This window comes from Limibacillus halophilus, from assembly GCF_014191775.1.
GTDB lineage: Bacteria > Pseudomonadota > Alphaproteobacteria > Kiloniellales > CECT-8803 > Limibacillus > Limibacillus halophilus.
Genome location: NZ_JACHXA010000009.1, coordinates 56,389 through 113,272 on the forward strand (window position 1 = coordinate 56,389; position 56,884 = coordinate 113,272).

Sequence of the window (56,884 nt, forward strand, 5' to 3'; positions counted from 1 at the left end):
ACCTGTAGCAGGGCTACCCGGCCACCCGTGCGCCGTGCCCGAAGGCAAGCGTAATATAGGGCTAAATTCATCTCGGCGGATTCGTCGACCACCGCGAGGAAGATGCGCGGTTGATCCGTTGCTGGCGGAAGCGGCGGCAGCGCTGGATCGCGTTCCGTTTCGCTCATGACTTGGTCCTCTTGTTAGGGCCTCCCCAAAGGCCGGGCAATTTGTAGCTCTTGTTTGTTGCGCCCAACTAGTTGCGTCGGAAGATAACCTGGGCAAGCCATCCGGCAAAGAGTGCAATCAAAATAGCGCCCAGGCCGTAAAATAACGAATGCTGCTTGGCCAGAAAATAGATGTCGGCCTCCATACCGACCCGGCTGACGATCAAGGGAGTCGAAAGGGCGCTGATCATCTCGCCATCGCGTAGCAGGTAAATCTGAATCAGGTAGCTTCCGGTCGGGACGGTCGATGGAAAACTGACGTTGGTTCTGAATAGCTTGCCGCCGACGAAGCGCACCTTGCCCACTGTCTTGGGGTAAAGTTTCTCGTTCTGCATGGCCTCGATCAAGGCGGTTTTCCATTGGGCGGCGATGTTGGGCGACGCCTTGGCGGTTGGGAGATCGCGTATCAGTGCGTTCAGGTTTAGTTGGTGGCGCACCTGCAACCTAGGCGGCGCGATTTCCTCAATCGGTGCCGAGGAAGCAATGTGAAGAAAGCTGGGCACGCCCTCAAAGGTCTGCCGCGCAGTGTTTGCCCATACACCCAACACTCTGGATTTCCGATAGACCGCCACGTTGTTTGGGGGGCCCTTGATCACAACGATTATATCTCCCTCTTCCTCGACCGCGCCGAATAGCAGGGTATCGCTACCGCTGAAATCCGTGGTGATGGCGACCAGGTGGCTGGAGAGGTCGACAATCAACGGTGCCGTCGAGCGCGAAGCGGAGGGGCCGATCATCAACAAGGCCAGCATCGCTGTGATTGTCAGGAAATGTTGTCTCCTCACGACAGCACCTCGAGCACATAGATCGAAGAAGGCCTTGCAAAGAGATCAACGAAGAGCTTGCTGCACACCAAAAGCACCATTCCGGCAAGCAGAATGCGCAGCGTATCAGCGGGTATGCGCGATACCAGACGACTGCCGAACTGGGCGCCGATCACGCTTCCGGTCAATAGCAGTAATGCCATTACAATGTCGACGGTCTGGTTCTGTGTGGCCTGAAGCAAGGTCACGTTGGCGGCGACGAAGATAATCTGAAACAGGGAGGTTCCGATAACGACCGACGTCGGCATGCCAAGGAGGTAGATCATTGCCGGGACCAGAACGAAACCGCCGCCCACGCCCATGATGGCAGCGAGCACGCCGACAACGAAACCAGCCGCCAGAGGCAGGAGCGCGCTGATGTAAAGACGCGATTTGCGGAATCGCATCTTCAGGGGCAGCCCATGAATCCAGGTGTGTTGATGCAGCTTTCGGCGTTGGCCGGGACTGCGTCGCCGGCGCAGCAGAGCACGCACGCTTTCCCAAAACATCAACCCGCCGATCGTGCCCAGGAAGATGACATAGACGAGGTTGATGACGAGATCGATCTGACCAACCTGGCGGAGCAGGCTAAACAGCGCGACACCCAAAGTAGAGCCCGCAAAACCGCCGACCAGCAAGACCATGCCCATCTTGAAATCGACGTTGCCGCGTTTCCAATGCGCCAGAACCCCGGAGACGGATGATGCGACGACCTGATTGGCCTGCGTCGCCACAGCGACTGCCGGCGGCACGCCGATGAAAAGCAGCAGGGGAGTCATGAGGAACCCGCCGCCGACGCCAAACAGCCCGGATAAAAAACCAACAATCCCGCCCAGGCCAAGAAGCAGGAAGATATCCAGCGAGATCTCGGCAATGGGTAGGTATATCTGCATTGTCTTCTGGCAGGGCCCGCGCTGGCGGTTAGCGAGACCCGCGAGTCGCCCCCCGCGGCCCGCAATGATCTCTGAGAAACCTTAACGCCGTTTCGCCGCGCCTAGCAACGGGCCATGACCAAATTCACCAGGTTTTTACGAGGTTTTCCAAAGAGAATGCCTTAGGGGCGCAAAAACCCAACTAAATCATAAACCTCTTTCAAGATTGGCATAGCCAGCGCTCGTGCGCGCTCGCCACCGTCCCGCAGAACCGCATCCACATGATCGGGGTTGGCCATCAGGCGCTTCATTTCTGCTCCGATCGGACCGAGCTTTTCGACGGCGAGATCGGTGAGCGCTTTTTTGAAGCCGGAAAACGGTTGTCCGGCGAATTCGCTCAGGACGTCCGGCAACGATTGATCCGCCAGGGCCGCATAGATGCCGATCAGGTTGAAAGCCTCGGGCCGGGCCTTGCGGGCCGCCTCGGAAACGCGGCCGCTATCGTCCAGGGCTTCCAGGCCAGGCATCGCTTCGGTATCGGTCTTCGCCTTGCGCACCTTCTGTGCAATGGCGTCGGCATCGTCGGTCATATTGATGCGGCTCATGTCCGAAGCCTCGGACTTGCTCATCTTGCGAGTGCCGTCGCGCAGGGACATGACACGTGTCGCACTGCCCAGAATCAAAGGCTCGGTTAACGGAAAGAAATCGCGGCCGAAGTCGTTGTTGAACTTCTGCGCAATATCGCGCGCAAGTTCCAGGTGTTGCTTCTGGTCTTCCCCGACCGGAACGTGGGTGGCTTTGTAAACCAGGATGTCCGCCGCCATCAGGTTTGGATAAACATAAAGGCCCGCACTGGCGTTTTCCTTGTGTTTCCCGGCTTTTTCCTTGAACTGGGTCATACGGTTCAACCAACCGATGCGCGCGACGCAGTTGAAAATCCAAGCCAGTTCCGCGTGTGCTGCAACTTGGCTCTGGTTGAAGATGATGCTCTGCGTCGGGTCGATCCCGGCGGCCAGATAAGCCGCGGTCACTTCGCGCGTGTGGCGGCGCAGTTCTTCGGGGTTTTGCCAGACCGTAATCGCGTGCATATCGACGACACAAAAAATGCTTTCGTAGTCGTCCTGAAGAGTCACGAAATTACGAATCGCGCCCAGGTAGTTGCCGAGATGAAGATTGCCAGTCGGCTGCACGCCGGAAAAAATACGGTTCATTATCGTTTCCTGGTCCCTGGTGCCTGTCGGTTCGAGGTTGTCTGAAGAGGGCTAAGTTTGCTGCATTCAGGGCGCTGGGGTTATCGCCCCAAGGGCAACCTCCGGTCAAGGGTTACGCCGGAACAAAACCTTAAAATCCCTCGCCGAAAACGCACCGGCCGCCAGCGCCAGCCCAAAATAGGAAATCATGCCGCAGGCAACGAGAATCGCCAGGGATGCGGCCTGCAGGGCGATACCGTCGTCCAACCAGGGGAGGAGCGGTATCGACAGCCCGTAGAGCAACGCGCCCATGACAAGGCTGGCGACGGTCATTCGTGGCAGCCGCTGCTTCAGGCGCAGATCAAGGTGGAAGAAGTCACGGCCTTTGAGGGATAGGATCAACAGGGCAACATGCAGCCAGGCGGCCAGGGAAGTCGCCAGTGCGATGCCAACATGCCCCAACCAGAAAAACAAACCGACGCACAGCACAATGTTGGCGATCACCGAGACGCTCGCCATCTTCAACGGCGTTACGGTGTCTTCCTGGGCAAAGAAGGCGGCCTGGAAGGGCTTGACGAGGATGAATGCCGGAAGACCGCTCGCATAGGCGGCAAGCGCGGCGGCGGCGGCATCGCTTGCCTGACGGTCGAAGGCGCCGCGCTCGAACAAGGCCACGACGATCGGCAAAGGTACGATCAGCAAGGCAATGGTGGCGGGCAGGGTGAGCAGCAGCGCCATCTCCAGGCCCCGATTAAAAGAATGCAGCGCGGCGTCTCTATTACCCGCGCGCAGTTTTCGCGACAGCTCGGGCAGCAAGACAACGCCCAGCGCCACGCCGATCAACCCCAGCGGCAACTGGTACACCCGGTCAGCGTAGTAGAGCCAGGACACGGCGCCGGCTTGCAGTGAGGCAACAATCGTGCCGACCATGATGTTGATCTGTACCGCACCACCGGAGAGGATTCCCGGTCCCATCAAGCTAAAGAGCCGTTTGACGCCGGGCGTAAAACGTGGCCGCGGCAGGCGCAGCGCCATGCCGTGCTTGGCGGCCACCACATAGACCATCAGAAACTGCGCAAGCCCTGCCAGGGTCACGGTATAGGCAAGGGCGGGTCCCGTCTGTTCAGGGCTCAGGAAAGGAAGAACGCCGGTCAGCGTAACCAGGAAACAGAGGTTTAACAGGACCGGCGCGGCGGCCGCGGCCGTAAATCGATACAGCGAGTTTAGTATCCCGCCGATCAGCGCGGCGAGACTCATGAACAGGAGATAGAAAAAAGTGATCCGCGACAGTGTCACGGTCTGTTCGAATTTGTCGGCGTCGTCCAGGAATCCCGGAGCGATCACAGTCACCAATCCGGGCATGAAGATCAGTGCGGGAACCGTCACCGCCAGCAGCAAAACCAGCAACGCGGCCAGGCTGTCCTCGGCAAAGGCCTTGGCGCTGGATTCGCCCTCTTGTTCCAGGCGGCGGGAGAAAAGCGGTACGAACGCGGCGTTGAAGGCGCCTTCGGCAAAGAGCCTGCGAAAGAAGTTCGGTAGCTTGAAGGCGACAAAAAAGGCGTCGGCGACCGGGCCGTCGCCCAGGACACCCGCCAGCAAAACGTCGCGTAGAAAGCCCAGGAAGCGACTCGCCGCTGTCCAGCCCCCCACCGTCGCCAAGGAACGCACCAACGCCATGACCCGCAGTATCTAGAGCATTGCGGCAGAATTAGGAAGCTGTGGCTTTAGGGCGGCCGCAGACATTCATGAAACCGAGGCAATTTCATGCCAATGAACAGCTTGCCCGGCAGGTCTCTTGACCTTTGCGGTCGGCTGACGCAAACCAGTGGACGAAAGTCACACGTTCGAACCCCCTGGCGATAGGCTGTCCTGCCGCCGAACGTTATAGTCTGGACCCATGCGAACGCTCTATCACCTCTGGCTTGATTCCGGCAGCCGCAAAATCCGTATCCTGCTGAAGGAAAAGGGCCTCGACTTTCAGATGAAGGTCGAGAAGCTTTGGGAGCGACGGGAAGAATTCCTGCGCCTCTCGCCGTCCGGCGAATTACCGGTTCTGATTGAAGAGAACGGCATTTCCCTTCCCGGGCAAAACGTCATCACGGAGTATTTGGAGGAGGCCTTCCCGGAGCCGTCTCTTCTGGGTGGCAGCGACCCTCTGGACCGGGCCGAAGTGCGCCGCGTGGCGCAGTGGTTTGACGTCAAGTTTCGCCAGGAAGTGACGGACAACCTGGTCGAGGAAAAGGTGATGAAGCGCTTCCTGAGGCTGGGCGCGCCGGAAGCGGCGGCCATCCGCGCGGGTCACGCGAACATACACTATCATTTGGACTATATTGCCTGGTTGTCGGAGCGGCGGAAATGGCTGGCAGGGGACCACTTCAGCCTCGCCGATGTCGCCGCGGCCTCGCAGCTTTCCTGTCTGGATTATCTGGGTGATGTGCCTTGGGAGAAACATGAGGCGGCCAAGGACTGGTATGCACGCGTCAAATCGCGGCCAAGCGTGCAGCCGCTGCTGGCCGACCGCATTCCCGGGCTGTTACCGCCCGCCCATTACGCCGATCTGGATTTTTAGCTTCTCCATTTGAAGAAGTACTCAGCGCCAGGGGTTGCGGGTCTGCTTCTGGCCCATCCCCGCGGCCATCTCCCGTAGCTTGGTGATGCGGTTTGCCGTGTTTGGATGGGTGGAAAACAGACTATCGACCTTCTGGGCGTGTAGCGGATTGATGATGAACAGCGAGGCGCTTGCCGGATTGCGCTCTGCGGTCACGTTGTCGATTCGGCTGGCGCTCACCTGCATCTTCTCCAATGCGCTGGCCAGCCATAGAGGCCGGCCGCAAATCTCCGCGCCGATGCGGTCGGCTTCGTACTCGCGGGTGCGCGAAATGGCCATCTGCACGAGCATGGCGGCCATGGGCGCCAGGAACGCCATCAGCAAGACGCCGACGATACCCAGCGGGTTGTTACGGTTTCCGCCTCCGAATGCGCCAAACCACAAACCCATGTTGGCCAGCATGGAGATGGCGCCCGCCACCGTGGCCGTCAGGGTCATGGTGAGGGTGTCGCGGTTTTTGACATGCGCCAGTTCGTGCGCCATGACGCCGGCCACTTCCTCCTGATTGAGCGTATTGAGCAAGCCCGTGGTGGCCGCCACGGCCGCATTCTGCGGATTGCGCCCGGTGGCGAAGGCATTGGGCTGCGGGTTGTCGATGATATAAACCTTGGGCATCGGCAAGCCCGCGTTGGCGGCTAACTGGGAGACAATGGCATGGAGCGCCGGTGATTCAGCGGCTGTCACCTCGCGCGCCTTGTACATCCGGAGCACAACCTTGTCGGCGTTCCAGTAGGCGAAGAAATTGGTTGCAGCGGCGATCAACAGAGCGATGATCATGCCGCCCTGGCCGCCGATCAGAAAACCGGCCAGCATGAAAATTGCGGTCAGTGCCGCAAGCAGCATACCCGTGCGAAACAACCTCATCGAATTCAGACCACCTAGCGGTTGACACAGTAAAAACAGAGCCTAGAGATTGGGTAGAACGCGGGTTGCTTCAAGACTTGGCGAAAGCCTCCGTAATCGCCATATTTGCGTCATGACCGAGTCGTACAAAGTTCATCAACCGCAAGGCCGCAAGGCAGCGACCGTCGGGTCGAGTCCTCTGCCACGCGACCAGCGTCAACGCCGCGTTGCCGAGGCGGCGGAGCGTGCAAAACAAGAGGCCGAAGCGCGCCGCCGGAAGCAAGACGCCGCCGCACAAGTACGCCCTGTCGAGCGTCAGGGCCCCGAAGGTCCGGAGCCAACTCGTTACGGCGATTGGGAAAAGAAGGGTATTTGCTACGACTTCTGACCTGTTGCTTTAGCGCTTGCCCAAGCCCGAGCCCGAGCCGGAACCCAAATCCTGCGCCATTTTGACCATTGACCAAAGTGCGAAGTCGATACAATCCTCTGCACATGAGAAATCTTTTCTTGGCGGCTATCCCCGTTCTTTTGACCAGCACAAGTGCCTTTGCCGCGAGCGATGGCGCCACGCTTTACCAACAGAATTGTGCATCATGTCACGGAAGCAATCTGGAAGGTCAGCCGAACTGGAAACAACGGAAGCCGGACGGCAAGCTCCCGGCACCGCCGCATGACGTCTCCGGGCATACTTGGCACCATAGCGATCAGCAGAATTTTGAGATCACCAAGCTGGGGATCGAGGCACTGGTGTCCGGCTACAAGTCCGACATGATCGGATTTGGCGATAAGCTGAGCGACGACGAGATATGGGCAATCTTGGACTACATCAAATCCACTTGGCCCGAGGAAATCCGTGCCCGGCGAAAGGCAAACGGGTTGGAGCGGCCCGAAGGCTGACGCAAATTCAAACCAGAGCGGGTAAGCGAATGGATTGGTCCATCGGCGTAAATATGGTCCTATAGCAGGTCCATTTTGCGAGGGTTGGATCGATGGCCAAGCGCGTCAATGCGGCGCCAATACTACAGTTCGACCTTGGTCGATACGACGGCCCCGTTTATCAGCGTCTTTATCTTGCGCTGCGGGAAGCTGTGTTGGAAGGGCGCTTGCCGCCCGGCAGCCGCCTGCCGTCCAGCCGCGCGCTGGCCGAAGAATTGGCCTGTTCGCGCAACACGGTGGTCACGGCATTCGATCAACTCCATGCGGAGGGATACCTCGACCGTCAAGTCGGCGCGGGCAGTTTCGTCTCGAAGATCTTGCCGGAAGAGTTGCTGGTCGCGCGGCCGCAGCCATCGAACAATGCCCGGAAGGCGGTGGCGCCGCGGTCCCTTTCACCGCGCGGAGCGGTCCTGGCGGCCAGCCGCCCGCTCGCGGCGGTTGCTCAGGCGCGCCACCGCGCCTTTTTGCCCGGCTTGGCCGATCCTGAGCATTTCCCTTTTGATCTTTGGAGTAAGCTTCTTACGCGTACTTGGCGCCGCCCGCCGCAGTCGCTTTTCATGCATGGTCATCCCGCAGGGCTTCCCGCGCTGCGCGAAGCGCTGGCAGCGCATCTAATTCGGGCACGCAACCTCGACTGCACGGCGGAGCAAATCATCATCACGACGGGTGCACAACAGGCCTTGGCGCTGGCGGCTCAGCTCTTGCTTTCGCCAGGCGACGAAGTTTGGATCGAGGATCCTGGTTATCCGGGTTTGCGCGGGCCTTTGACTGCCGCCGCCGCAGTCGGCCGTCCGGTTGCCGTCGATGCCGAGGGTCTGTCGGTCGCGGCGGGCCGCCTGCGTGCGCCCAAGGCGCGGATGGCGGTGGTTTCGCCGTCCCACCACTACCCTTTATCGGTTGTTATGTCGTTGTCGCGCAGGCTGGAGCTTCTGGACTGGGCGCGACAGCACACGGCGTGGATCATCGAGGACGACTACGACAGTGAGTACCGTTATGCAGGACGACCGCTGGCGGCACTGCAATCTTTGGATAGCCCGCAGCGCGGGGGCGCTGGGCGGGTGCTCTACATCGGTAGCTTTTCCAAAACTCTCTTCCCTTCGCTGCGGCTGGGCTATCTCGTCGTGCCCGCCGATCTCGCAGAGCGCTTCGTGGCCGCGCGCCATGCGCTCGACGATCACTCTTCCGCCATAACGCAGCCGGCGCTGGCGGCGTTCATAGGCGAGGGGCACTTCGCGACCCACCTGCGGCGCATGCGTAAGCTCTACGGTGAGCGGCAGGCGGCCTTGCTGCGGATCGCCGGGGAGCGATTGGCGGACCTTCTGGAGATCAAACCGGATGAGGCAGGTTTGCATTTAGTGGCAGGGCTTGGTGCAGCCTTGACCGGGCGCATGAATGATCAACAAGCAGTTGCCGCCGCTGCGCGAGCGGGTATCTCCGTCGACGCGCTTAGCCGGTATTATCTTGAGGCGCCTGCCCGGCAAGGTTTGCTGATGGGTTATGCGGCCGTTCCGGAAGAAACTATGGCAGGAGCCTGCGATCGCTTGGCTAAATCCTTGAGGGAGTCGCTGCGATCATAACTTATATTGGCTGAACGATTGATCAATTAAAGCTGGACCGGACAAGGCTTCTGTGACAGGATACCAGGAGGTTGAGGACCCGCTTTTGCGGGAAAAGAGGAGCAGATCATGACGAAGGGCGTTTGGACGCGGGAACCCGGATCGGGAGACAATGGACCCGCGCCAGGCGATGAGATCGAGGCGCTTGCGAAGCGGCACCTTTTGCAACCGTGGGAGTCCCTGGAGCATCTGGGACAATCCGCGCGCACGGTGCTCGACCGGGCCGAGAACATCTACCTGTATGATTCGGAAGGGAACAAGCTGATCGACGCGCCGGCGGGCATGTGGTGCGTTCAGGTCGGCTACGGTTGCCGCGAGATTGCCGAAGCCATGGCCAATCAGGCCATGCAGCTCGCCTACAATTCACCCTGGTACACGACCTCCGGTCCAGCAGCCGAACTGGCGGCGCGAATTGCCGACAAGACGCCGGGAGACCTGAATCATATCTTCTTTACGACCGGCGGTTCTACGGCGGTCGATTCTGCTCTGCGTTTCGTGCAGTTCTACAACAATTACCTGGGCCGTCCGGAAAAGAAGCTAATCCTATCGCGGCAATCGGCCTATCACGGAAGCACCTATCTATCGGCTTCGTGCTCTGGCAAGGAGCGTGACAAGGTTTTTCTCGATTTTGCAGGGAACCTCGTGCATCACCTTTCATCTCCGCTGGTTTACCGGCGGCCGGATGGGATGACCGAAGCGCAGTTTTGCGACTTCCTGATTGCGGAGATGGAATCCACGATTCTGGAGAAGGGCGCAGATAAGATTGCGGCCTTTATCGCCGAACCGATTCTGGCTTCCGGCGGCGTAGTGGTGCCGCCGGAGGGCTATCACAAGCGCACGCTCGAACTCTGCCGCAAGCACGAAATTCTCTACATCGCCGACGAGGTGGTCACGGCGTTTGGGCGCCTTGGGCACTGGTTTGCGTCCGAGGAGGTGTTCGGCATCACTCCGGACATCATTACCTTCGCCAAGGGTATTACTTCGGGTTACGTGCCGTTGGGCGGCATGGCGGTTTCCCAGAAGGTGATGGCCGAGGTCAGTGGCAGCGACGCCAAGGGCGCGGTCTATTCCAACGGCTATACCTATTCCGGGCACCCGGTTTCCTGCGCGGCGGCCATGGCCAACATGGACGTCATCGAGAAGGAGGGAATTCTGGAGCATGTGCGCGATATCACGCCCTACTTCCAGGATAAACTCGCCGAACTTGATGCATTGGCGCTGGTGGGTGACGTGCGTGGTGCGGGGTTGGTCGGCTGCGTGGATTGTGTCGCCGACCGGAAGGCCAAGAACCCCCTGAAGCTCGATTCCGAGGTGGGGGGAAGGATTGATGCGCACTGCCAGGAGAAGGGTCTGATCGTTCGACCGGTCTACAATATGTGCGTGATGTCGCCGCCGCTGGTCATTCGCGAACGGCAGATCGACACGATGGTGGGAATCTTGCGTGCGGGGATCGAGGACACGATGGTCGACCTGGAACGCGAAGGGCTGTGGCACGCGCCTCGGGACTAATGTCGATTAGAAGATTCCGGCTTCCAGCCCCGCCGCCACCAGCATTCCCAACTCTTCGCAGTCGGTCTGGAAACTCTCCTGGTAAGCGCCGCGGCAAAGCAGGGGTTCTCTTATCTGCCGCCAGCGCAGGCCTGTTGTGATACTTTCGATCGCACGCCTTGTGCCGGTGCCGTCGTGTCCGGCGCGGATGAAAAGGGCATAGGGTAACCCTTGGGTCTTTTCGAGGCAGGGATAATAGCTGCGATCAAAGAAATCCTTCATCGCGCCGCTCATGTAACCAAGGTTCTCCGTGGTTCCCAGTATGATGGCATTTGCCTTGAGCACATCCTCGGGCCCCGCATCCAAGGGCGCCAGGCAGGCAACGTCGACCCCCTCGATATCAGGATGACGCGCTCCGGCCAGCACTGCGTCGCGCAGGCGCCGGGTATTCGGTGATGGTGCATGAGCAACTACCAGTAGCTTCTTCGTCGCCATATCCAGCCTTGTCTGCTCGAGTCGAAGGGGCAGCCTAACTAAGAATTGACGGGTCGCCTATGGCGAGAAGACTTTTCGGGTAGGGGACGGCTGCGCTAGGGTCGCTCGTGAGAGCCACCTCTTCAACAGATCACCTAGGACCCCTGTCATGATTCCAGAATACCATCACGCTTTGATCATTGGTGCAGGAGAGGGCCTGTCGGCCTCACTTGCGCGTCTGTTCCGTGACAAGGGACTGCGGCTTTCTCTTGCTGCCCGGAATGCCAGTAAGCTGACCGCGCTTTGCGATGAGATCGGCGCCACGGCCTACGCTTGCGATGCCTCTGACGCGTCGTCGGTGAACGCTCTCTTCGAGGCGCTGGACAACACGCCGGGCGGCGCTCCCGACGTTGTGGTTTACAATCCCAGTGCCCGGCAGCGAGGTCCGATTGCCGAGTTGGACGCCGATGCGGTTTTAGCCGCATTGAAGATCACAGCCTATGGCGGCTTTCTGGTATCGCAGCAAGCCGTGCGGCGCATGCTGCCGCAAGGCCAGGGAGCGATTCTGTTCACCGGGGCGTCGGCCAGTGTGAAGGGTTATCCGCAGTCCGCGCCCTTCGCCATGGGAAAGTTCGCCCTTCGCGGCCTGGCCGAAAGCCTGGCGCGGGAAGTGCAACCGCAAGGTATTCACGTCGCCCATTTCGTCATCGACGGCGCGATTCGAAATCCGGGACGGGAGAACCCGGCGGATAAGCCCGATAGTTTGCTTGATCCACATGCAATAGCGCTCACCTACTGGCAGACCTTGAAGCAGGATCGAAGTGCGTGGGCCAACGAAATCGCCCTGCGGCCCTGGCTTGAGCGTTTCTAACCATCGTTGTCGGCAGGTGCTTCCCTGGGGCGTTCCTTGGGGCGTTCCTTGGGGCGTTCCCTTGGGGCGCTGCACGGACTGGCAGGCGATGCATTCATTCAAATGAAAGCCGAGACAACTCGAGACATGCTTTGGCGGATTGATACAGTCTGTAACAAAAACTGAACGTAGCCTTGTTGATATGAGGCATGCCGCATGCGACTCTTTAAGTGCCTGTTGATCCGGTGACTTGGGGGTGCGTTCGTTGTTTGCGGATCAAACCCCGGTAATTGCGGTTAACCACGGAAATGGCAGCGCCGGCTAGCGGGATGACTTGAACCCGGCGGCCGTAAGACTTGGTGGGAATTAGCCAGAATAAGTAATGCCGCTCGTCGCAAACAATATAGGTGACGGCTTTCAAAGATGGACTCGAGCAACTCAATGACTCCTTTGATGCGCGATTCGGATGGTTTGCCGCTTCGGCTTGCAGATTTCGAAACCTTGTGGGAAGGCCTCGACTACGCGGCTCAGGGCGCGAAGGGCATCAGCTTCTTCGACTCGCTGGGTCGTCTGACGGGCATCCTCAGCTACCGTGAACTGCGTGACCGTGCCGTGGACTTGGCACTGCGCCTCAATGCCAACGGCTTCAGACACGGTGACCGGTTGGCGATCGTCGCCGAGACCACACCGGATTTTCCGGTGTTTTTCTTTGGCTGTCAGTACGCCGGCGTCATTCCCGTTCCCCTGCCGATGAATGTCCATCTTGGCGCCCATGACGCTTACATCGTCAGCCTGCGTAACATGATGAAGGCCGCCGGCGTACGCGGTGTCGTGGCATCGGACGACTGGATTGCCCAGGTTCGCGAGGCCGCGAGCATGCTGGAGATTCCCTTCGCCGGCCCGCCCGAGGATTTCTATGCGCTCAGCCGCAAGAAAGGTAGCCTGGCACCGTTCGGCAAGGATGACCCCTGTTACATTCAATATTCTTCCGGCAGCACGGCCTTTCCCAAGGGCGTATTGGGGACACAGCTCAGTGTCACCAGCAATGCGCGTGGAATTGGCGGTCATGCGCTTCAGGTGCGTGACGGAGACCATGCCGTTTCCTGGTTGCCGCTTTACCACGATATGGGGTTGGTCGGTTTCTGCATCACGCCGATGCTGACGCAGCTTTCGCTCGATTACCTCTCGGCCTCCAGCTTCGCGCGGCGGCCACTGGTGTGGCTTACGCTCATGTCGGAACGCCGTGGCACTATCTCCTTCAGCCCGACATTCGGGTATGATCTTTGCGTGCGCAAAATGGAGCGACGCGGTATCGAGGAAGCGGACCTGTCGCATTGGCGGATCGCCGGTATCGGCGGTGAGATGATCCGGCCGGCGGTACTGGCCAAGTTCGCCGAGGTCTTTGCGCCTTTCGGGTTTGACGAGAAGGCTTTCTTGCCATCCTATGGGTTGGCGGAATCGACCCTGGCTGTCACTTTTTCTGGCCTTGGCCGCGGCGTACGAACCCATCGCCGCTCGGAGCTGGCTCCAGACCAGCGAGACGCCAATTATTCCGGCTTGCACCGGGAGTTCGCGATTTGCGGAAAGCCCATGCCTGGCCACGAGCTCGAGGTTCGTGCCGACGATGGAACGCGTTGTGTGGAAGGCGAGATAGGGCGTGTTTTCGCCAAGGGTCCCAGCGTCATGGCCGGTTACTTCGGCGAAGCGGAAGCGTCTGCCGAAGTCCTGGGCGATGATGGTTGGTTGGATACCGGCGATCTCGGTTATCTACTCGACGGAGAGCTTGTGATCTCGGGCCGCGGCAAGGATTTGATTATCCAGAATGGCCGCAACATCTGGCCGCAGGATATCGAGTGGGCTGTCGAGCAGTTGGAAGGCGTCAAGGGTAGCGGCGTGGCAGCTGTCTCGATGCCGTCACGCGACGGGTCCGAGAACGTTGTGGTGGTGGTTGAGGCGCGGGTTAAGGCCGCCGAAGAGATTGCGCTCTTGGAGAAGCAGATCCATAGCACGGTCTATCAGGCCGCCGGGCTGAAAAGCGAGGTCGTTATTACGACGCCCCGCAGTCTGGTCCGAACGTCATCGGGCAAGCTCAGCCGCGCGGGCACGCTGACCAAACTACTTAGCGGGCAGATCGCCGTTCTCAACCGAGATGACGAGGACGCCGGCGGTTCTGCGAAGCGGACCGCGCTGGCTAGCTGACCGGACCGGAGGGAAGACGGACATGGGAGATAGCCCATGACCGTGATCGCTGTTACCGGAGCAACGGGATTTGTTGGCCGGGCGGTTGTGGTGGAGCTGCTAAGTCAGGGTGTTGCGGTCAGGGCACTGGCCCGAAAGCCGGAAATGCTGGCGGAGTTTGAGAATCTTAGCGTCGTGGCCGGTGATATCTCCAGCAGTGATGCATTGATTCCTTTCCTATCTGGGGTGGATGGTGTGGTTCACTGTGCCGGACTGGTTAAAGCCCTAAGCAATGCGGAGTTTCAAAGGGTCAATGCGGAGGGGACGCAGGCCGTTGTGACGGCAGCGACCAGCGCGGCCGTGAAGCGATTGGTCCTTGTGTCGTCGCTGGCGGCGCGCCGCCCCGAGGTGTCACCTTATGCCGCCAGCAAGCGGGCGGGTGAACAGAGGGCCAGTGAAAGCGCGCTGAATGTCAGTATCGTCCGTCCCCCGGCTGTTTACGGTCCCGGTGACACGGCGACGCTGCCGTTCTTCAGGCAGGCGGAAAGAGGCTTTCTGGCCTTACCCGTGCCGCGTGATCAGCGCTTTTCAGTGATCTATGTTACTGATCTGGCGAAGCTGCTGGCAGCGTTGGTGTTGGAACCGAACCGTCGGGATGCGGCGCCGATTGAATGCGATGACGGGCGTAAGGGCGGATATAGCTGGGAGGAGTTTGCCCAGGCCGCAGGTGCCGCCGCTGGACGCCGCGTTCGTTTTCTGCCGGTGCCCGGTTGGTTGATTGGACCGGTGGCGGTTGTCGCGCAGGCCATCGCGAAGTTGCGCCGCCAGGCGGAGATTCTTTCTCCGGGCAAACTATGCGAGATGGCGCAACCAGAGTGGGTGAGCACGCCAGCCTCGCTTGATGGACTGGATTGGCGACCCGCAGTGGGCTTGCGGGACGGCTTGGCGCAAGCCCGGCGTTGGTACAAGGATCAGGGCCTGTTGAAACAGCGGGTCGAAGAACGTTAAGGGATGAATTTGGCCAAGTGTACCCATCTGGGGACTTGGCTTTTTAAACAGGATGGATCGAACGTTGGATAAGAAAATTTTTGGCATCATTCTGGAGATTCTGACGGAGTTCAATCCGGATGGGCGCGACATTGCGCCAGGAACGAAGCTAAATGAAGACCTGAATCTCGACAGCGTGACGGCTATGGATCTCGTTATGGAGATCGAGGATCGCTTCGAGATCGATATTCCGATGAATATGGTCGGCGAGGTGGAAACGGTTTCCGACCTTGTGGCTGTGGTTGAGGACCGTATGGCGGGGGGAAAATAATCATGGATATCTTCGATAAGTACGCACCGCTGCTGGAGCGTTTCCAGGCTGCGACTTCAGGAGGCAAGAATCCTTTTGGTGTCTGTCTGGAGGATATCTACTCGGCGACCGAAGCCAAAGTTGACGGCCGCCGGACCATCCTGTTGGGCACCAACAACTATCTTGGGCTGACCTTCAACGAGGATTGCATTGCCGCAGCGACCGAGATGCTGAAGAGCCATGGCACCGGAACCACCGGTTCGCGCATCGCCAACGGCAGTTATGCGGAGCACGAGGCGTTGGAAAAATCCATTGCCGAATACCTGAATCGCAAGTCGGCCATCGTGTTCAGCACTGGATATCAGGCGAATTTCGGTGTCATCGTCGGCCTCGCCGGACCCAAGGATGTGATCTTTCTTGATGCCGATTCTCACGCCAGCATCTATGACGGTTGCAAGCTCAGCGGTGCAACGCTGATCCGCTTCCGCCACAATGACACGGAAGACCTCGACAAGCGCATGTCACGCTTTGCCGACTTCGAAGGCTGCAAGCTTGTGGTCACGGAAGGGCTTTATTCGATGCTCGGTGACACGGCCCCCTTGAAGGAATTCGTCGAGGTCAAGAAAAAGCACGGTGGCTGGCTGCTGGTGGACGAAGCCCATTCGTTTGGCATGTATGGTGACCACGGCCGTGGCGCTGCCGAACACTACGGCGTTGAAAAGGATGTCGATTTCGTCGCGGGAACCTTCTCCAAGAGCCTTGGCGCGATCGGTGGATTTGGAGCGTCGGATCATCCGATGTTCGATGTGTTGCGTTTTGCCAGCCGTCCTTACATGTTCACGGCTTCGCCGTCGCCCGCCTCCATTGCCTCGGTTCATGCAGCGCTGGATTGCATGCGCAAGGACCCAAGCCTAAGGACGAGAATCTGGGAAAACGCGCGGCATCTCTTCCAAGGTTTGAAGGACGCGGGTTTCGAGGTAATCTCGGAGCTAAGCCCAATTGTCGCGGTTCGCATGCCCGACGAGGCGACGGCGGTGGCTTTCTGGAACCGCCTGCTAGAGAACGGAATTTATGTGAACTTGGCCGTGCCTCCCGGCACGCCCAAGGGCGTTTGTTTGATGCGGTGCAGTGTCTCTTCGGCCCATGAGGCCCGGCAGATCGACGATGCTATCGACGCCTTCGTACGGACCCGGTCGGAAGTGTTCAGCGATGAAGAGGTGGCCGCTACAGCTTCGTAATTGGCAGGGTCGCCAATCAGCGTAAAGCGCCCTGACGGTAGAGTTTTACGGCAAGCGGTATCCCGGCCAGGATGGGGTGGCGCTTCTGCCATTCCGTGAGCGGTATCCGCACGCCGGAATGCCGCTCTACCTTCCAGGCCAGATAGGTCGCGCCGCCGGCAAAGGTGAAGGCCGCTTTCATAAGGCGCAGGACAGACAGCGGCTTGCCAATGGCGCGGCGCATCCACCAGAGGCTTCTGCCGAACCATACTGGCTTGCGCCACAAGCCTTCGACCGACTTGAGAAACAGTTCCCCGGTCAGTCGGTAGCGCTCTGGGTCGGTTGCAAGAATATCGGCGCCCCGCAGTGCATTCTCGGCCCGTAGCTCCGTCGCATAGGTTTGCTTCAGCGCGTGGAGCCATATCTGGTCGCTGGTTTCTGCGAGAACCGTCGGCAGCGCGGCCGCCAACATGGTCTGTTGCGCGCGCTCGAAAATCTTCAGACAGGTATCCCTCGTGTCGTCGCTGTCGTGCCAGGCGATGGCGGTCGGCTGTGAAAAGCGCGCCCAGAAATAGGGATGCAAAGCGCTGCCCTTGACGCGGCTGTGAAGCTGATTCATGGAAACGACGGCGTACTTGGCGCGAAACGTTTGCGCGGCATTGCCTGCCTCCAGATAGTAGACATTTGGCGGCAGCAGGGCATTGAAAAGAGCTGAAATGGGGTTGCGGTGAGCCTCACGGTAACGCCGCACGATCACATAAAGGTCCGCCATGCGGTCCTCGGTGATTCCGTCGCGCAGGCAGCTACCGTAGAAAAGCACGGCCATGGCCCCGGGGTGGCGGCTACGGGCCTTCTCGACAAGAAGCCGCAAGGCCTCTGAATCCGGAGCCTCGGCTTCGCGCTCCAGAATTGGCCTTAAGAGGCTGGTATGAGCTTCACCGTGGGGCATCGCTCAGATCCTGACAAACTCGAAACTATGCCCCAACTCGACCTTCAGAGGCTCGGTCGCATGGCAATCGAAAAGCTGCCCGTCGATGGTAAAGGGACTGTCCATCCAAAGTTCCAAAACTCTTGCTTCCCCGCTATGGCACCCCTTGGGATTCAGCTTGCGGTCGGCCTTCCCGAAAAGCAACCGCGGCAGCGACCACCAAAACGCCGCTCCGGGTTTCTGGACCAGGGTCACGCTGAAGCCGCTTCGTTGGCTCGGATCGCGCGGCTGGTTCCAAAAGGGTCGGGTTCCGACCACCAACCTGTCCAGAGTAGTCGCGACCACGACCGAGAGCGAGTCGCTTTGCTTCTCGCCTCCATCCCAACGCCAGTCGACGTTCTGGCCTTTTAGCAAGCGACCGCCGATCATCTGCTGAACCAGAAGGCTTGCCATGGTGGCGGCATTGGCCCAACCCGCCTCCAAGCCTAGGGTGTGCACACGGTCTCGGCAATATTCTATGCCTTGATAGATTCCAGCGCCGCCGAGAAAGAAACCCGCCTGGGGTGGGCCCATGCCACCACCGGAAACTACGATCGGGCTGCGTCTCAACGTTTCGCTGCGCCAGAGCGCCTCACCTCGCTGAAACCGCTTCACAAGGCGGGCAAGCGCTTTATCGGCCCTGCCTTTGAGGCCAATGTCGGCAGCGGTCATGTTCGTCATGCCGGCGGATAAAATGGCGATGGCCGGGCGCGGGAGGTCAGGCTGGCGAACAAGGTACTCGGTCATGCTGGCGACGACGGTACCGTCACCTCCGGCGATCGCAACGAGCGGCAAGCCTGCGTCGGCGAAACGCCGTAACGTGCGACCCAGGGTCTCAATCCCGTCTAACTCCACATAGTCGATCAGATCGCCATAACTCTGCACGGCCTCCCTGAGCGCAGGAAGACCGCGCTTGTTGCGCTGGCTGTGCGGGTTGACGACCAGCCCGAAGCGGTTCATCGCTTTTGCGGCTCGGTCAGCCATGATGTCAGACCTTGACCTTTGGCCGTTGCGGCCGCGGCCTGCCCAAGTTGCAGCAGGTGCACTGCGAGAGACAGCGCTGTCCAAATCGCAACGGCCAGCAAGCCAAGGTCCTCGCGACCGACCAGCGCCGAGGCGGTCAGCAGCAGGAGATTGGGGTTGCGGCGCGCGGTGATCAGACGGAAGAAGCTGTCGAATGGCCGCCAGACATGAACCTCCAGCTTGAAGAGCGCGATGAACAGCCCTTCGATCAGGCGCTGGATGATGTATCCGGCGAATATGACGACCAGGCTGGCGTAGTAGACAGAGGGCTCCAGGCTATGGGGGCCCGCCTGCACGCCCCAAGCCCATGCCAAGTACCAAAAGGGCGGGTGTATCAGGTCGATACTGTGGTCGAAGACGTTGCCCCACTTGCTGTACTGGTAAGTGATTCGCGCCAGTTTGCCGTCGACAGTATCCAGGAAAGTCATGATCCAGGCGGCCAGCAGCCCCAGTAGCCAGGCACCTTCCGCAAAAAGGAGCATCGCGGCCAGCACCATGATCAAGCTAACCAGCGTCACCATGTTGGGCGTCAGTCCCATACGGGCGCAGAATTTTGTCACATGGAAAGCAGGCCAGGGCCAGACATGCTTGGTAACGACATCGGTAACGCCTTTGTATGTCCCCATGAAAAGCCGCCACTCCACCGCGCGTCGGTTAGTTTCCGTTACGCGCAGCGCCAAGGGTTCGGCCCGTTTGCGCAGGTCATGCCAGTAATCGCTCCCGAGGTCGGCGACACGCCGAGCGGGCAGGCCGACCGCCGGGTCATCGAGAGCCGCAGCGGCTTCATTTGCCTTGTTGCTTTTCGCTGCCAAACCGGCACCGCTGTCGTCAATCAACAGGAAGGGCCCGGGTTCCTGCAACAAAGCGCGAATAACCGGCGGGTCGAATGCACAGTCGTCCCAAAGAGCGATATAGGGGCCATCCCCGGCGTCGCTCGACATCGTGACCTCGCTCGCGTTGGCGAAGGTTGCCGCGCCCAGTTTGCGAAAGGCGCGCTCCAGATGGGCACGTGGCGTCAGCGTCCAGAGCGGTACATTGCTGCGACCCACGAACAGAACGGTTGTTTCTGGGGTTCCCTCGGTCATATCTCTAAGCGTAATCCATCATCGGTTTATGGAAGCGGGGATAGAAGTATCGGCTGCGGGTCTTGCTGTCACTCCAGCCGAATCGCATAGGCAAGAATGCCACAAGTCAGTGCCGAAGGTGGAATCCAGGCGGCTGCCATCGCCGGCAGCAATCCTGCTTCCCCCAGGGAAACCGCTGCCGCGCTTAGAATCTGATAAAAGAACCCGACCAATACGCTGTTCACGATGAGCCATACCGCGGTCCCCCGGCGTCGAAAGCGCTGGGCCACCGCAGCAACCAACAAGACCAACAGGATTGGATTAAGTATCTGCACGAAGCGGAACTGCCGCCAGGTTTCGAAAATATAACCGGGACGGACGCCAAAGCCATCCGCCGAGGAGATTCGCTGCAACGCTTCCAGCGGTAACTCGGGAGCCGGCTGGCGCAGCAGTTCGATATCTTGCAACTGGATATCCGCTTGCCACGCATAGGTGCTGCCCCGCGTCATTTCCCCCACCTCGCCGACAGGACGAACGATAGCGTCCTTCAACTGCCATCCGGCAAAGGTCTTGCGGGCAATTGCGGATTCTACTTCCAGGATCAACTTCCCGGAATCGTCCCGTCGGAAAATATGCAAATCCGTGATGAGGCCCGGCTGCTTGGGATCATAGCGCAAGCTGACGATATCGTTGCCGCTACGCACCCACAGCCGCCCCTTATCGTCAGTCGGCAGCGGTGCCGGTTGGAACTCAGCGATACCCCACTTCCGAAGTGCGTCTGCAGCCGGCGGCATGAGCTGATTGTCGACGCCGTACTGGACTATGGCGAGCACGGCCGCGGCCGGCAGCAAAATTCCAAATTGCCTGAAAGGCGACAAACCAGAGTTCCACAGGGCCACAAGCTCGCTGTGCCGGATAATGGTCACGAAGGAAAGGATCGCAGCCAACAGAGCCGCGACCGGCAACAGGCGTGAGGCGAGGGTTGCCGATCGGTAGAGTGCATAATTCAAAAGGGGTGAATTCACACGGGTGCTGGCGACCACGGCATCAGCATTTTCCAAAAGGTCGAAAGCCAGGGCAAAGAGCACAAGGCCAATGGAAAGCGCCAAGAACCGTATCAGCAGGAGGCGGCCGATGTAGCCGGACAATATGGTCACTGTGTCCGTCCTCCGGCTTCCATAACGATGATGCGCCGCGTTCTCCTCCTGCTAGGCAAATCGAAGAACCGGCCTTCCGATTGACGAACCTTGAAGGCTGCGCTGTAAAACAGGGTCGCGGCGACCGTGACGAGAAGCACCAGAGAACCCCATTGGGCCACCCAGGGCGAGGCCAGTCCCTGTTCCACAAGGTCACCGCCAAGGCTCAGCAACTCGTGCTGGATGACAAGGATCACGAAGCCGACGATCAACCCTTGGCCCTGCCGCACACGGCGTCCACCCATGGCCAGGGGAATGGCCAGGAAAGGGAGTATGAAGATGGTCAGGCTCCGCACGAAGCGTTCATGAAGCTCGGCTATGATTTCACCTTTTGTCGCGGTTGTGTCGGGGGAGCTGAGCCCCCTCCACAGCTCAAGAAGTGTCATCTCCCGCTCGTCTTCGCCGCGTCCGCGGAACCCCAGATACTCCTGCATAGGTATGACCCAGCGCGTTTCATCGAAGTGGAGCGCGCTGCTGGTTTGGCCAGGCTGAATCAGACCGTTGGAGATTTTTCGCTCGATCCTCAAACCGTCGAAAAGGCGGAGCAGCAGCACATTCTCGTCGCGCTTTGATACCAGATGCCCTTCACGCGCCGTGACCAAGGAGACCGGCTGATCGTCGCGATCGGAGAAGATGAAGACCTTCCTGAAAAATTGCCCGTCGCTGGATACCTGTTCTGCGATGAAGGTGGTTCCCTTGTAGGTTCTGAACACGCCTTCTTGAACATAGGCAAGTTGCGAGGTGTAGGTGATGGCGTGGACCGCTGCCCGGTAAGCATACCGACCGTATGGTTGCAGATAGTTGAAGACCGTGAGCGTTAAGAGAGATACGAGCACCGCGATCATCAGCATGGGACGGGTTAACCTGGAAAGGCTGACCCCGCCCGAGAAAAGCGCGTCCAACTCGTTGTTTCTGTGAAGATTGTTGAAGGCAACGTAGATGGCTAAAAAAAACGCCAACGGCAAGGCGAGGCCAATATAGTGGGGCGCCAGGAAAGCCAACAGTTTGAGGACCGATCCGAGGGAGCCGTGCGCATCGAGCACCAAGTCCATCACGCGCAGCATGCGTTCGACAAGCAAGGCCAGCAGGGCAACGCCCATCGTCGCACCCAATGGTGCGGCAAGGAGCCTGAAGAGATAAAAGTCCAACTGTTTCATAGAGGGCCCTGCGCGCTTGCCCGTCAAGCGGGCCAGCAATCTTTCAATGCTGTAAGAAGCGCCTGTCGCGTGTGCGGTTCAATATCCGGTGCACTCCCAAGGTTCGGCACTGCGGGCCAACCGCTATCGGCGAAGGTCGTGCCGCCAAACTGTTGCGGCGAATCGTAGCGCGGCAGCACGTGAAAATGCACCTCCCGATCCACCATCATAAGCATCAGGTAGTTGATCTTTTGATAGGGGCGAAAGGCACGCAAGGCGGTCTCGATGTCCGATACGGCCCGGGCGAGTTCCATGAAGGACTCTTCATTGATGTCGGAGAAGGCCTGTGCCTTGGACTTGTGGGCTAACACAAGCGCGCCAAGCGTAGCCTGCGCCGGGCGTAGCAGAACCACCCAGTTGGCATAGTCGGCAACCAAGCTATCGGGGTAGCCGAACTTCTCGATTGTCGGATTCATATGGCTATTACCTTTTTTGGTTGCAGGTTCGGGCTGCCAGAGTCCCCTGGTTACACCAGGCGGTAGGTGATCGATCTGTTGCGTCTTTTAACCCAGAATTATGCTTTTGGGCGAGTGTTGCGGCATTTCAACGATTTCTCCCGCCTCATTCAGCCCCCTTTGGCGTGTTTCCAAGTACCGATGTCCCCCCTCGCTGTAGAAGCGGTAGAGATTATAGTGGGCTGCAGGGCGGTCGCGATAGGGCAGAGCCGAAGCGGAGGGTACGCCAATAACGGGAACCGGGCGCGACGGATCCGGGCCCGGCAAAGTGAGATTGACGAAACGGTGATTATGGCCGTGCAGCACGAGTTCGGCCCCGGCGCGGGCAACAACCTCCGCAAAGGCCTGTCGGTCGTCGAGGCCTTTGCGACCCGAGGCCGCCTCCGCCAAGGGCGGATGATGGAGCAACACCACCCTGATCAGACCGGCCGATCGGGCATCGGCAAGGAGCCGTTCCAGGCCGGCAAGCTGTTCCGGTCCCAGACGCCCGGACGCCAAACCCGGCGCTGTGGCGACGGCGCTGGAGAGGCCAATCAAGGCAAGAGGCCCCCGCTTTCGAATGAAGGGGAACGTGCTTGAGCGCGTTTTAGAGCCCGGATCCTGGTCACTTTGCATGTATCCGGCCCAATGGCCCCAGCCATCGGCCCAGGAAAGATCGATATAGGCGTCATGATTCCCGGGAACTAGAGACACCGTCTCCGGCGTACCCAGACCATCGAGCCAACGCCGGGCCTGTCGGAACTCGGCGGGTAGGGAAATATTGGTAATGTCACCGGTAACGGCAATGTGGTCGGGGTTCTGTGCCGCCAGGTCCGCGCAGATCCGATCCAGAACGTCGCGCCGATGTATGTGCCGCCGTCGCCGTTGCCACGATAGATAGCCGAGAACCCGCTTGCTGGCGAGTTCGCGCCAACCGGGCTGTGGCAGAGGCGGGACGTGTGGGTCAGACAGATGTGCTAGAAGATACATTGGGCCGTGGCGGTTTGCGTTCAAATATGCCATTGTGATGATAGGGCTTTGTGCTCATTGAAGACCATCCCACTTTTATCCTGAACAGAGGTTTTCGGACGTTGAAAGCAGTGATCCTGTCCGCCGGTCAGGGCAAGAGGTTGTTGCCTCTGACCGAGAATACCCCAAAAGCGTTGCTTGATATCCAGGGCCGTCCGCTTTTTGCGTGGCAGGTCGATTCTCTTGCGGCTAATGGCGTAACGGAAATTGTTTTCGTGACGGGGTACAATAGCGAACTTTTCGATAAGTCTCTTGAAGACTTGGCGCCGCGCTACCCGCAGGTCAAGCTGCGTAGCCTTTTCAATCCCTTTTATTCAGTGGCCGACAATCTGGCGAGTTGCTGGATGGCGCGCTCTGAGCTTCAGGGCGACGTATTCTTGATCAATGGCGATACGTTGTTCCACCGCGATCTTGCCGCGCGGGTGGTCACCAGCCCCGACGCGCCGATTACCTTGGCCATCGATCAGAAGGCTCAGTACGACGAGGATGACATGAAGGTCGGGCTCGACGGCACCCGGTTGATTGCCATCGGCAAAACGCTGACTGCGGAGCAGACCCAGGCCGAGTCCATAGGGTTTCTTTTCTTCCGTAAATCCGGCTCCGCTCGCTTCGTGCAAATGCTAGAGGACTGGATGCGCGACGGTGAAGGCCTGCGGCGCTGGTACCTCTCGGCGATCCACGCGCTTTCCTCGGAAATCGATATCCAGACCCGGCTTATTGCGGGTCTCGAGTGGTGCGAGGTGGATTATCCGCAGGATCACCAGCGGGCTCAGGAGATGTTGTCGGCCTGGCCTTGAGTCAGAATGGATTCCACCAGCTTTAAATCCTCGAGCGTATCGACATCGATGCCGACCAGGGGATCCGGGTGGTGAAAAGCAGCGATCTTGCAATCGGCGAGCTTGCTCAAACGATCCAGTGCCCGCTGCAAAGAGAGCCTTCCCAGCAGATAAGATAACAACAGGCCCAGCCCAAAGCGCCGCAGAATGCGTAAGGGCCGCTTCCGGTCTGCCTCGACACTCCGCCAAAGCGTCAGCAGGTTTCGAGCAGGCTTCCCGCGCATCAGGAAAAGATTGCAGCCTGCTACCTTTTGGTCACTGAAACGCCAAGCCGTTCTCTTGACCTCGGGGAAGCGGCGCTGCAAGGCTTCCACATCGGCCAGCGCGGCCACGAAATCGGCATCTTCAGGCGCGCCGTCCAGGAACGTCTTGATCTGACCGGCCTGGAGCAAAGCGTGGTCGGCGGTCGTCAGCAGAACCCCGGTTTCTTCGGGGAGCTTTGCGAGAGCCTCCAGCACGCTGCTGGCGGGGCTTCCCGACGGGGCCAGAATCCGGAGTTGCCCGAGCGCATTGATCCGCTGGGCCGTCTCGCTCTTGCGCACCGCTTCCGGGGCATCGCTGACCACCAGAATTTGGTTGAAGCGCTCACTTTCGTGTAACGCATTCAAGACTCGCGACAGCATTTGCTTGCCGCCAACTTCCACCATCCATTTATCGGGTAATCCGAGAGCATTGGCGAGTGGATCGCCGCTCCTGCGGCGTCCGGCCAACACGATGGCCGCGAGTTTCTCCGTGGCGCTGGTCACAGCAAGTCCTTCTCGTAAACCCGGTAGGTCTTGTAGATTTCAGCACCCATCGCCTCGATGATCTTATGAGTCCCGTGGTTGTCTTCCAGCACCCAGCCAAGCTCGGCATTAACGTTGCCTCGACCTTGATGGAAAATGCGGACATTCTCGATGATACCTAGAGCAAGAGCCGCACCGAGATTTGTCGATTGATACTTTTGACGCACGCCCATCAAAGGCATGCGCACGGATTCCACACCGGAAACCTTCAGCCGCCACAACAGCTTTACCCAGTTGAACGGGAAGAGCCGTCCGCCGAAATCGCGAATTGCTTCGTTAATGTTGGGAAGCGTCACCACCATGGCCGCTGCTTCTCCGTCTATCTCGGCAATGCAGCCGAATTCGGGAGTGATGATCGGCTTTATGGTTTTGGCGAGGTTGTTGATCTCGGACTCGGTCATGGGGACGAATCCCCAGTTGCCGGACCAAGCGTCGTTGAAGATATCGACGATGAGATTTAGATCGCGTTCGAAGTTCTTCCAATCAATGGCGCGGAACTCCACGTCGACCCCGCGCAGCGCTCTGTTCACCAGCTTGTCGGTGAGCGGGGGGCGCGAATTCAACGACCCATAGGCGTAGGCCACCATGTCCTTGGCCTTACCATAGCCTTGCTCTTCAACCCGGGGGCCGTAATAGGGCTGGGCGTGCCCCATCATGACGTATGGCGGCGTGTCGAATCCGTCGATCAACAAACCGGTTTCCTCGTTGATGGATAGGCTGAAAGGACCCAGCGCCCGTTTCATCCCGCGTTGCTTGAGCCAGGACTCCGCGGTCTCAAAAAGCGCTGCAAATACCGCCGGGTCGTCGACAGCGTCGAGAAACCCGAAGTGTCCGGTCCAATCTTGGTAGCGTTCCAGATAAATGCTATCGATCTGGGCGCTGATTCGACCGACGCAATCTTCCCCGCGATAAGCAAGCCAGAAGGCCGCTTCGGCGTGCTCGAAATAGGGGTTGTGCTTCGGGCTGAGGTTCAGCAACCGCTCCAATGTGAGTTGGGGAATGTAGTTTGGGTCCGACGCCATGATGCGGGCGGGCAACCGAACAAAGCGCTTCAGGTCGCGGCGGTTTGCGACGGGAACGACGCTGATCTCGCTGTGTGGCATCAAAAGTGCTCTACGCCGCTTCTGGAGTATCCGTCTTGCGGGGCGCCTCGTCCCGTCGCTCCGGCGAAAGGCGCGCAACCCACGGATAACGCTCCGCCTCTTGGGCGGTATAGCCCAGGTTGAAGACGGTTGCGCTTCGGGCGATGTCCTTGGGACGAGCGTAATAGGTGCCGAGCATCTTGTCGGCGGCAAAATTCGTGATACCGAAATTGCCCTGCTCGTTATGGAAGTGGTGAGCCAGGTGCAACTTCTTAATCTGCTTCAACCATTCATATTCGGGTTTGAAAGGTAGGTGCTGAATGCAATGGCAGAACTCGTAAAAGCAGGTGGTGATGAGCCCTGACGCCAAGGCCGCCGCGGCGCCGCCCGGTCCGGCCAAGACCCAACCGATCGGCAAGGTCACGACCAAAATGGTCGGTAGCGTCGTGTAGAGCGCACCGAACAGAATGCCTAAATCGTTGGGGTCCTGATGGTGATCGAAATGAATGCGCTTCCACAGGCTGGCGGTCGCGGCGCTTTTGTAAAGATAGCGGCCGTGCAGCACGAAGCGGTGCAGCAGGTACCAGATGAAGGGGTAGACGGGCACCACCAGGGCCGCGGCGAACAGCGACATGACCGTATCTTGGTTCCAGGCGACGGCAGCAATGATCGAGAGGACCGCCAGCAGCAGATAGGCCATGATGGCATAGTAGGTGAAGTAGGCCCGCACTAGGTCGCCCAGCGTCATCTTGTCCAAAAAATACTTGCGCGCCGACCAGACGCCCCAGCGGATTTCCACTCTGCTGCTCTCCTGTATTGAGAATCTGCCGTAAAGATAGTCTCCATGGGCCTTTTCAGCAAGGCTAGGTCAGGTCTTGGTTCATCGCTAAGCAGTCCAGGGCGTCCAGGTCAGAAACGGCCGAGCCCGCGTGGTTTCAACTTGTTGGCCCAATAGCGGACACCCGCCCGCCCGCCGCCGGCTAGATCCTGCGACGATTGGGGGGTTAAGTCGTCGTCCAGTTGATAGATTCGGGGGATGGCGGTGGCAATACGAAAGGCCGCACTGGCTTCATCGTCTAGGTTCTCGATCACCCGGGCCAGCCCGCGTATGGAACTGGTATGGGCCACCACCAGTACGCGTTTCCCGGCCTTTAGAGCCGGGCCGATCTCCTCCTCGAACACTGGCCGCACCCGCGCCGCGGCGTCGCCCAGGCTCTCACCCCTGGGTAGGCGCGTCGGGTCGATGTCGGCGAAACGCGCGACCTGCTCCAGCCACCGCGGATCATCGTCTTCCAGTAGCGGCGGCACCGCATGGTAGTCGCGCCGCCAAGCCACGACCTGCGCATTTCCGTGCTCTGCAATTGCGGCGGGACGCGTCACTTCTTGTAGTTGTCCGTAGTGGCGTTCGTTGAGTCGCCAATCGACAACGACCGGCAGCGTTTCAGCCGCCATCGTTTCGGTAATCGCCTCCAGGGTTTCCCGCGCCCGCAGCAGCCGCGAACAGTAAGCGACATCGAACTCCAGGTTCGCGCGCCGCAGGGTTTGGGCGGCTTTCCGCGCCTCTGTCCACCCAGCCACGCTGAGCGGTGTATCGCCCCAACCTGCGAAGCGATTTTCCTGACCCCAACGCGTGGCGCCGTGACGTATGAGAACAAGTGTTGGCATAATAAAGCGATTCTGTGATGTTAGCGGCCCAATGAAGAGCCTAAGGGTCGTGTGGCCCGGAGGCCTTCTTCTGGAGTTTTATCGCCTCCAAGACGCTTTTTATACCGCCCATTTGCTTGTGGAAAAAGGTCGGGGGCGGCATACCACGGGGCCTATCGGTTGGACACCCGCTTAGTTGCTTGCAAGGACGGCCGTAGGAACGAAATGTCGGCACCAGAGACGCCAAGAGATAAAGTCACGCAAAGGTCGAAGAAATCCGAACCAAAAGTGTGGCTGTTACTAGACGACCGCCCGGGTCATCGTACCCAGGTGCGCGGCCTGGCGCGTCTGCTGGGCGTGACTGGCGTGGAAAAGCAAATGGTTTTTTCCTGGCTCAACAAGCTGCCCAACCCCTTATTGGGCGGCAGCTTGCTATCTGTCGACACCGACAAGAGCGCACCATTGGAAGCGCCTTGGCCGGATTTGGTGATCGCCATGGGGCGTCGCTCGGTGCCACCGGCGCGGTGGATCAAGAAGCAAAGCGGCGGTCGCACCCGAATCGTCCTGTTGGGGCGCAAGGCCGCCAACGGCATGGCGGATGTCGACCTAGCCCTGGTCTGCGCGCATTTTCAGCTTCCCCCCCACGCACATCGGCGCACCATCGTGTCGCCGCCGACGCAGGTGCATGCGGCCTTGCTAGAGGCCGAATTGGCGCGGTTTGGCGACCCCCTCCGTGAATTGCCGTCGCCGTGCGCCCTGTTCCTCATAGGCGGCCCGACCGCGCAGCATCGCCTGACGGCGACCTTTGCGGGCACGATGGCCGCCGCAGTTGCTTCCGCCGCAAAGAAAGCCGAATTAAGTCTGGCAATCGTCACGAGCCGCCGCACGCCAGAATCCGCAATCCATGCGATCCGAGAGGCCGCGCCCGACGCTCACCTTCATCTTTGGCGACCTGATGCCGCCGATAATCCCTATCTCGCCTACCTCGCCGCGGCCGATTGCCTTGTCGTCACGGGCGAGAGTGAGTCGATGCTGGCCGAGGCGGTTGCCACCGAGAAGCCGCTGACGATCTATCCATTGGAGCCGCGACCCTTGACGGCTAAACAGCGCATGATTGCGAGTCTGACGCGCAGGGCCGAAGGGCGGGGCCCGCTGGCCACGGGTGTCAGATTTCTGATCGGACACGGCTGGATGACGCCGCTGCGCGATCTGGACTTGATGCACCAGCTGCTGAAGGCGGAAGGGCGGGGCGAGCTGTTCGCCGGTAATATCAACCTGGCGGCGCCAAGGCCTTCAAGTCCGTTTGCGGATGTTTCCGATCAGGTCTGGAAACTACTCGGCGAGGATGTGCGATTCGGCGAAGGGTCCGATGATGCATAGAGGTTGCAAGGACATTGCTTCTCGGTTGGGGTTCCCAAAACCGCTGGACGAACGGGCAATTTGGTTCTTCGGCGCAAGCCGGGATGACTTCGAGCGCGCGGCGCCATTGATCGAGGGACTCTCAGGGCGCGACACGCGGTTGGCAGTCCTCCTGACCGTTTCGCCGGGCGGGAATGGCGGGCAGGCCGCGACCCTTTCTGATTGGCTTGAAACACGGTTCCCGTCAGCGCGGATAGTCCCCGCGCCGTTTGGCAATGCGCTATCACTTAAGCTTTTTCTGCCGCGCTTGAGGCTGCGGGCCGCGGTTTTTCTGGAAGGCCCCGGTCGCCCCGACGGCCGCTTGGTAGACGGGCTTCGCGCACGGGGCATTTCGCTGGTTGGCGTAGCCGGACCTACGACGCCGGGTGACGCCTTTCCAGATAGCCTGAAAAGACTGCTGGAGCGGGTCTTCCTGATTGGCGCGACGCCTGCGCAAGCCCGATCGGACCAGAACCCGCCGCTGGAGCCGTTGGATGCAGAGGCTTGTGTCGCCCGATTACAGGCCATCATGGCCCGCGATCTGAAAGCATCAGGCTCCGCATCGCGCAAGGGGCTGGCCGGGAAACTGCTCAATCTGACCGAACGCGATCAATGGAATGAACGCCTTGCATGGCGGATGAAGCGGTATCGCGGGTTGGAGGAACTGTCAGGAATTCTCGGTGCGCCGCAGACGATCCTCTGTCTGGGCAACGGACCTTCGTCGGAAGACCCGTCGTTGAAGGATTTGTCCTACGATGCCCTGTTCCGAGTCAATCATTCGTGGCTGGAACGCGGCTTTCTCGCGCAACCTGATGTGGTCTTCACCGGTGCCAAGCAAAGTCTCAGAGTTGTTCGGCAGGCTATTTTCGGCTTGCAGTCGCGAGGTGCTGAATCGCGTCTGGTACGCGAACGCGTGTTCAACCCGCTGTTGCCCGCCAGCCGGTTTTTCCATGTTGGCGATACGACACCATTGCTTTGGGACTTCGATTGGGAACATTTGCGCCCAACGAATGGCGCTTGCATGCTGGCGACAGCGGTTGCCTTGCGCCCTCAGCGATTGATTGTCGCAGGCGTCGACCTGTTCCAGCATCCCGAAGGCAGCTATCCGGGGGACAAAACGACAGCCAACGCCTATTCGCCCGGGCACAGCCGCGAGAAGGAGCAAGCCTTCATTCTGCAACTACTGGCCCGCTATCCGGGTGAGCTGACAATTGTCAGCAAGGTATTGAAGGAAGCTTGGGAAGAATACCGGGCGCAAGTTGATGTGACACAAGCCGGACGCACCATCTAGCATTGGCGACGGGCGCTTCCATATTCTATAAGCTAAAACCGATAGACGGATTTCAGATTGGAGCCGCCTGCCGATAAGGCAGACGTGAATTGGCCGTGGCCGACGAGTTCAAGAAAGAAGCGCAGTTCAAGACCTACTGGCACCACCGCAAGCCGGGCTTCTGGTTTCGCAAGGACCGGGATCGCCCGGAGGGCATCCGCGATTTTCCCGAGGTTGTGCGTTTCGACGTCGATCCAGGCGTGCCCCCGAGCAGCAAACCACCCGTCAGAATTTTTCTCGGTACCGAGCCTTCACAATACCGCGCCGAGCGAGTCTTTATCTGGTCGGTCAAGCAAGTCCGCGATCCGGCCCGGGTCTACGAAATTTACATCATGAAGGATCTGAAGGGGTACGACCGGCGCGGCTGGAAGACTGGCTTCACGAATTATCGTTACGCGATTCCCGCGATGGCCGGCGGTCAAGGCCGAGCGATCTACAATGATGTCGATCAGGTCTATCTGTCGGACCCGGCCGAGCTGTTCGATCTGGAGATGGACGGCGCGGGGATTCTCGGCATTACCGGGCGTGAGACATCGGTTCTGCTGATCGATTGCGAGAAAATGGCGACGTTCTGGTCGATTGACGAAGCCAAGGCGGGCCGTAAGCATCGTTACTTTCGCGAAATCACCCATGGCAACAACCTCTGGGGCCAGCTTCCCGGCGAATGGAATGCGCGCGATGAGGAGTTCGAGCAGGGCAAGTCGAAGTGCTTCCACTTCACGACCTTGCAGACCCAGCCTTGGCAGCCGTTTCCCGATCAATTGCTCTATAAACCGCACCCCGACGGTGAAGTTTGGTTCGCGCTTGAGCGCGCCGCCGATGAAGCCGGATACACGCCCTTCACGAAGGACCGTCCCAGCCGTCGTTTCACGGAGATGCTGGAGCAGTACCGTATCCTTCACGAGCAGGGCGAACAGACTCTGGAGTTGGAGCCGCAGCAGACCTTCAGCGGCAAGTCGCTGGCCCGGCATCTCGCCGATATCGGCAAGCTTTGCGGCAGGCACGGTGCTTCGAGCCTGCTCGACTATGGTTGTGGCAAGGCGCTGTTCTACGACCGCTTGCCAGGTGAACCCGACAGCAGCCGTCTGCGGCGACACGCGCAGCTTCCAGGCGTGACGGTGACTTGCTATGACCCAGGGTACAAACCCTTTTCCGATCCTTATGAGGGCCCATTCGACGGGGTTATCTCCACGGATGTCCTGGAACACATTCCCGAAGAGGATATCGGTTGGGTGCTGGATGAGATATTCGGCGCGGCCCGCAAGTTCGTCTATGTGGTTGCCGCTTGCTATCCAGCCCGCAAAACGCTGCCCAATGGCGAGAACGCGCACTGCACGCTGCTTAGTCCGGAATGGTGGGTCGGCCAGCTTGAAACCGCGGCGCGTCGCAAACCGGGGGTTCATTGGACGCTCTGCACGATTGAGAAAACCAGGATAGGCAAGCGGCGTCGCCTGCAAGACGGTACTGGCGCTCAGCGTCAGGCAGCTTGAGAGCAAGGACGCAAGAGAAACGGCGATGCTGAACTATGACAACATGGAGCTTGCATACGAGCCTTATCCAATCGGCGTGACGCGACCGGCGTTGCCTGAGGCGGAGTATCGTGCGCTGGTTGCGAGCTTTCCCTCCGCGGATAAGATGCGCTTCAAGCCCGATAAGGGTGGCAAGTACTCGCTGTCGCAAGTGAACAATCCTGCCGAGTACAACCGTTTCATTCGTGAAACGCCGCCCTGGCGACGGTTTCATGCCTATATCAAATCACCCAAGTTCATCGAGGGGGCGCTGGCGATGTTGTTGCGGCACAACATCGACCTGGGGTTTCCCATGCCCGCTTTGCGCGAACGACTCTATCTCAAGCTCCGCGCCATCAAACGTGGCAACCCGGTGCCTCATTTTCCCCGCCTGAAGGCACGGTTTGAATTCTCCGCCATGCCCATTACAGGCGGCAATATCCTGCCGCACAGCGATCATGCTAAGAAGTTGATCACTATGGTGATCCCAATGCTTGATGAGGGTGAGTGGGACGAGAGCTGGGGCGGCGGCACCTCGATGGTTTGGCCAAAGGATCGCAGCCGGGCTTTCAATCGGGTCAACAACTATCTGGATTTCGACGAGGTGGAGCGCGTCAGAACCTTCCCCTTCCAGAGAAACCAGTGCCTCGTATTCATCAAAACGGATTTTTCCTGGCATGCGGTCTGGCCAATGACTGGCGATGATCCGGATAAGTTGCGTCGAACCTTGACGATTAACATTGAAAGCAGTTAAGGCTGGCTCACGTGCGCCGGAATGGGCGCAGGGGAAAGGGAGCCGGTATTCATGAGCAACAGGTTCGTCAAGGACCCGAAGGGCGGCTTCCTTTGGAACCGGCGCAGACGCTTCGCCTATAGCCGGTTGAAGCGCATCGCGCGGCGGTATGGTTTCAACATCTATCGCCGTCACATCATCTGGCAGACGGATTCTGAGTTTCTTGCGGTGCAGAAAGTCATCGAGGAACGCGAGATCGTACACATTCCCTACGACCGCTGTTATGTCCTGCTGGAAGCCAGCCGCAAAACAAGGCATTTGCCCGGGGACATCGCCGAGTGCGGTGTGCGCTTCGGCGCTTCGACTCTTTTTATCGCCGCGGGTATGGGCCGGGACGGCGATAAGACGCTTCACGCGTTCGACTCTTTTGCGGGTTTATCGGAACCTGGAGAGCACGACGTCGCCAAAGAGTCCCAGCATGTTTGGGAAAGCGGCGAATTGGCCGTGGCCGAAGCCACCTTCCGCGACAATCTGCGTGATTACGCCGGACACATCGAAGTTCACAAGGGCTGGATTCCAGAGCGTTTCCCCGATGTAGAGGGTAAGCGTTTCTCCCTCGTCCATGTCGATGTGGATCTTTACGAGCCGACTTTGGACGCACTGGCGTTCTTCTATCCCCGGACCAGTCCGGGCGGCATGATTCTTTGTGACGATTACGGGTCCGCCAACTGTCCGGGCGCGAAGAAAGCGGTGGATGAATTCTTCGCCGACAAGCCAGAGGCGGTACTTTCTCTTCCGACCGCCCAATCTCTGGTCATTAAGCAATAATTTGCTCAGTTAGGCCTTTTGATTGACCGGACTTTTGGCGGTTTCAGAGGTGCTGGACGTGATCCGGCCGCTGTCCAGATGCCAGACTTCGTCGGCGACCGCCAGCAGAGCGGGTCGGTGAGTGACGGCAATGATCGTCACCTGTCCTGCCAACGCGCGGATGCGCTTGCAGATATCCTGTTCCGATTTCGGATCAAGCGCGCTGGTCACCTCGTCGAGAAGCAAGAGCTTGGGCTTCAGTGCAAGGGCTCTGGCAAGCGCGACCCGCTGACGCTGGCCACCCGATAGACGGGTGCCGCGTTCGCCTACCACGGTGTCCAGGCCCTCCGGAAGCTTGGTTACGTAGTCCCAGGCCCCCGCGACTTTCAGGCTCTCCTCCACATCGGCCTCGCTGATGCGCGGGTCGCCCAGCGTGACGTTGGCGCGCACGGTGTCATGGAACAGAGCTAGTTCCTGGGGTACGTATCCGACCATGCCGCGCCACTGGTGCAGATCCAGATCTTCCAATGACCGGCCATCGAGAAGAACCTGACCGCTTTGCGGCCGGTGCAACCCCAGGATCAGGTCGATGATCGATGTCTTGCCGGCGCCTGAGGGGCCGGTCAGCACATAGATTCGGTTGGCTACAATGCGCGCCGAGAAATCCTTGAGGATTGGCAGGTCCTTGTGGCCGAAGGATACCTTGTCCAGCTCTATGCTCTGATTGAGCGACGGGACGCCGCGCCCTTGGTTGCTTTCCTGTTCCTTGCGCGCTTCTTTTATGAGGCTCTGCACGGCAACGTGCGCCGCTTCGAACACAACTGACTTCTGGAAATACTGCTGCACTTTACCGACCGCGCCCAGGGTCTGGATCAAGATGACGCCGACGACCAACAAGGGCGTTACCGGCGAACCCATGACGTCCGTGGCGATGAAGAAACTGATCGTCATGACCAGGACGATCAAGACCTCCTCGGCAGAGGTGCGGGCGACGTTGGAAATGACTTGTCGATGGAGGGCTTTTTGCAGCTGAGCGATGCGATCGGTGAACAACCTCTCAAGGCCTTCGTGTTTGGCCATGGCTTTGAGGGGTTTCATATTGTTGAGCGCATCGCTGAGGTGGATCACAAGCTCGGCCGTACGCTTTTGCTGCCGGTAACCCGCCTTTTTTGAAAGGCGTACCAGGAAGTTCAAGGACCCAGCGATGCTGACGCCGACGATAATGGCGTAAAGAGCGGCCTCCCACGAAATCGTAAGGGCGACGATAATCAGCACCAGCGCGCGTATCGACTCCGCCATGACCCGTGCGGCCATGAAGTAACTCTGTCCCGCCTGCGTTGCGTCGACGCTGACGGCGTTCGCCATCCGGCCAACCGGCTGTGAAGTGAAATAGGACCAACGCGCCGCCATGACGTTCTTCAATAAGCGCGCCCGCAGACCAGTCGAAACGCGGGCCACCGCATGCGCCACATGATTCATGGCGACAATTGTCAGAGTCGCCTTGAGGATGACCGCCACGACAATGAGCGACAACAGGTTCATCAGGTTGACGCTCAATCCGATGGAACCAAGTAGACCCGAAATCAGATCATAGGCAAGCGATCCCTCGGCACTCTGGTTCATCGCCACCGACAGCAGGGGCAGGAAGCTCGCCATGCCGAGTCCCTCGGCAAAGGACGCCAGAACCAGCGCGATCAAGACCGTCCAGGGATTGGCGTCCGGAGACTTGAAGAAAACCTTCAGGAGGTGGCGCATAAAAAGCGAGTATCCTTGGTATCGGGCGAGTTCGGTTTGCTGGCGGCCATCATGCCGCAGGACCGGTTCATTCGCAAATGCCCGGGACGGTTATTGAGACGCGGAGTTACTGACTCGGCAGGCGCTCGGCGACCTGCTCGGGGGAAAGCCTGGAAACCTTATCCAGTTCGACGCGCACATCACCCATACCAATCTTCGCTTCGATCAGGCGTGGAATGATGGGCCCACCGTCATAAGCACGGACCAATGTGAACCTCAAGCCGTCCGGATAGGGGGCTTGGCGCCGTTCCTTGTCGGTGAACCCGGCCATCCAATCGAGCCGCATTTCGCAGAAGAAACTGCCGTCGGAACCTTTCTCGGGTAAATGTTCAATGGTCATGTCGTAAAGTCTGCGCCCGTCGAACACCAACTCTCTGGCGGTGCAGTCGTTGCGGCTTTCGGCGCGTTCCAGCATCCAGGCAAAGCTACTCAACGGGTCAAAACTTTGGCGCCGCAAGTCCTCCGCTATGGCCTCGCGCTCATCATCCTGGACCGGGTCCGGCGAAGCCATCAACGCAGACGCCTCTTCGCCGTGAGATACCTCCGACCAACGGAACTTCTTCTCTTTGCGGTACTCGGTGCGGAAATAATGTGGTTTGAAGCGCTCTTCATCGCGCGAACCGCGGGCGGAGGCGTCAACGGTGAACATAGGTGAGAAAAAGGCCGGCAACCCATCCTTTTCCATATGCAGTTCGACGCTATAGGATTCGCGGTCCATAGCGACCAGAAGGTCGGCTTTCATGCTGTATATGCCCGCCACGTAGATATCGTATGACAGGCGGAAACCCGTGGGTTCGGCAGCGATAACCGGCGTCACCAATAGAGATAGGGTGACGGCGATTGGAGCAAAAAAGAACCGCTGCATCTTCGTTATGTTCATTCGTTTCTGAATCTCCATCTCCTGCAAAATAGGCCCGTAGGATTCACATTGGAAGAGGATCGCAATTGTAACACTCTACGTAGCGGTACCAGGAATCCTCCCCGCTATTGCGATCAACACCTGTTGACCCTCAACGCAGCTAAGATTTGAACTCTGCGGCAATCTCTTATATGAAGCCGCAGGTAAGCCCGCGAGACCGAATGATCGAATTCGGCTGGATTCGGACAGAACAGACAATAACCAATGGGGGCCGCGACGCTGCGGGGGCTGCAGGACGATGCCTAGATTGACCCATCTCGATCGCCTTGAGGCGGAAAGCATCGAAATCATGCGTGAGGTTGTGGCGGAATGCCGCAATCCCGTGATGCTCTATTCGATCGGTAAAGACTCCTCGGTCATGCTTCATCTGGCCCGCAAGGCGTTCCATCCGTCGGTGCCGCCTTTCCCGCTCATGCACATCGATACCACTTGGAAGTTCCGCGAAATGATCGCCTTTCGCGACAGGACGGTGGCCGAGGTGGGCATGAAGTTGATCACCTATACGAACGAAGAGGGCCGCAAGCAGGGCGTTACACCTTTCACCCACGGCTCGGCGGTCTATACGGACATTATGAAAACCGAAGCGCTGAAACAGGCGCTTGACCTGCACGGCTTTGATGCCGCGTTCGGCGGCGCACGGCGCGACGAGGAAAAGTCGCGTGCCAAGGAGCGTATTTTCTCCTTCCGTGCGCCCGGGCATCGCTGGGACCCCAAGCGTCAACGGCCGGAGCTCTGGAACCTCTACAACACGCGCATCAAAAAGGGCGAGAGCATTCGTGTTTTTCCCCTGTCGAACTGGACCGAACTGGATATCTGGCAGTACATCTACCGGGAAGAAATTCCCATCGTGCCGCTTTACTTCGCCGATGAACGACCGGTGGTCGAGCGCGACGGCGCACTCATCATGGTTGATGACGAGCGGCTGCCCTTGGCCGAAGGCGAAACGCCGCAGATGCGGCTTGTGCGTTTCCGAACGCTCGGGTGCTACCCCTTGACCGGTGCCATTGAAAGCCCCGCGCGCTCCTTGGCGGAGATCGTGGCGGAAACGCTGGCGGCCAAGACCTCCGAGCGCAGCGGACGGGTGATCGATCATGACGGCGCTGGCTCCATGGAACGCAAAAAGCAGGAGGGCTACTTCTGATGACGGCGCCGGATAGCCCAAGCCCCGAGGTGCTGACCGCGGAAACGGTGGAAGAATACCTGAAGGCTCAGGACGACAAGGATTTGCTGCGGTTTATCACCTGCGGCAGCGTCGACGACGGGAAGTCCACCTTGATTGGGCGTCTGCTCTATGAGTCAAAGCTGATTTTCGAGGATCAGCTTGCCACGCTGGAGGCGGATTCCAAGAAAGTCGGTACCCAGGGCGAAAAACTCGATCTGGCCTTGCTGGTCGATGGTCTGCAGGCCGAGCGCGAGCAGGGTATAACCATTGACGTGGCTTACCGGTTTTTTTCCACCGATGCCCGTAAGTTCATCGTCGCCGACACACCGGGGCACGAGCAGTACACCCGTAACATGGCGACCGGGGCTTCCACGGCGTCCGTCGCCGTCATTCTGATCGATGCCCGCAAGGGCGTTCTGACCCAAACCCGCAGGCACAGCCGTATTGTCTCGTTGGTCGGCATCCGCCATGTGGTCGTGGCCATCAACAAGATGGATTTGGTCGGCTACGACGTCTCGGTCTTTGAGAAGATCGAGCAGGAGTACCGGACTGCTGTCGCAGATCTTGGCTTTGCGGATATCCACTGTGTGCCGGTCTCGGCGCTGGACGGCGAAAACGTCGTGCAGCCCAGCCAGAAGATGCCCTGGTACAACGGGCCGACCTTGCTCAGCTACCTGGAGACGGTCCCGGTCGCGGATGCGGCCCTAGCGCAGAAATTCTGCATGCCGGTGCAGTGGGTCAACCGACCAAACCTCGATTTTCGCGGGTTTTCCGGGCGTATCGCCGGGGGGACCGTTCGCTGCGGCGACTCGATTCGCGTGCTTCCTTCCGGGGTGGAGAGCAGGGTGCGCTCAATCGTGACCTTCGACGGTGAACTGGACGAGGCGGGCGCCGATCAATCCGTGACCCTGACCTTGACCGATGAAGTCGATGTCAGCCGCGGCGATGTGATCGCGGCCGCCGCGCAACCGCCGCAGGCCGCCGATCAGTTCGAGGTAAAACTACTATGGATGGCCGAGCATCACTTGATGCCGGGGCGAGCCTACACGGTGAAGATCGGCACGAAACAGGTGACCGGTACGGTGACCGATATCAAGCATCTGATCGACGTCAATTCCGGCGCGCACCTGGCGGGCAAGGCGGTCGAGTTGAACGAGATCGCGGTGGTCAATATTTCCTTCGATCGCCCGGTGGTCTTCGAACCGTATCAGCAGAACCGGACGCTCGGTGCGTTCATCATGATCGATCGTATGACCAATGACACGGTCGGTGCGGGCATGATCGACTTCGCCTTGCGCCGTGCATCCAATATTCATTGGCAGGCGCTCGACGTATCGAAGGAATCCCGCGCTACATTAAAGAATCAAACGGCGCGTTGCTTATGGTTCACGGGCCTTTCAGGGTCGGGCAAGTCGACCATCGCAAACCTTCTGGAAAAGCGATTGCATTCCCTGGGCAAACACACCTACCTGCTGGACGGCGACAATGTGCGCCATGGTCTCAACCGAGACCTAGGCTTCACGGAGACGGACCGTGTTGAGAACATACGCCGGGTTGCCGAAGTATCTCGATTGATGGTCGATGCGGGATTGATTGTGCTGGTTTCCTTTATCTCGCCCTACCGGTCGGAACGTGATTTGGCACGTTCGCTCTTTGATGAGGGCGAGTTCCTGGAAGTCTTCGTGGATACGCCGCTGGCGCTTTGCGAGGCGCGCGATCCCAAAGGCCTCTACGCCAAGGCCAGACGCGGCGAGATCAAGAACTTCACCGGCATAGACAGCGGCTACGAGCCGCCGGAAAAACCGGAAATGCGTCTGGAAACCGCGGACCTCTCGCCTGAGCAAGCAGTGACCTTACTCCTGGATTACCTCAAGGAGCACTAGTAAGCGCCCAGGAGCTTTGGCAGCCAGAGCGAGATGGCCGGGAATGCGGCCAGGATCGCCAACCGCAAGAGGTCAATACCGACGAAGGGCAGGATGCCGCGCATGATGTCTTGCATGGCGATATCCGGCGCAACGCTTCGGATGACGAAGAGATTCATGCCCACCGGCGGCGTGATGAGCCCCAATTCAACCGTCACCACGGCGACAATGCCGAACCAGACCGGATCGAAACCGCTTTCCAGGATCAAGGGATAAAAGATCGGCACGGTCAGCAGGATCATGGCCAAGCTGTCCATGAAGCAGCCGAATATCACGTAGAAGACCAGAATGACGATCAGTACCTGCCAGGGCGCCAGGCCCCATTCGCGGATCAGTTCGACCATGCCGAAGGACAACTGGGAGACCGACAGCAGGAATCCGAAAATCTCCGCGCCAATGATGATCAGGAAAAGAGCGGCTGAGGTGACGACGGTATCGCGCAAAGCTTGCGCGAAAGCTTGCCGTTTCAGCCCCCGCGCCAAAGCGACCAACAGGGTCAGCATGGCGCCGGCGCCAGCGGCCTCGGTCGGCGTAAAAATGCCGCCGTAAAGACCGCCCATGACGGTTGCGAAGAGTAAGGCCACAGGGGATGCGCGCCATAGCAAGGGCCACAGAGGTTCGTCCTGTAGCGCCTCCGGGCGTCCCGCATCTTCAGGGTGCAGCTTTAAATGCAGGACGATGACCAGCAGGTAGAGGGCGAAGGCGAGTAGCCCGGGCAGAACGCCCGCCAGGAACAAGGCGCCGACCGACTGCTCGGTGATCAGGGCATAGAGCAACAGCGCTATGCTGGGTGGGATCATGATGCCCAGTGTGCCGCCAGCGGCCAGACTGCCGCTTGCCAAGCGGTTGCTGTAGCCCTGGCGCTTCATCTCCGGTAGCGCCACCCGACCCATCGTGGCGGCGGTGGCAAGGGATGAGCCGGAGACCGCGGCAAAGCCCGCACTGGCGGTCACCGAAGCCAAGGCGAGGCTGCCCCGCCAGCCGCCCATCAAGCGCCGGGCCGCTGCGAAAAGGTCTTTGGAGAGTCCAGTCTGGGCGGCCAAATTCCCCATCAGGAGAAACAAGGGAATCATGGTGAACGAGTAGTTGCTCGCCACTTCGAAGGGACCTGTCATGAAGAGCGAGACCGCTGGCTGCCAGCCGACGATCGCGGCAAACCCGCCCGCACCGGTCAGGATCATTGCCAGCGCCACCGGACAACGCAGCACGATCAACAAAAGTAAAATGCCGATTGCCAGGAATCCGATAGCCTCGGGGCTCATCAGCTCGACTCCGCTCGATGGTGGCGTGTCACGGCGCGAAGCACGGCAGCGAGTGCAAAAGCGGCGGAGGTGATGGTTATGAAACCGTGGAACAGGAAGAGCGGTATCTGCATATCCTGAGTCGCATCGCCCCGCTGTAGCGCGGTCAAGGTCTCCCAGGCGAAATTCCAGGCCATCAGACCACCCACACAACCGGCCAGGATCAGCCATAGCCGGTCCAAATACTGGCGTAGCGCCAGAGGGAAACGCGCCGTCAGGAATTCCACCCTGATCAAGCCTTCACCGGCAGCAAGTGGCAGGGCTGCGAAAATCAGAACGAGAAGCGCATAGCTGGCGGCCTCGATCGCGCCAGGAATCAGCAGGTCTATGGCGCCGCCACTGCTATCGTAAAGGATGCGCGCCAGAATGCTGGCAGCGACCACTAGCAGCAGGAATCCTAGGGCTGCCGAGGACAGAGCAACACTGATCGCAACGAGGCGCGGCATGGCCTTCCTTTACCGCGCCACCGGCGCGGTCCCGTATTCAATTGGCGATCATGGCACGGCAGTCGGCGACATAGCCTTTGAAATCCGCGTAGGTCTGGCGTGCCGGAAGCCCTTGGGCCTCCAATTCGGTCAGATAGGATTCCGTAACCCGTTGACCCGCCTCTTCCCAGGCGGCGGTTTGCGCGTCGGAGAGTTGGTAAATCGTGCCGCTTGCCGCGGCTGCCTCACGCCCGACAATATCGCCCTGATCATAACCCCGTCCGGCGATCACCGCCCATTTCATCCCGGAATTGGCATCGATCGCCGCTTTTCCCGCGGCACCAAGCCGGTCGTAGGCCGCCTTGTTCATGGTTGCGACGAAAGCCAGGGAGTAGAGGCCGATCTCCGTGTGATTGGGCGCAACCTCGTCTACACGAAAACCCTTCACTGCTTCCCAAGGCAGCATGAAGCCATCGATGGTTCCGCGTTGAGTCGCCTCGTAGATTCCGGGGGCGGGCATTCCTACGGGTTCCGCACCCAGCTCCTCCAACAGTTTACCGATCACCGTCGTCGGGCGGCGAATCTTCAGGCCCTTCAGGTCGTCCAGGCTGGTGACCGCTTTATCGCGCGTGTGCAGATGGCCGGGGCCATGCACATGCACATAGAGCACCTTGGTGTCCTCGTACTCCGAATCCAGCACACCGCTGTCGTAGAGCTTCTGGAACGCGCAGGAGCCTTCCTCCGCTGTCTTGAACAGCCCAGGAAGCTCGACGATTTGGCTCAGCGGAAAACGATTCGCAGTATAGCCCTGTACCGTCCAGGCGATCTCGGCAATGCCGTTCTTGGCGTTGTCGTAGCCCGCGGGCGCTTTGCCCAGGGTCTGTGCCGGGAAAACCTTCACCTCCAGTTCGCCGCCGGACGCCTGTTCCACGCTTCGTGCCCAGTCCTCGAAGATTACCTGATTCTGCCAGGATCCGGCTGGCATGAAGTGCGCGTAACGCAGCGTCGTCTCCGCCGCGCTCGTGTCCGTCGGCTGCCCCATGCTCCAAAGCGAACCAGCAATCAGGCCTGCAACGATAGCTTTTTTCATTTCGGTCGTTCCCCTGTTTTCTCGCGTCCGGCCGGGGCCAACCCTGCCCACGCGCAGCTTGCGGATCGGGCGTGAGCCTAGCGCCCCAACTCGACAATGCAAGTGCATAGCAAAGCTATAACCCCTCTGCATCTCCGGGAAACGGCGGCCTTGAGTCCGTTGGCGACCTGACCGCAGCGTCAAGAGACGGCGTGGCCCCCGAACCTCGTGGATGCGCTCACGGACCGCGACCAAATCACCCCGGTTTGCGGGTTTGTGCAAGACGGTGGCGAACCTGCTGTTAACGCTGTCGATCATGCGTTTTGAAGTTTGTGCAAAATTTTTCTTGCACCGTGGATTCATTGGTCTTATATCCGCATTCGTTGTCGTCAATCGCACGTGCCTGTGGTTGGGCCTAGTCGCGGGATCGGATCATCGGTTCCCCCCAGCTTAAAGCAACGACGTAAGACGGCTTTTTTGGTCTCTGCCGGCGAGTCCAACCGCCGGGGTCACTGAAGAGGCGCTTACTGTTTGCCATAGCCGTGCGGAATGACACTTTCCAAAGACATTCCGTAAGACCGATGAAGGGTCATGATAATCTGCCTGCCTGAGCGGCTCGCGGATGCTTATGAACCTGGATATCGGCCACGTGACGCAAACATTCCCTTTCGTTCGCTTGAAGGAGGAGTGTGGGTCATGACGGATCGTATCCGTGACTATTTCAAGGCTCTCCCGCATGAGGAGCCGACCCTGGTTATTGATCTCGACGTGGTTCGCCAGAACTACCTCGGATTTGCGCGTGCATTGCCGGATAGCCGGATTTTCTATGCCGTAAAGGCCAACCCAGCGCCCGAGATCCTGTCTCTGCTGGCCAGCCTGGGAAGCTGTTTCGATACAGCTTCGCTGCAAGAGATCCGCATGGCTCAGGCCGCCGGTGCTTCAGCCGAGCGCATCTCGTTTGGCAATACGATCAAGCGGGAAAGCGATATCGCCCGCGCCTACCAGTTGGGTGTTCGGCTTTTTGCCTTCGACAGCGATGCCGAACTGGAGAAGCTTGCGCGTCAAGCACCAGGCGCCAAGGTCTTCTGTCGCATTCTTTGTGACGGCGAGGGTGCGGAGTGGCCGCTGTCGCGTAAGTTCGGTTGCGAGCCCCGGATGGCCGAGCGTTTGATGCTCCGCGCCGCCGAACTGGGCCTCGATCCTTACGGCGTTTCCTTTCATGTCGGCTCCCAGCAGGCCAATACCATGGCCTGGGACGCCGCCTTGGCAACGGTCGGTCAGATTTTCCGCCGCCTGGAGCGCCTGGGCGTCAATCTGCGCATGGTAAACCTGGGCGGCGGTTTCCCAACCCGCTACACCAGGGACGTGCCGAATGCCGAACGCTACGGCTTTGCGATTCGTGATGCGCTCAGCCGCCATTTCGGCAACCGGTTGCCCGAGACCATTATCGAGCCGGGCCGTGGCATGGTCGGAAACGCAGGTATGATCCGTAGCGAAATTCTCCTGATCAGCCGTAAAAGCGATGCTGAGACGCAGCGTTGGATATATCTCGACATCGGAAAGTTCGGCGGGCTTGCCGAAACGATGGACGAGGCGATTCGCTATCCGATTGAGACACCCTGCGACGGTGCCGAAACGGAGGGTGCCATTCTTGCCGGTCCTACTTGCGATTCGGCGGATGTGCTCTATGAGAAGCGACCCTATGCGCTGCCCGTCAGTCTGGAGATCGGAGATCTGCTGCTGATCGGTGCTACGGGCGCTTATACCTCAACCTATTCATCCGTGGCCTTTAACGGTTTTCAGCCGCTTAGAACCGTCTGTATCTAACTCCCGGAAGGAGGATCCTGTTATGATGAGAATCATTGAACAGCGTCCCCAGGACGCTATTGCTGTCGCCGCACTTCTGCAGGACGTGTTCAACGGCAGTCATACGCGCAAGACCGTTCATCGGCTGCGTAGCGGTCGCCTCCCGGCTGACGGCCTGGCTTTGGCCGCCTGGGAGAACGACGCCCTGATTGGCAGCGTCACCTTGTGGGACGTTGCGGTCGGCGAACCGCATCGCTCAGCCTTGTTGCTGGGGCCGCTCGCCGTTCGGTCCGAGCGGCGGGGTGAGGGTTTTGGAATCGGCTTGATGGAGGTGGCTTTGCGGCGTGCGCGCGCCAAGGGTCACGGGGCGATCCTTCTGGTCGGCTGTGCGTCTTATTACGGACGCTTTGGCTTCTCCACGCTGCCCACACGCTCGTTGACCCTGCCGGGGCCGGTCGAGCGCAATCGCTTCTTGGGCCTGGAGTTGCGGCCCGGCTGGTTGCGTGGTCTTTCCGGGATGGTGCGCCCCGCAGCGCCCCTCTTTTTCGAGCAGCGCGCGGTCGCCTGATCCGCAATCAATTTAGTGCTAGAGTGAACCGGGCCGGGTTGTCGGCCCGGTTCCGCGTTTTATCGAATTTTGAGACTTGATCGAGACGAGAGGGAGTTCTGCTATGGCTAACTGGCCCATTCATGCCAGCTTCGATGGCGACATGGTGATGATCGGTTTTGGTTCGATCGGTAAGGGAAGCCTGCCGCTGATCCTACGTCATATCGCCGTGGACCCGAAACGCGTTACCGTGATTTCGCCGGACGATAGCGGACGCCCGGAGGCCGAGGCGCTTGGCGTTACTTTCGTCAAGACTGCCATCACACCGGAAAATTTGGCCGCAACGCTCGATCCGTTGTTCACCAAGCCCGGTGGTTTCCTCGTCAATCTCTCGGTCGAGGTGTCATCGCTCGACTTGATCCGCTATGCCGCAACGAAAGACGCGCTTTACATCGATACCTGCATCGAACCATGGCCGGGCGGCTATACGGATCCCTCGCTATCACCATCCGAGCGTTCCAACTACGCCTTGCGTGAGACGGCCTTGGCGCTCCGCGCCGAACTGGGGACGGACAGCCCGACAGCCGTTCTGACCCACGGCGCGAATCCGGGCATGGTCAGCCATTTGGTCAAGCAGGCCTTGCTCAATTTGGCCAAGGATCTCGACGTGGCCACCGACGTCCCCAGAACCCGCGCTGGCTGGAGCGCGTTGGCGGAACGCCTGGGCGTGAAGGGCATACACATCGCGGAGCGCGATACCCAGGTCACGGGCCAACCCAAGCCAAAGGACGTGTTCCATAACACCTGGTCCATTGACGGTTTCATCTCCGAGGGTTTGCAGCCGACCGAGCTTGGTTGGGGTAGCTTCGAGGGCGACCTTCCCTTCGACGGCGGAGAGCATGCGTTCGGCGAGAAGGCCGCCATCTATCTGAATCGTCCCGGCTGCACCACCCGCGTCAGAACCTGGACGCCGGCCGCGGGCTCTATCATCGGCTACCTGATCACCCACTCGGAAGCGATCTCGATTGCCGATTACTTCACGATCAAGAACGCCGACGGCTCGCTGCGCTATCGCCCGACTTGCCACTACGCCTATCACCCCTGCGACGACGCAATCCTGTCGCTGCACGAGATGCAGGGCAATGGCCTGGAACCTCAGAGCCGCTTCCGCTTGCTCAATGACGAGATCATTCAGGGTATGGACGAGCTAGGCGTGCTGCTCTACGGCCATGCGAAGAATGCCTACTGGTACGGCTCGCAGCTTTCCATCGAGGAAGCGCGTGAACTGGCGCCCTACCAAAACGCAACCGGGCTTCAAGTGACCTCGGCCGTTCTTGCAGGCATGGTCTGGGCTCTGGAGAACCCGCGCCGTGGTGTCGTCGAGCCCGACGAGATGGATTTTGACCGGGTCTTGGAGATTCAAATGCCTTACCTCGGTCCGGTGATTGGGCAGTACAGCGACTGGACGCCGCTCAAGGGCCGCGAAGCATTGTTCCCGGAGGATGTGGACCGGGACGAGCCCTGGCGCTTCAAGAACGTCATCGTTCGCTGACAGTGGGAATATGGGTCCGGGCTGACGTTGATTCCTGAGGTTTAGCACGGCGGGCGGCTTGCTTTTTGTGGTGGGCCGGGTATTTTTGTTGATCAATTGTTCAACTTTCCGCGGGGCCGTGCGATCATGCCAAAGGTGGGAATGGAGCCGATCCGTCGGCGGCAACTGATCGCCGCAACCATCGAGGCAATACACGATCGCGGCTTTTGCGGCGTCACCATTGGCGAGATCGCGAAGCGTGCGGGGCTGTCCTACGGACTGGCGCATCACTACTTCGGCAGCAAGGAGCAGTTGCTGGCTGCCACTATGCGCCAGTTGCTGGATTCGCTGGGGCTGGAGCTACGCCAGCGTCTGGCTAAGGCGACCACACCCGATGAGCGAGTCCGAGCCATCATTGCCGCCAATTTCGGCGACACCCAGTTCACAAAAACGTTGATATCGGCTTGGTTGGCCTTCTATTTGCAAGCCCAGACCGGCCCTAATGCCCGCCGGCTGTTGCAGATTTATCAGATACGCTTGGCGCGTAACTTCGCCTATGCTTTCCGTGCTTATCTGCCCCCGGAGGAAGCGCGCGCTTGCGCGATCGGGGCGGCAGCCATTATCGACGGTCTCTGGCTGCGCTACGCACTCGCTGGACGGATACCTGATCCAGCGGACGCCATTGCCTGGGCCGAAGGTTTGATTTTCCGTCTGATCGGGAGACATGAGATTGCCTAGATCCTACACCGACGAGAGCGACTTCATCATCGTCGGCGCCGGGTCCGCCGGTTCGGCCATGGCCAACCGCCTGTCGGAAGACGGAGCCAACAGCGTCTTGGTGCTGGAATACGGCGGCAGCGATTTCGGTCCTTTCATCCAGATGCCGGCAGCACTCTCCTATCCCATGAACATGCGCACTTACGATTGGGGTTACTGGTCGGAGCCGGAGCCTCATCTGGGTGGGCGCAGTTTGGCTTGCCCGCGCGGCAAGGTGATTGGTGGGTCTTCCTCCATAAATGGAATGGTGTACGTACGCGGTCACGCTTGCGATTACGATACTTGGGAGGAAATGGGCGCCAAGGGATGGGGTTACCGAGATGTGCTTCCCTATTTCAAACGTCTGGAGAATTCTCACGGCGGCCAGGAGGGGTGGCGCGGCAACGACGGCCCCTTGCATGTCAGCCGCGGGAAGCAGAAAAATCCGCTTTACAGTGCCTTCATAGAGGCGGGTCGGCAGGCGGGGTATCCTGTCACGGAAGATTATAACGGCGCCCAACAGGAAGGCTTCGGCGCCATGGAGATGACAATCTGGAAGGGGCGTCGCTGGTCCGCGGCCAACGCCTACCTGAAACCGGTGCGCGCACGCGCCAATCTGGAAATGCGTACGCGCACGATGGTTCGCCGCATTCTCTTCGATGGCAAACGTGCCGTTGGCGTTGAGGTCGACCGGGGTGGCCGCATCGAGCGTTATCACGCCCGCCGCGCCGTCATAATGGCGGCGTCCTCGATCAACTCGCCGAAGATTCTCATGCTCTCGGGCATAGGTCCGGCCGCGCAACTCCGCGAACAAGGGATCGAGGTTGTCGCCGACCGCCCGGGCGTTGGGGAAAACCTGCAGGACCACCTTGAGCTTTACCTGCAGATGGAATGCCTGCAGCCCATCACACTGTATAAGCACCTGAACCTGATTTCCAAGGGTATGATCGGTCTGCGTTGGCTGCTGTTCAAAAACGGCCTGGGAGCGACCAACCATTTTGAGTCGGCAGCCTTCGTCCGCTCCAAGGCAGGGGTCAAGTACCCTGATATTCAGTATCATTTCCTGCCGGTCGCCATTCGCTACGACGGCAAGGCGCCCGCCAAGGCGCACGGCTTCCAGGCCCATGTTGGTCCCATGCGTTCGCCCTCGCGCGGCTGGGTGCGTCTGCGCTCCGGCGATCATCGCGATGCGCCGAGAATTCAGTTCAACTACATGTCCTCGCCGCAGGATTGGGAGGATTTCCGAACCTCCATCCGCATGACGCGGGAGATTTTCTCACAACCCGCTTTCGCGCCTTATGTGGGCCGCGAGATCACACCGGGCGTTGCCGTTCAGGAGGATGCCGCGCTGGACGATTTCATCCGCGAGGCCGTGGAGAGCGCCTATCACCCCTGTGGCACCTGCCGCATGGGCGCTGCAGACGATGTGAACGCCGTGGTTGACCCGGAGTGCAGGGTCATAGGCGTCGAAGGACTCTACGTTGCCGATTCCTCGATCTTTCCAAGGATCACGAACGGCAACCTGAATGGCCCCTCAATCATGGTCGGCGAGAAGGCAAGCGATCATATTCTGGACCGCGAGCCCTTGCCGTCTGCCAATCAGGAACCCTGGATCAACCCGAATTGGCAGACCAGCCAGCGCTGAGGAAACCCAGCAGCGAAGAAACTTTGCACGACCGGGAAAAGCATCCTACATCTATCAGCATGATCGAAGATTTTACCGACCCACAGATCGAACGCTATGCCCGCCACCTGGTGTTGCCGGAGATCGGTGACGAGGGGCAGGCGCGTTTGCTGAGTGCCAGCGTGCTGATCGTCGGCGCGGGTGGTCTTGGCTCGCCGCTGTTGCTCTATCTGGCTGCTGCCGGTGTTGGCCGTTTGGGCGTCGTCGAGGACGATAGCGTCGATCTGTCGAACCTGCAGCGCCAGGTTTTGCACGACACGCCCGCCGTGGGCAGCCACAAGGGCGACAGTGCCCGTGAGCGCCTGGCCGCGATCAATCCGGAGGTCGAGGTGACGCTCCACAAGACGCGCCTGACGGCGGAGAACGCGGGCGAGATCGTCGCTGGCTATGATCTGGTGGCCGACGGGTCGGACAACTTCGCCACCCGCTTCCTGGTTAACGATGCCTGCTATCTGGCCGGGAAGACTCTGGTATCGGCGGCAATCATGCGCTTCGACGGACAGCTTTCGACCTTCAAGGCGCACCAGCGTCACGAAGGGGAGGAGGCGCATCCTTGCTACCGCTGTCTCTTTGGCGAGCAGCCGGAGCGTGATCCCAAGCAGTCCTGCGCCGATGTCGGGGTGCTGGCCAGTCTGCCGGGCGTGATGGGCAGCCTGCAAGCCACCGAGGTCATCAAGGAAATTACCGGCGCGGGCGACTCTCTTTCGGGCCGCCTGCTGCTCTACGACGCCCTTTCGACCAGCTTCCGGGTGATCCGCGCCAAGCCCGACCCGGCCTGCCTGCTCTGCGGCCCGCAGGCGCGCATCACCAGCCTGGACCCGGCCCGCTACCGCCCCGAAGAAGCCGTCTGCGAGAGCTGAAATCTTAGGTTGAAATACTTAGATTTTTGAATAACTCTGCCTAATTAACGATACGATTTTCAGGCGGAATTATGAACGAATCGAAAGTGCAATGCCCGGTTTGCTTGAATGCACACGGCGGGGAATGTATCAAAATTGCATTGGCTTCAATTGATGCTGCAAAATATCAGTGTGATATTTGCGGTCAATTTCAACTAGATGGTCTAACCTTGCTAACGCGGCTGGGTGCGGACAATCAAGAGTTTGACCAGGTTCAAAGAGCGGCGATTACTCACCGCATAAGAAATCTGAATGATGAAGCGGGCCAAATACCGGCTCTTGATTCGGACTGGCTTGGTGAGTTCAAAGATCACGCGGCCTTACCTACCCCAGCAACGCAAATGCTGAATCTGATTAGATATGTTGGATGGTACGTGCACAAAAACGGTGCTCACCTTAAACAGCTTCCGATTGAATTGTATGCAGTAATTGGCGCTCCTAACCCTGAACGGGTTGCCGAATTAGCTGTTGAATTGAAAGCAGAAGGTATTCTGAAAGGAGTTGATGTTAGTAACCTGCAAGATAAAGGCCTAATCGATGTCGATTTAACGACAAGAGGGTGGAAAGAATATCAAATGGAATATGAAGGTAAAAAGTCAGGAGGTTATTTTTTTATTGCACTTCAGTTTCATGATGAGATTCTTGATCCATTGATAAAAACATATATTAAACCAGTTATTGAAAAAGAACTCGGCTTCAAGGCGCAAGATATGCGCGATGTAGCAAGAGCTGGAATAATTGATGAAATAATGCGGCAACAAATTCGAGATTCGACACTCGTTATTGCAGATCTGACTCATGACAACGCAAACGTATATTGGGAAGCGGGATTTGCGGAAGGCTTGAAAAAGCCGGTAATTTATATTTGTGAGGAATCAAAATTTAACCGAAAAGACAGGTACTTTGATACAAGTCACTGTACGACTGTCACATGGAAGGCTGACGCGCCAGAAGATTTCAGTGCGCGCCTACTCGAGACAATCAAACGGTCACTCCAACTAGAGGTCAAATAGTTAGCTTGACTGTTTTTCCCTAGAACATTGTCTCCAGGACCCGGTCGGGCGGCGTGTGGCCGTCGGCAAAGGTCTTGATGTTGATGATCACCTTTTCGCCCATGGCGATACGCCCCTCGATTGTGGCCGAGCCCATGTGCGGCAGCAGGATCACATTGTCCATCTTCAAGAGCTTGGGATTGACCGCCGGTTCGTGCTCGAAGACATCGAGCCCGGCGCCCGCCAGTTCGCCCCGGTCCAACATGCGGGTCAGGGCGTTCTCGTCCATGACCTCGCCACGGCTGGTGTTGACGATGTAGGCCTGCGGCTGCAACAGCTTCAGGCGCCGCGCCGACAGCAGATGGTAGGTCGCGGGGGTATGCGGGCAGTTGATCGAGATGATGTCCATGCGGGCCAGCATCTGGTCCAGGCTGTCCCAATAGGTCGCCTCCAACTCGGCCTCGAGGTCCGGGTGGACCCGGCGGCGGTTGTGATAGTGGATCGATAGCCCGAAGCCCTTGGCCCGGCGCGCCACGGCGGTGCCGATGCGGCCCATGCCGATGATCCCCAGGCGTTTGCCCCAGATGCGGTTGCCCAGCATGTGGGTGGGTCCCCAGCCGCTCCATTCACCGTCGCGCAGCAGACGCTCGCCTTCGGTCAGGCGGCGCGGCACGGCAAGGATCAGCGCCATGGTCATATCTGCGGTGTCCTCCGTCAGGACACCGGGGGTATTGGTCACGGTGATGCCACGCTGGCGCGCCGTTTTGATGTCGATATGGTCGACGCCGGTGCCGAAGGAGGCGATCAGCCGAAGCTTTGGCCCGGCCTGCGACAGGACGGCGGCGTCAATGCGGTCGGTCACGGTCGGCACCAGGATTTCGGCAGTCTTCACCGCCTCCACGAGTTGCGCCTGGCTCAAAGGTTTGTCGTCCAGGTTCAGTTTCGTGTCGAACAGCTCCATCATCCGCGTCTCGATGACGTCTGGAAGACGGCGAGTGACAATGACCAGAGGCTTCTTCGATGGAGCCATTCTTTTCTCCCTTCAGGACGGCCGACGGATAGGACGGCGACAAAGCGAACTTGCGTGGCGCTGGCGGTCCCTTAGCAAGACCCTATGGCCTTTGTCCAGATTAACACAAGCAGCCTTCGTGTAAGTCCAGAATGATGAGGGGGCTAGCAGTCTCTTCAAAGTGGCCGATAGTGTTGACGCGAGCACCAAACCCTGCGACAGCAGAAGGTCGGCTGGCCGTGAAGGTCGTCCGAGTCGCGGTGCGGGCTTGAGTAGCGATCCCTGCCGACGGGGTGGAGAGGGTTTGACGTATGACGGGCAGAAGAGGAAGGCAAGTCGTTTTAAACGCGCTTTTCTGCTTCGGTCTGTTGTTTTCAACCTACGCCGAAGGCCTGGCCCAGCAGGCGGGCAGCGAGACCCGCGAAATCGAGCGGCCGGGCCGGACCGGTCTTCCACTGCCCCGGTTTGCCTCCTTTCGATCAGATGAAGTCAACCTGCGCACCGGCCCAGGTGTGCGCTATCCGATCGAGTGGGTCTACCGGCGGCAAGGGCTGCCCGTTGAAATCGTCGATGAATTTGAAACCTGGCGGCGGGTTCGCGATTGGGAGGGCACGCTGGGCTGGGTTCACCAATCCATGCTGAGCGGTCGCCGCACCCTTCGCGTCCAGGGCGACCAGGTCGCCTTGCGACGGGAGCCTTCGGAGAGTGCGGCCCTGGTGGCTTGGCTGGAAGGCGGCGTCATCGGTGAGCTCAAGGGCTGTGACGGTGGCTGGTGCAGGGCCGAGGTTGCGGGTTATGACGGCTGGCTGATGCGGAGCGATTTCTACGGCACCCTGCCGCGCGAAGATTTGCAGTGACTTGACCCTGGCGGCTTCAACGCCGATATCTGTGGGCGCCCATAGCCCAGCAAATGATCTGAAATATGAATTTTAGTACGCACAAGTTTTTTCCCGACCGACTGTTTGCGGCATTGCTGTTGGCACTGACGGTCCTGGCAATGGCATTGCCCCAGGCTGCTGCAAAGCCGTTGCGGTTGATGGCGTACGGCGATTCCTTGATTCACGGCTATGGTCTGGGTCCCGGTGAAACCTTTCCGGATCAGCTTCAGGACGCCCTGGATGAAGCCGGATACGACGTGACCGTCATCAACGCCGGCAATTCCGGCGAGACGACGGCGGGCGGTCGTGCTCGGCTGGACTGGAGTCTGGCGGAGAGTCCAGATGCGGTGCTTTTGCTGTTGGGCGCCAACGATATGCTTCGCGGCATCGATCCTGCCGAGGCAAAGGCCAATCTTTCCGCCATTATCGAAGCATTGCAGGCCCGCGACATAGAGATACTGCTCGCCGGTATGCGCGCGCAGCCGGGGCTTGGAGCTGATTACGTCGACGCGTTCAACGCGCTCTACCCGGCGCTGGCCGAAACCTACCAAGTGCCGCTCTATCCCTTTTTCCTTGAGGGCGTGGCGGCCGTGCCGCCGCTGAATCAATCCGACGGTTTGCATCCCAACGCCGATGGCGTGGCGCGGATTGTCGAAGCAATCCTGCCCAGTGTGACGGGTTTGCTCGATCAACTCCGAGAGGCGCCTAGATGACGGATGGGCCAACGGGAATCGAATCGGTGTTTGTGGCAGGGCGGGGGCAAGGTGCCGACTGGAGCGCTTGTCTAAGCGCTGCACTGGCGGAGATCGGACGCTTGCCTGACCGGGCGAACATCGGGTTCATCTATGCGACTGACGAACTGGCGAAGGACTGGGACGATATCCTGGTTGCCTTGCGGTCTAGAACATCGGTTGACAACTGGCTTGGCACGGTTGGTGTTGGGGTGGCGGCAAGCGGATGGGAGGCTCACGATCAGCCCGCTCTTGTGTTGCTGATCGGACGCCTGCCGGAAGAGGATTTTCGCGTTTTCGGACCGTTGGTCGACAGCCTTTCCGACCTTGAAACCAAGCATGGCGCGTGGCTTGGGGATAAGCACCCGACACTGGCGCTGGTGCATGCCGATCCGACAAATCCGCACATTGCCGACATGATTCCGGCGCTCAGTCAGGTCAGCGGCTGCTTTTTGGTTGGCGGATTGACTGCGAGCCGAAGCCCAAGCCAACCGCAGGCCGCAGGTGGGGCGGTGACAGGTGGTTTGAGCGGCGTATTCTTTGGCTCGCGGGTTTTGGCGGCGACGGCGTTGAGCCAGGGATGCACGGCGTTGGGCGATAGCCATGTCATTACAGCAGCAGACCAGAATGTCATCGAAACGTTGGATGGCCGGCCTGCCTATGAGGTGCTGCGCGAGACGGTTGGCGAACTCTTGATGCGCGACCCTCGGCGGCTTGCGGGATACATAACGGTGGGCTTTCCGATTTCCGGCAGCGACACCGGTGATTACCTCGTTCGCAATCTCGTTGGGCTCGACCCGAATTCGGGGCTCGTGGCGGTTGGCGAGGAAGTGACGGTCGGGCAACGGGTCTTTTTCGCTCGCCGCGACCCGCAATCGGCCGTGCGCGACCTGTGCCGCATGCTGGAGGGAATTGAAAGCCGTATCGAAGGTGTGCCCAAAGCCGGAATCTATGTTTCCTGCTCGGCTCGGGGGCCGCATCTTTTTGGCGTTAATTCCGAAGAGTTGAAACTTGTTCGAGAGGTTTTGGGAGATTTCCCGCTGGTTGGTTTCTATGCCGGGGGGGAGATTTCCAATGACCGACTTTATGCCTATACCGGCGTGCTCACGCTCTTGCTCTGACAAGCTTGGGGCCGTTGGATTTCCTGATCGGGGAGTAGCTATCAAATGGAGATGAGAAAGCTCGGCCGTAGCGGCCTTGAGGTCAGTGCGGTTTGCCTGGGGACCATGACCTGGGGAGAACAGAACAGCGAGGCCGAAGGGCATGCGCAAATGGATCTGGCGCTCGAACGCGGCATTAATTTTTTCGACGTTGCTGAGATGTACCCGGTTGATCCTCGCGCCGAGACTTACGGGCGGACCGAGGAGATCATCGGCACTTGGTTTGCCGCTCGCAAGCAGCGGGACAAGGTGATCCTGGCCACGAAGGTCGTGGGCCCCGGCCCTCGCTTTCCCTATATCCGCGACGGCAACCAACGGCTTGATCGCAAGAATATCAGCGCCGCTGTGGATGCGAGCCTGAAGCGTTTGCAGACGGACTATATCGACCTCTATCAACTTCACTGGCCCGACCGCGCGACCAATGCCTTTGGCCGCCTGGGATTCGTCCACAAACCCGATGAAACCATGACCCCGTTGGCTGAAACCCTGGAAGCTCTGGACGAGCAGGTAAAAGCCGGAAAAATACGGCATATTGGCGTTTCAAACGAAACGGCTTGGGGCTTGATGCGCTATCTGGCGCTCTCCGATCAGGGCTTGGGGCCGCGTATGGCTTCTATCCAGAACCCCTACAGCCTTTTGAACCGCAGTTTCGAAGTCGGGTTGGCCGAGGTGGCGATTCGCGAGGACTGCGGGTTGTTGGCTTATGCGCCGCTGGCCGCGGGGGCGCTGTCAGGTAAGTATCTCGACGGGAAGCTGCCCGCGGGCGCTCGCTTCACCCTGTTCCCAGGCAACACGCGCTATAGGGGCGCGCGCGCCGACTCGGCGGTTCGTACCTATTGCGAAATCGCCGCACGGCACGGTTTGGACCCCGTTCATGTGGCCCATGCCTGGGTAATCAGCCGCCCCTTCGTCACCAGTTCCATCATCGGGGCAACCTCCGTTGAGCAGCTTGAGCACGACCTGAAGGCCGCAACACTCAAGCTTTCCAAGGAATTGTTGGCTGAGCTGGAAGAAGCCCACAAAGATCATACCTATCCCTGCCCCTGAGGGTATTTTTCCGGGTGACGTCGAGATGCTTGATTCGCTGGCACCAGATGTCATGCTTATCGGAGCATCAAGGAGGGATTCGTCATGCGCCTCTTCGTCGCCCTGGATATACCTGAAGACCTGCGTGACGATCTTGCCATTCTCTGCAACGGAATTCCCGGCGCGCGCTGGGTCCGTCCGGAGAACTTCCACATAACCCTGCGTTTTCTGGGTGAGATCGACGGCGGGCAGGCCGATGACCTGCACAGCCTGCTGACCCGCATCTTTGCGCCAGGCTTTGAGCTTTCGCTACGTGGTGTCGGTGCCTTCGGCGACCGCAGCAAAACCAGGTCTCTTTGGGCGGGGGTGGAACCCAACGGCGCCCTCAATCACCTACGCGACAAGATTGAATCGGCGGCGGTCCGGGCGGGGCTGCACCCCGAACCGCGCAAATTCCGACCGCACATCACGTTGGCGCGCTTTCGCGGCGGCGGTTCGGCAATGCCGGAGATACAGGATTTCATAACCCGCAACGCCCTGTTCCGCAGCGCGCCCTTCCAGGTCGAGCGTTTCACGCTGTACCAATCGTTCCTGAGCGGCGAGGGCTCTATCTACCGGGCTGAAGCGGATTATGAACTGTTGCGGGTCATGGCTGAGGGCTATCAGTTGAACGCAGGACTTCAGCGGTAAATCAGTTTGCACAGCAGGATCAATCCGGCGAGCAGCAGGGTCATGCTGTTAGCAAGGATTATCGGCAAGTCCCCGATCATGAGCCCGTACGTCAGCCATAAAAGCACGCCAGTCACGAATATTAGGAACATGGATAGCGAAAGATCGCGGGTGGAGCGTGATCGCCAGGCTTTGACCGCCTGGGGCAAGAAGGCGAGGGTGGTGCAACTCCCGGCTAGAATCCCGATCAAAGTGAAGGACTGCATTTTGGGTCACCGTTTCGAGAAAGAGGAATCACGGAGGTTCAAGCGCTCCTATAATCCCGAAACCCACTGGACTGGAAGCCCTCATTTTGCCGATCTGCGGATTGGCTTCACTCTGCGGCAACAAAGACCTTGCCTGGGGCGATTCCTGGGTGCACACCTTCTGTCCGGATTTAAGGGCGGCCTCGTAACGGACCGCTCCAGGGGAGACGTGCTTCATGGCGCTGCTGCTGGGAATTGATACGGGCGGAACCTACACCGATGCCGTCGTCTTCGACGATGAACGCGAGCGGGTGATTGCCAGCGCCAAGGCGCTCACGCGTAAGGACAATCTCTCCCGTTCCGTAACCGAGGCGAGCGATGCCGCTCTTGCTCAGCTGGAGCCCGGAACGCATCGCGCCATCGGGTTCGTGGCGCTTTCGACCACCCTGGCCACCAATGCCATTGTTGAGAATCACGGATTCCCGGTGGCGCTGGTCATGATCGGGCAAGACGAGAAGATGCTCGACCGCGCCGGTCTGGGGGCCGCTTTGGCGGGCGACCCGGTGTTGTTTATTACCGGCGGCCACAACCATGACGGCAGCCCACGCGCGGCGCTCGATGAAGCCCAGTTGCTGGAAGGGGTTCGGAAGATTGAAGGACGCGCCGCGGCCTTCGCGGTCTGTAGCTACTTTGCCGTGCGCAACCCGGAGCATGAACTGCGCGTTCGGGACCTATTGCGTGATAAAACG

Annotated in this window: 56 protein-coding genes (2 of these 56 running past the window's edge); 31 read left to right on the plus strand and 25 right to left on the minus strand. The window is 59.4% G+C overall.

Annotated elements, in window-relative coordinates; genetic code table 11:
* The 5 genes from FHR98_RS14185 to murJ form a co-directional block, all read right to left on the minus strand.
* Positions 1–167, minus strand: the 5' end (the start) of a protein-coding gene (locus tag FHR98_RS14185) for a universal stress protein (protein WP_183417389.1). Its footprint begins 349 nt before the window's first position; 167 of the gene's 516 nt are visible here — the first part of the coding sequence; it begins with the start codon at positions 165–167; the stop codon falls past the left edge of the window.
* A gap of 68 nt (positions 168–235) precedes the next feature.
* The gene (locus FHR98_RS14190) at positions 236–991 is read right to left on the minus strand and encodes a TIGR02186 family protein (protein WP_183417390.1); all 756 of its coding nucleotides are present in this window, start codon (positions 989–991) and stop codon (positions 236–238) included.
* Positions 988–1,902: a sulfite exporter TauE/SafE family protein gene (locus FHR98_RS14195; RefSeq protein WP_183417391.1), complete on the minus strand. Its 915-nt coding sequence runs from the start codon at positions 1,900–1,902 to the stop codon at positions 988–990. The genes FHR98_RS14190 and FHR98_RS14195 overlap by 4 nt, the downstream gene beginning before the upstream one ends.
* 161 nt (positions 1,903–2,063) lie before the next feature.
* Positions 2,064–3,092, minus strand: coding sequence for a tryptophan--tRNA ligase (trpS, locus tag FHR98_RS14200; RefSeq protein WP_183417392.1), 1,029 nt, complete (start codon positions 3,090–3,092; stop codon positions 2,064–2,066).
* A gap of 105 nt (positions 3,093–3,197) precedes the next feature.
* Complete coding sequence (gene murJ / locus FHR98_RS14205; protein WP_183417393.1) at positions 3,198–4,748, minus strand: murein biosynthesis integral membrane protein MurJ; 1,551 nt, start codon at positions 4,746–4,748, stop codon at positions 3,198–3,200.
* A 220-nt stretch (positions 4,749–4,968) separates the two neighbouring features.
* Between murJ and FHR98_RS14210 the strand changes: the two genes are divergently transcribed.
* On the plus strand, positions 4,969–5,640 hold the full coding sequence (locus tag FHR98_RS14210) for a glutathione S-transferase family protein (RefSeq protein WP_183417394.1): 672 nt from the start codon (positions 4,969–4,971) through the stop codon (positions 5,638–5,640).
* Positions 5,641–5,661: 21 nt separating this feature from the next.
* Here FHR98_RS14210 and htpX read toward each other — a convergent pair whose 3' ends face one another.
* Complete coding sequence (gene htpX / locus FHR98_RS14215; RefSeq protein ID WP_183417395.1) at positions 5,662–6,543, minus strand: zinc metalloprotease HtpX; 882 nt, start codon at positions 6,541–6,543, stop codon at positions 5,662–5,664.
* A gap of 112 nt (positions 6,544–6,655) precedes the next feature.
* On the opposite strand from htpX, the gene FHR98_RS14220 reads away from it, so the two are divergent.
* The 4 genes from FHR98_RS14220 to FHR98_RS14235 all read left to right on the plus strand — a co-directional run bounded on the left by FHR98_RS14220 (position 6,656) and on the right by FHR98_RS14235 (position 10,583).
* Positions 6,656–6,910 (plus strand): DUF1674 domain-containing protein, encoded by a 255-nt coding sequence (locus FHR98_RS14220; protein ID WP_183417396.1) that lies wholly within the window; start codon positions 6,656–6,658, stop codon positions 6,908–6,910.
* Between the two features lie 119 nt (positions 6,911–7,029).
* Positions 7,030–7,419 (plus strand): c-type cytochrome, encoded by a 390-nt coding sequence (locus tag FHR98_RS14225; protein WP_246377876.1) that lies wholly within the window; start codon positions 7,030–7,032, stop codon positions 7,417–7,419.
* Positions 7,420–7,511: 92 nt separating this feature from the next.
* Positions 7,512–9,035 carry a MocR-like pyridoxine biosynthesis transcription factor PdxR gene (pdxR, locus tag FHR98_RS14230; RefSeq protein WP_183417398.1) on the plus strand — a complete coding sequence of 508 codons (1,524 nt, stop codon included), beginning with the start codon at positions 7,512–7,514 and terminating at the stop codon, positions 9,033–9,035.
* 108 nt (positions 9,036–9,143) lie between these two features.
* Entirely contained in the window at positions 9,144–10,583 is a 1,440-nt protein-coding gene (locus tag FHR98_RS14235) for an aminotransferase (RefSeq protein ID WP_183417399.1), read from the plus strand.
* A 6-nt stretch (positions 10,584–10,589) separates the two neighbouring features.
* Here the strand turns inward: FHR98_RS14235 and FHR98_RS14240 are convergent, their stop codons facing one another.
* Positions 10,590–11,057 carry a flavodoxin family protein gene (locus FHR98_RS14240; RefSeq protein WP_183417400.1) on the minus strand — a complete coding sequence of 156 codons (468 nt, stop codon included), beginning with the start codon at positions 11,055–11,057 and terminating at the stop codon, positions 10,590–10,592.
* 148 nt (positions 11,058–11,205) lie between these two features.
* Here FHR98_RS14240 and FHR98_RS14245 point away from each other — a divergent pair, with 148 nt between their 5' ends.
* The 5 genes from FHR98_RS14245 (at position 11,206) to spt (ending at position 16,599) form a co-directional block, all read left to right on the plus strand.
* Positions 11,206–11,907, plus strand: a complete 702-nt coding sequence (locus FHR98_RS14245) for an SDR family NAD(P)-dependent oxidoreductase (RefSeq protein WP_183417401.1) — start codon at positions 11,206–11,208, stop codon at positions 11,905–11,907.
* Positions 11,908–12,309: 402 nt separating this feature from the next.
* Complete coding sequence (locus FHR98_RS14250; protein ID WP_183417402.1) at positions 12,310–14,085, plus strand: fatty acyl-AMP ligase; 1,776 nt, start codon at positions 12,310–12,312, stop codon at positions 14,083–14,085.
* A gap of 36 nt (positions 14,086–14,121) precedes the next feature.
* A complete protein-coding gene (locus tag FHR98_RS14255) occupies positions 14,122–15,072 on the plus strand; it encodes an NAD-dependent epimerase/dehydratase family protein (RefSeq protein WP_183417403.1) in 951 nt (316 codons plus the stop codon).
* 64 nt (positions 15,073–15,136) lie between these two features.
* Complete coding sequence (locus FHR98_RS14260) at positions 15,137–15,382, plus strand: acyl carrier protein (protein WP_183417404.1); 246 nt, start codon at positions 15,137–15,139, stop codon at positions 15,380–15,382.
* 2 nt (positions 15,383–15,384) lie between these two features.
* Entirely contained in the window at positions 15,385–16,599 is a 1,215-nt protein-coding gene (spt, locus tag FHR98_RS14265; RefSeq protein WP_183417405.1) for a serine palmitoyltransferase, read from the plus strand.
* Positions 16,600–16,615: 16 nt separating this feature from the next.
* On the opposite strand, the gene FHR98_RS14270 is transcribed toward spt, so the two are convergent.
* From FHR98_RS14270 to FHR98_RS14300, 7 genes are all read right to left on the minus strand, one after another.
* Positions 16,616–17,527 carry a hypothetical protein gene (locus tag FHR98_RS14270; RefSeq protein WP_183417406.1) on the minus strand — a complete coding sequence of 304 codons (912 nt, stop codon included), beginning with the start codon at positions 17,525–17,527 and terminating at the stop codon, positions 16,616–16,618.
* Positions 17,528–17,530: 3 nt separating this feature from the next.
* Entirely contained in the window at positions 17,531–18,529 is a 999-nt protein-coding gene (locus FHR98_RS14275; protein WP_183417407.1) for a diacylglycerol/lipid kinase family protein, read from the minus strand.
* The gene (locus FHR98_RS14280; RefSeq protein ID WP_183417408.1) at positions 18,502–19,653 is read right to left on the minus strand and encodes a CDP-alcohol phosphatidyltransferase family protein; all 1,152 of its coding nucleotides are present in this window, start codon (positions 19,651–19,653) and stop codon (positions 18,502–18,504) included. Before FHR98_RS14280 ends, FHR98_RS14275 begins: the two co-directional genes overlap by 28 nt.
* A 68-nt stretch (positions 19,654–19,721) precedes the next feature.
* A complete protein-coding gene (locus tag FHR98_RS14285) occupies positions 19,722–20,789 on the minus strand; it encodes an LptF/LptG family permease (RefSeq protein ID WP_183417409.1) in 1,068 nt (355 codons plus the stop codon).
* Positions 20,786–21,985, minus strand: coding sequence for an LptF/LptG family permease (locus tag FHR98_RS14290; RefSeq protein ID WP_183417410.1), 1,200 nt, complete (start codon positions 21,983–21,985; stop codon positions 20,786–20,788). The genes FHR98_RS14285 and FHR98_RS14290 overlap by 4 nt, the downstream gene beginning before the upstream one ends.
* Before the next feature lie 23 nt (positions 21,986–22,008).
* Positions 22,009–22,440, minus strand: a complete 432-nt coding sequence (locus FHR98_RS14295; protein WP_183417411.1) for an HIT family protein — start codon at positions 22,438–22,440, stop codon at positions 22,009–22,011.
* A gap of 87 nt (positions 22,441–22,527) precedes the next feature.
* Positions 22,528–23,448, minus strand: coding sequence for a metallophosphoesterase family protein (locus FHR98_RS14300; protein ID WP_183417412.1), 921 nt, complete (start codon positions 23,446–23,448; stop codon positions 22,528–22,530).
* 110 nt (positions 23,449–23,558) lie between these two features.
* On the opposite strand from FHR98_RS14300, the gene FHR98_RS14305 reads away from it, so the two are divergent.
* Positions 23,559–24,284 carry a phosphocholine cytidylyltransferase family protein gene (locus FHR98_RS14305; RefSeq protein WP_322091267.1) on the plus strand — a complete coding sequence of 242 codons (726 nt, stop codon included), beginning with the start codon at positions 23,559–23,561 and terminating at the stop codon, positions 24,282–24,284.
* Here the strand turns inward: FHR98_RS14305 and FHR98_RS14310 are convergent.
* From FHR98_RS14310 to FHR98_RS14325, 4 genes are all read right to left on the minus strand, one after another.
* A complete protein-coding gene (locus FHR98_RS14310; RefSeq protein WP_183417414.1) occupies positions 24,257–25,069 on the minus strand; it encodes a nucleotidyltransferase family protein in 813 nt (270 codons plus the stop codon). The genes FHR98_RS14305 and FHR98_RS14310 overlap by 28 nt on opposite strands.
* Positions 25,066–26,211, minus strand: coding sequence for a dATP pyrophosphohydrolase (locus FHR98_RS14315; RefSeq protein WP_183417415.1), 1,146 nt, complete (start codon positions 26,209–26,211; stop codon positions 25,066–25,068). The genes FHR98_RS14310 and FHR98_RS14315 overlap by 4 nt, the downstream gene beginning before the upstream one ends.
* 10 nt (positions 26,212–26,221) lie before the next feature.
* Positions 26,222–26,989 (minus strand): sterol desaturase family protein, encoded by a 768-nt coding sequence (locus tag FHR98_RS14320; RefSeq protein ID WP_221205916.1) that lies wholly within the window; start codon positions 26,987–26,989, stop codon positions 26,222–26,224.
* Between the two features lie 110 nt (positions 26,990–27,099).
* Positions 27,100–27,855 (minus strand): 2,3-bisphosphoglycerate-dependent phosphoglycerate mutase, encoded by a 756-nt coding sequence (locus tag FHR98_RS14325; RefSeq protein ID WP_183417416.1) that lies wholly within the window; start codon positions 27,853–27,855, stop codon positions 27,100–27,102.
* A gap of 204 nt (positions 27,856–28,059) precedes the next feature.
* Between FHR98_RS14325 and FHR98_RS14330 the strand changes: the two genes are divergently transcribed.
* From FHR98_RS14330 to FHR98_RS14350, 5 genes are all read left to right on the plus strand, one after another.
* Positions 28,060–29,214: a mitochondrial fission ELM1 family protein gene (locus tag FHR98_RS14330; protein WP_183417417.1), complete on the plus strand. Its 1,155-nt coding sequence runs from the start codon at positions 28,060–28,062 to the stop codon at positions 29,212–29,214.
* A complete protein-coding gene (locus FHR98_RS14335) occupies positions 29,204–30,523 on the plus strand; it encodes a glycosyltransferase N-terminal domain-containing protein (RefSeq protein WP_183417418.1) in 1,320 nt (439 codons plus the stop codon). Before FHR98_RS14330 ends, FHR98_RS14335 begins: the two co-directional genes overlap by 11 nt.
* 89 nt (positions 30,524–30,612) lie before the next feature.
* Positions 30,613–32,052 carry a class I SAM-dependent methyltransferase gene (locus FHR98_RS14340; RefSeq protein ID WP_183417419.1) on the plus strand — a complete coding sequence of 480 codons (1,440 nt, stop codon included), beginning with the start codon at positions 30,613–30,615 and terminating at the stop codon, positions 32,050–32,052.
* A gap of 25 nt (positions 32,053–32,077) precedes the next feature.
* Complete coding sequence (locus FHR98_RS14345; RefSeq protein ID WP_183417420.1) at positions 32,078–32,824, plus strand: hypothetical protein; 747 nt, start codon at positions 32,078–32,080, stop codon at positions 32,822–32,824.
* A 51-nt stretch (positions 32,825–32,875) separates the two neighbouring features.
* Positions 32,876–33,631 carry a TylF/MycF/NovP-related O-methyltransferase gene (locus tag FHR98_RS14350; protein WP_183417421.1) on the plus strand — a complete coding sequence of 252 codons (756 nt, stop codon included), beginning with the start codon at positions 32,876–32,878 and terminating at the stop codon, positions 33,629–33,631.
* 9 nt (positions 33,632–33,640) lie between these two features.
* On the opposite strand, the gene FHR98_RS14355 is transcribed toward FHR98_RS14350, so the two are convergent.
* Entirely contained in the window at positions 33,641–35,365 is a 1,725-nt protein-coding gene (locus tag FHR98_RS14355) for an ABC transporter ATP-binding protein (protein WP_183417422.1), read from the minus strand.
* 106 nt (positions 35,366–35,471) lie between these two features.
* Positions 35,472–36,284: a DUF3108 domain-containing protein gene (locus FHR98_RS14360; RefSeq protein WP_183417423.1), complete on the minus strand. Its 813-nt coding sequence runs from the start codon at positions 36,282–36,284 to the stop codon at positions 35,472–35,474.
* 286 nt (positions 36,285–36,570) lie between these two features.
* On the opposite strand from FHR98_RS14360, the gene cysD reads away from it, so the two are divergent.
* Together cysD and cysN are read left to right on the plus strand one after the other, a co-directional pair.
* Positions 36,571–37,464, plus strand: coding sequence for a sulfate adenylyltransferase subunit CysD (cysD, locus tag FHR98_RS14365; RefSeq protein WP_322091268.1), 894 nt, complete (start codon positions 36,571–36,573; stop codon positions 37,462–37,464).
* Entirely contained in the window at positions 37,464–39,368 is a 1,905-nt protein-coding gene (cysN, locus tag FHR98_RS14370; RefSeq protein ID WP_183417425.1) for a sulfate adenylyltransferase subunit CysN, read from the plus strand. The genes cysD and cysN overlap by 1 nt, the downstream gene beginning before the upstream one ends.
* Here the strand turns inward: cysN and FHR98_RS14375 are convergent.
* From FHR98_RS14375 to FHR98_RS14385, 3 genes are read right to left on the minus strand one after another with little or no spacing between them, the layout of a single operon-like run.
* A complete protein-coding gene (locus tag FHR98_RS14375; RefSeq protein ID WP_183417426.1) occupies positions 39,365–40,669 on the minus strand; it encodes a TRAP transporter large permease in 1,305 nt (434 codons plus the stop codon). The genes cysN and FHR98_RS14375 overlap by 4 nt on opposite strands.
* Positions 40,669–41,154, minus strand: coding sequence for a TRAP transporter small permease (locus tag FHR98_RS14380; RefSeq protein ID WP_183417427.1), 486 nt, complete (start codon positions 41,152–41,154; stop codon positions 40,669–40,671). The genes FHR98_RS14375 and FHR98_RS14380 overlap by 1 nt, the downstream gene beginning before the upstream one ends.
* Positions 41,155–41,191: 37 nt before the next feature.
* Positions 41,192–42,223, minus strand: a complete 1,032-nt coding sequence (locus FHR98_RS14385) for a TRAP transporter substrate-binding protein (RefSeq protein WP_183417428.1) — start codon at positions 42,221–42,223, stop codon at positions 41,192–41,194.
* Positions 42,224–42,898: 675 nt separating this feature from the next.
* On the opposite strand from FHR98_RS14385, the gene FHR98_RS14390 reads away from it, so the two are divergent.
* The 7 genes from FHR98_RS14390 (at position 42,899) to FHR98_RS14420 (ending at position 50,438) form a co-directional block, all read left to right on the plus strand.
* Positions 42,899–44,029 (plus strand): type III PLP-dependent enzyme, encoded by a 1,131-nt coding sequence (locus FHR98_RS14390; protein WP_183417429.1) that lies wholly within the window; start codon positions 42,899–42,901, stop codon positions 44,027–44,029.
* Between the two features lie 22 nt (positions 44,030–44,051).
* A complete protein-coding gene (locus tag FHR98_RS14395) occupies positions 44,052–44,576 on the plus strand; it encodes a GNAT family N-acetyltransferase (RefSeq protein ID WP_183417430.1) in 525 nt (174 codons plus the stop codon).
* Positions 44,577–44,679: 103 nt separating this feature from the next.
* The gene (locus tag FHR98_RS14400) at positions 44,680–46,107 is read left to right on the plus strand and encodes a homospermidine synthase (RefSeq protein WP_183417431.1); all 1,428 of its coding nucleotides are present in this window, start codon (positions 44,680–44,682) and stop codon (positions 46,105–46,107) included.
* 126 nt (positions 46,108–46,233) lie between these two features.
* Positions 46,234–46,824: a choline-binding transcriptional repressor BetI gene (gene betI / locus FHR98_RS14405; protein ID WP_183417432.1), complete on the plus strand. Its 591-nt coding sequence runs from the start codon at positions 46,234–46,236 to the stop codon at positions 46,822–46,824.
* The gene (betA, locus tag FHR98_RS14410) at positions 46,817–48,487 is read left to right on the plus strand and encodes a choline dehydrogenase (protein WP_281369960.1); all 1,671 of its coding nucleotides are present in this window, start codon (positions 46,817–46,819) and stop codon (positions 48,485–48,487) included. Before betI ends, betA begins: the two co-directional genes overlap by 8 nt.
* A gap of 59 nt (positions 48,488–48,546) precedes the next feature.
* Positions 48,547–49,386, plus strand: coding sequence for a HesA/MoeB/ThiF family protein (locus FHR98_RS14415; RefSeq protein WP_183417493.1), 840 nt, complete (start codon positions 48,547–48,549; stop codon positions 49,384–49,386).
* Between the two features lie 71 nt (positions 49,387–49,457).
* Positions 49,458–50,438 (plus strand): hypothetical protein, encoded by a 981-nt coding sequence (locus FHR98_RS14420; RefSeq protein ID WP_183417434.1) that lies wholly within the window; start codon positions 49,458–49,460, stop codon positions 50,436–50,438.
* A gap of 19 nt (positions 50,439–50,457) precedes the next feature.
* Here the strand turns inward: FHR98_RS14420 and FHR98_RS14425 are convergent, their stop codons facing one another.
* Complete coding sequence (locus tag FHR98_RS14425; RefSeq protein WP_183417435.1) at positions 50,458–51,447, minus strand: 2-hydroxyacid dehydrogenase; 990 nt, start codon at positions 51,445–51,447, stop codon at positions 50,458–50,460.
* Positions 51,448–51,737: 290 nt separating this feature from the next.
* Between FHR98_RS14425 and FHR98_RS14430 the strand changes: the two genes are divergently transcribed.
* The 5 genes from FHR98_RS14430 (at position 51,738) to thpR (ending at position 55,911) form a co-directional block, all read left to right on the plus strand.
* Complete coding sequence (locus tag FHR98_RS14430) at positions 51,738–52,283, plus strand: SH3 domain-containing protein (RefSeq protein WP_183417436.1); 546 nt, start codon at positions 51,738–51,740, stop codon at positions 52,281–52,283.
* 65 nt (positions 52,284–52,348) lie between these two features.
* Positions 52,349–53,017, plus strand: a complete 669-nt coding sequence (locus FHR98_RS14435; RefSeq protein WP_221205917.1) for an arylesterase — start codon at positions 52,349–52,351, stop codon at positions 53,015–53,017.
* Entirely contained in the window at positions 53,014–54,156 is a 1,143-nt protein-coding gene (locus FHR98_RS14440) for an FIST signal transduction protein (protein ID WP_183417437.1), read from the plus strand. Before FHR98_RS14435 ends, FHR98_RS14440 begins: the two co-directional genes overlap by 4 nt.
* 45 nt (positions 54,157–54,201) lie before the next feature.
* On the plus strand, positions 54,202–55,242 hold the full coding sequence (locus FHR98_RS14445) for an NADP(H)-dependent aldo-keto reductase (RefSeq protein ID WP_183417438.1): 1,041 nt from the start codon (positions 54,202–54,204) through the stop codon (positions 55,240–55,242).
* Positions 55,243–55,326: 84 nt separating this feature from the next.
* Complete coding sequence (gene thpR / locus FHR98_RS14450) at positions 55,327–55,911, plus strand: RNA 2',3'-cyclic phosphodiesterase (protein ID WP_183417439.1); 585 nt, start codon at positions 55,327–55,329, stop codon at positions 55,909–55,911.
* On the opposite strand, the gene FHR98_RS14455 is transcribed toward thpR, so the two are convergent.
* Complete coding sequence (locus FHR98_RS14455; protein ID WP_183417440.1) at positions 55,902–56,156, minus strand: SemiSWEET transporter; 255 nt, start codon at positions 56,154–56,156, stop codon at positions 55,902–55,904. The two genes, thpR and FHR98_RS14455, sit on opposite strands and share 10 nt — an antisense overlap.
* Positions 56,157–56,371: 215 nt before the next feature.
* Between FHR98_RS14455 and FHR98_RS14460 the strand changes: the two genes are divergently transcribed.
* Positions 56,372–56,884, plus strand: partial view of a hydantoinase/oxoprolinase N-terminal domain-containing protein gene (locus FHR98_RS14460; RefSeq protein ID WP_183417441.1) — the 5' end (the start) only. It continues 1,530 nt past the right edge of the window; the window shows 513 of its 2,043 coding nt (coding positions 1–513); it begins with the start codon at positions 56,372–56,374; the stop codon falls past the right edge of the window.

Bases quoted from the DNA above. Each gene is read 5' to 3' on its own strand.
- FHR98_RS14195 (WP_183417391.1), bottom strand. From the start codon at position 1,902: ATGCAGATATACCTACCCATTGCCGAGATCTCGCTGGATATCTTCCTG.
- trpS (WP_183417392.1), bottom strand. From the start codon at position 3,092: ATGAACCGTATTTTTTCCGGCGTGCAGCCGACTGGCAATCTTCATCTC.
- murJ (WP_183417393.1), bottom strand. From the start codon at position 4,748: ATGGCGTTGGTGCGTTCCTTGGCGACGGTGGGGGGCTGGACAGCGGCG.
- FHR98_RS14210 (WP_183417394.1), top strand. From the start codon at position 4,969: ATGCGAACGCTCTATCACCTCTGGCTTGATTCCGGCAGCCGCAAAATC.
- htpX (WP_183417395.1), bottom strand. From the start codon at position 6,543: ATGAGGTTGTTTCGCACGGGTATGCTGCTTGCGGCACTGACCGCAATT.
- FHR98_RS14220 (WP_183417396.1), top strand. From the start codon at position 6,656: ATGACCGAGTCGTACAAAGTTCATCAACCGCAAGGCCGCAAGGCAGCG.
- pdxR (WP_183417398.1), top strand. From the start codon at position 7,512: ATGGCCAAGCGCGTCAATGCGGCGCCAATACTACAGTTCGACCTTGGT.
- FHR98_RS14235 (WP_183417399.1), top strand. From the start codon at position 9,144: ATGACGAAGGGCGTTTGGACGCGGGAACCCGGATCGGGAGACAATGGA.
- FHR98_RS14240 (WP_183417400.1), bottom strand. From the start codon at position 11,057: ATGGCGACGAAGAAGCTACTGGTAGTTGCTCATGCACCATCACCGAAT.
- FHR98_RS14245 (WP_183417401.1), top strand. From the start codon at position 11,206: ATGATTCCAGAATACCATCACGCTTTGATCATTGGTGCAGGAGAGGGC.
- FHR98_RS14250 (WP_183417402.1), top strand. From the start codon at position 12,310: ATGGACTCGAGCAACTCAATGACTCCTTTGATGCGCGATTCGGATGGT.
- FHR98_RS14255 (WP_183417403.1), top strand. From the start codon at position 14,122: ATGACCGTGATCGCTGTTACCGGAGCAACGGGATTTGTTGGCCGGGCG.
- spt (WP_183417405.1), top strand. From the start codon at position 15,385: ATGGATATCTTCGATAAGTACGCACCGCTGCTGGAGCGTTTCCAGGCT.
- FHR98_RS14270 (WP_183417406.1), bottom strand. From the start codon at position 17,527: ATGCCCCACGGTGAAGCTCATACCAGCCTCTTAAGGCCAATTCTGGAG.
- FHR98_RS14275 (WP_183417407.1), bottom strand. From the start codon at position 18,529: ATGGCTGACCGAGCCGCAAAAGCGATGAACCGCTTCGGGCTGGTCGTC.
- FHR98_RS14280 (WP_183417408.1), bottom strand. From the start codon at position 19,653: ATGACCGAGGGAACCCCAGAAACAACCGTTCTGTTCGTGGGTCGCAGC.
- FHR98_RS14290 (WP_183417410.1), bottom strand. From the start codon at position 21,985: ATGAAACAGTTGGACTTTTATCTCTTCAGGCTCCTTGCCGCACCATTG.
- FHR98_RS14295 (WP_183417411.1), bottom strand. From the start codon at position 22,440: ATGAATCCGACAATCGAGAAGTTCGGCTACCCCGATAGCTTGGTTGCC.
- FHR98_RS14300 (WP_183417412.1), bottom strand. From the start codon at position 23,448: ATGTATCTTCTAGCACATCTGTCTGACCCACACGTCCCGCCTCTGCCA.
- FHR98_RS14315 (WP_183417415.1), bottom strand. From the start codon at position 26,211: ATGCCACACAGCGAGATCAGCGTCGTTCCCGTCGCAAACCGCCGCGAC.
- FHR98_RS14325 (WP_183417416.1), bottom strand. From the start codon at position 27,855: ATGCCAACACTTGTTCTCATACGTCACGGCGCCACGCGTTGGGGTCAG.
- FHR98_RS14330 (WP_183417417.1), top strand. From the start codon at position 28,060: ATGTCGGCACCAGAGACGCCAAGAGATAAAGTCACGCAAAGGTCGAAG.
- FHR98_RS14335 (WP_183417418.1), top strand. From the start codon at position 29,204: ATGATGCATAGAGGTTGCAAGGACATTGCTTCTCGGTTGGGGTTCCCA.
- FHR98_RS14345 (WP_183417420.1), top strand. From the start codon at position 32,078: ATGCTGAACTATGACAACATGGAGCTTGCATACGAGCCTTATCCAATC.
- FHR98_RS14350 (WP_183417421.1), top strand. From the start codon at position 32,876: ATGAGCAACAGGTTCGTCAAGGACCCGAAGGGCGGCTTCCTTTGGAAC.
- FHR98_RS14355 (WP_183417422.1), bottom strand. From the start codon at position 35,365: ATGCGCCACCTCCTGAAGGTTTTCTTCAAGTCTCCGGACGCCAATCCC.
- FHR98_RS14360 (WP_183417423.1), bottom strand. From the start codon at position 36,284: ATGAACATAACGAAGATGCAGCGGTTCTTTTTTGCTCCAATCGCCGTC.
- cysN (WP_183417425.1), top strand. From the start codon at position 37,464: ATGACGGCGCCGGATAGCCCAAGCCCCGAGGTGCTGACCGCGGAAACG.
- FHR98_RS14375 (WP_183417426.1), bottom strand. From the start codon at position 40,669: ATGAGCCCCGAGGCTATCGGATTCCTGGCAATCGGCATTTTACTTTTG.
- FHR98_RS14380 (WP_183417427.1), bottom strand. From the start codon at position 41,154: ATGCCGCGCCTCGTTGCGATCAGTGTTGCTCTGTCCTCGGCAGCCCTA.
- FHR98_RS14385 (WP_183417428.1), bottom strand. From the start codon at position 42,223: ATGAAAAAAGCTATCGTTGCAGGCCTGATTGCTGGTTCGCTTTGGAGC.
- FHR98_RS14390 (WP_183417429.1), top strand. From the start codon at position 42,899: ATGACGGATCGTATCCGTGACTATTTCAAGGCTCTCCCGCATGAGGAG.
- FHR98_RS14395 (WP_183417430.1), top strand. From the start codon at position 44,052: ATGATGAGAATCATTGAACAGCGTCCCCAGGACGCTATTGCTGTCGCC.
- FHR98_RS14400 (WP_183417431.1), top strand. From the start codon at position 44,680: ATGGCTAACTGGCCCATTCATGCCAGCTTCGATGGCGACATGGTGATG.
- betI (WP_183417432.1), top strand. From the start codon at position 46,234: ATGCCAAAGGTGGGAATGGAGCCGATCCGTCGGCGGCAACTGATCGCC.
- FHR98_RS14415 (WP_183417493.1), top strand. From the start codon at position 48,547: ATGATCGAAGATTTTACCGACCCACAGATCGAACGCTATGCCCGCCAC.
- FHR98_RS14420 (WP_183417434.1), top strand. From the start codon at position 49,458: ATGAACGAATCGAAAGTGCAATGCCCGGTTTGCTTGAATGCACACGGC.
- FHR98_RS14425 (WP_183417435.1), bottom strand. From the start codon at position 51,447: ATGGCTCCATCGAAGAAGCCTCTGGTCATTGTCACTCGCCGTCTTCCA.
- FHR98_RS14430 (WP_183417436.1), top strand. From the start codon at position 51,738: ATGACGGGCAGAAGAGGAAGGCAAGTCGTTTTAAACGCGCTTTTCTGC.
- FHR98_RS14435 (WP_221205917.1), top strand. From the start codon at position 52,349: ATGAATTTTAGTACGCACAAGTTTTTTCCCGACCGACTGTTTGCGGCA.
- FHR98_RS14440 (WP_183417437.1), top strand. From the start codon at position 53,014: ATGACGGATGGGCCAACGGGAATCGAATCGGTGTTTGTGGCAGGGCGG.
- FHR98_RS14445 (WP_183417438.1), top strand. From the start codon at position 54,202: ATGGAGATGAGAAAGCTCGGCCGTAGCGGCCTTGAGGTCAGTGCGGTT.
- thpR (WP_183417439.1), top strand. From the start codon at position 55,327: ATGCGCCTCTTCGTCGCCCTGGATATACCTGAAGACCTGCGTGACGAT.
- FHR98_RS14455 (WP_183417440.1), bottom strand. From the start codon at position 56,156: ATGCAGTCCTTCACTTTGATCGGGATTCTAGCCGGGAGTTGCACCACC.